Raw genomic sequence first — 49,622 nt, forward strand, 5'->3', positions numbered from 1 at the left:
CTCCATAAAAGTGTTTGTCTTGCTCGTTTTTAAAACTGACGGAATTAATTCTTAATTCCTTACCTATTTCTTTTGTTCAGTTTTCAAAGAACTTTATCGCGTCACTCTCTTAAAGCAGCGACAAAAACTATCTTACCACATATCTACTATGTGATGCAACATCTTTTTTTAAAAGTTTGTGTGAGTATTTGTCGATAAATATGTAAGAAAAGCAACAACGTTTACTACTATATCAGCGTTTTAGAGGTCCGTCAATTACTTTTTAAAGTTTTTGTAAAAAAACCTCGTTTCATCGATAGAAACGAGGCGAAAGTCAGCTATAACGAGTGCTTTTCTAATAGATTGTTTTTCGTTTCCCATACTTGTTCAGACAGGTCAACAAAGTATTCTTGCGGCTTTAGTCTTCTTAAATGCTGCGGCCAGAACAACTTCAGCTGAGCCCTATGATATTCGCGAATCTCATCAAGCTGAGGCAGATCATAAACTAGCTTTCCTTCTATATAAATAGGATGCAGAAGCTCTTCTGCTTTGAATGAGTGAACAACCTTATTTTTATAAGTATGAACCGGGTCAAAAAGTTTAAGGTCCTTTTCAGGAATTTTCTCGCCGACCATTGTAATGTAGTCAGCTTCTGCTTTCCCTTTATTGTTGATGATCCGGTATACCGTCTTGTAACCAGGTGTCGTTATTTTTTCAACATTAGAAGAAATTTTAATCGTTGGCACATATTCTCCATCCTCGTACTTGGCGACCACTTTATAAACTCCGCCTAGAGCAGGCTGGTCTGAGGCTGTAATTAGCTGGGTACCGATTCCCCAAGATGTAATTTGAGCACCTTGCGATTTTAAATCATTGATTACATCATCATCCAAGTCATTACTCGCCACAATCACTACATCTTCAAGTCCCGCTTCATCCAGCATTTTACGTGCTTCAATCGATAAGTACGCTAAGTCACCGCTGTCTAAACGGATACCTCTCAGAGATTTCCCCTCTTCTTTCATATGAAGTCCCACTTTAATCGCATTCGGGACCCCGCTTTTTAACGTATTGTATGTGTCGACTAAAAGAATACTTTGATCTGGCAGCGTTTTTGCAAAACTTTCAAATGCTTTTTCTTCTGTGTCAAAGTCCTGAACCCATGCATGTGCATGTGTCCCTTTTGTCGGTATGCCGAATAGTTTTCCTGCACGCATATTTGATGTGGCATTAAAGCCGGCAATATACGCGGCACGAGCGCCCCATATCGCAGCATCTGCCTCTTGGGCACGTCTTGTTCCAAACTCCATCAATTGATCGTCTGGAGCAACATGACGGATGCGCGCTGCTTTTGTCGCGATTAATGTCTGGTAGTTCATGAAATTGAGCAAAGCTGTTTCCAGCAAATGTGCTTCAAAGACACGTGTTTTTATACGAATAAGAGGTTCGTTCGGAAAAACGAGTGTTCCTTCTTTAACTGAATATAACTCGCCCGAAAATCGGAAGTTTCTTAGTTCAGCTAGGAACTCCTCATCATATTGTTCTTCTTGTGTTCTTAAATAATCAATATCTTCATCTTTAAATTGTAGATGATTAATATAATGAATAATTCGTTCTAGTCCTGCGAAAACCGCATAACCGCTTTTAAAAGGATTCTTTCGGAAGAACGCTTCAAAAACTCGAACACCATTATGAGTCCCGTTTTTCCAGTGGGCGTACATCATATTGATTTGGTATTTGTCTGTATGTAATGCTAGATCTTCATAACTCATTCAGCGGTCCCGCCTTTCTTTGTTACATTTTTCACTAATTCATTCGCAGTTAAACATGAAAAAATGCCCGGTCTCTCAAAAAAAGACCGGGAAATTACTATTATTATAATTCTATTGTTTACTTTTTGCTTATTTGACGAATTTTAGTATCTCAGACTTTACATACATAGTAACCTAAAACTCCACAGCTTCCTTCGTGTGTGTTTTCTTAAACTCTGCTGGGTTCGGATCAAAGTATTCCATTGTGAATTTTGGTACGAATTTGTTGTTCTGCAGGTAGCCTGAACCCCACGTCGGATCCATCGTCAGCCAGCGTCCATCTACTTTTGTTTCGACCCATCCATGATTTTGGCCCGCATAGCCTGTCACCATTTGAGCTTCCATCCCGCTTGCACGCAATAAGGCAATCGCCAAGTAAGCAAAGTCCTGACAGACACCTTTTTTCTCTGCTAATGTTTTTAAAGCACTATCATCAAATTCAAACGTTCGGTTATTCAGTTTATCTACGTCATAGCTCTCATTTTTTGCGACATATTCATAAATGGCTAACGCTTTATCTTTTTGCGTCTTCTTATTCCTAGTCAATTGTTCAGCTAAACGTTTAATCTGTGGTGCATCTGATTGAATACCTTTTGATGGCAGCGTATATTGCTGATCTTTTGTATTTGTGTTCTCCACCGTAAATCCTGCAACACCTGTAAAGTGCTGAACAAATCCATTCGTCATCGCAAAGTCTGGCACCATAACCGCAACATCATAGTTACCCGGTCCAAACCGCAGAAAAAACTCACCTTCAAATTTATAGTCATTTACCGGAATGGCATACATCGCTTCCAGATCATCTTTTTTCGTCGTTACGAACACAACATTTGTTTTATCAGCGTCAGGAGCATTCGGATCGATGCTTCCTTTTATCTTATATGTTACATCTGTTTTTTCTCCGCCGACTTCCGGAGTTTCAAGGTTGAATCCTTTTTCTTTATAAGCATCTGAATAATGAACAGGTTCGAATTTCTCATTCGATAAATTATCCACGTAAAGAGTTGCTGCTTCCGAATAGTAATTAGCCACTCCTTCTTTTGGTGTCATGATCTTCACTTCATGTACACCTTTTCCATAGTAAAGCGGAATTTTTTTCGAGAAACTTCCACCTTCAACAGGAATGATCATTTTAGTAGATTCATTATCCTTCTTTAACTCAACCATCAGCTTCTCTACGCTTGCATCCTTCACTTTACCGTTCAGTTCAAATGAGCCTTCCTTTTCTATAAATCCATCGAGGCCATTTTCCAACGTTAACCCATGTTCTAATGCAATGTTCGTAAACAGAATGTCCCGCTTCACTTCAGGATTTACGTTTTCTACATCAAACTTCGCTAGTTCATAGAAATAGTCTTTAGCCGTATCACTTGGTAGGCTTACTTTGACAGAGTAATTGCCTTTTCCGTTAAAAAGCTTAATCTTTTTCTCGAATTTCCCTTTTTTAATAGGAGCATAATAACTAAATTCACGCCCGCCAGGTCCATCTTCATCACTTATTACTTCGATCCATGCGTAATTGCTCTTGAAGCCGCTGTATTTTTTAGCTGTCCCTTTAATTAAAACGGTAGAATTAGCGGTAAACTCTTTATACTTGGGGCTGGATAGCGTGGCATCTACTTCATCTGCGTAAGGAAGCAATTTCAACTTTTCCAGCTGATCCCCTTTATTCGCTTCATCAGCTAGAGCCGTATACTTGTCCTTCTTTTCCTCATCCGCTGGTTTAGAGGCTTCTTGATCCACACTGCATGCAGACATAGCAACAATCATTAGAACTACCAGGGCATTCGATATTGTTTTTTTCATGAAGTACTCCTTATATTATGAATCTATTAATTGAATACTATCACTTTCCCTTTAATTACCATTTTATAACTGCACTTCATAAAAAAATGTAAAAATCGTTTAAGAAAATAAGAGAGCTAATAACTCCGCTTTATAGTAATACGTCACCATTGCTCCTATTACTAGGTAGGGTCCAAAGGGAATGGCTGTTTTTCTCGTGTATTTTTTTAGCATTAGTCCCACAATTGCAACCAGTACACCTGTAATTGATGCAATCATTAATGTAAAATAAGTTCCTTGAAAACCTAAAACTAATCCGATTACCCCCATTAGTTTAATATCTCCGCCTCCAATGCCGCCTTTGGAGACAACCGCAAGTATAAACAAAAAGCAGAATCCGAATAAACCTCCCCCAATAGCATCAATCCAGCCTCGATATTCTGTGATAAATAGCAGCACAAAAAACCAGACAAAGAACACGATCATTACTTTATCCGAAATGATGCAATACAAAAGATCTGAAACGAATATGATGGAGCTTAAAAAGATAAGCGAGCATGCAATTAATAGCTCCGCAGAAAATCCGTACTTTATGTAAGAGAACGCAAATAAGGCTCCCGTCAATAACTCAACTGCTGGATAGAGAAATGTGATCTTCTTTCTACATGTCCGGCATTTGCCTCCAAACGCAAGGTAAGAAAGAACAGGAATCAGCTCATAGCCTTTCAGCTGCCTTTCACATGTATCACATTGAGAACGCTCAGTTCCAATCTTCATCCCTTTCGGCAAGCGGTAGCCGACAACGGCTCCAAACGAAGCCAGAACTGTACCTAATACAAAAAACCAAATACTCCACATCGTATCCATCTCTTCTTCTCCCCTGAAAGTCCTTCTAACCATTAATTATAATGAAGACTTTTATATAAAGCATCTATCTATATGGATTATATCGGCTTTGCTTTCTTGTTTTTTTCCTTATACCAAATAAAAGGAATGCCCAATTTGGACATCCCTTTTGTAAGTAATTCTCTATTCGACTAAGAACACGAAGTAGCATATAAAGATGAAGAATAGTACGTACATGATCGGGTGAACATCTTTCCCGCGACCTTTTACTAGCATTGTTACAGGGTACATTACGAATCCTAATGCGATACCTGTTGCGATGCTGTACGTTAGCGGCATTGCGATCAATGTTAAAAATGCTGGGACGGCAATTTCTAATCGTTCCCATTGGATCTTATTCAGAACTCCTACCATCAATACTCCAACGATGATAAGTGCTGGTGCTGTTACTGCCGGTGTTACAACAACCAATAATGGAGAGAAGAAAAGAGCTAATAAGAACAATGCCCCTGTGACAACAGAAGTGAATCCGGTACGTCCGCCAGCTGCTACACCCGAAGCTGATTCGATGTAAGCTGTTGTAGAAGATGTTCCTAAGATTGCTCCAACAGCGATCGCTGAAGAATCAGCAAGCAATGCTTTTCCTGCACGAGGCAGTTTGTTGTCTTTCATGATGCCTGCCTGTGATGCAACAGCCATGAGTGTTCCTGCTGTATCAAAGAAATCAACGATGAAGAAGGTTAAAACCACTACAAGCATCTTAACAGTGAAAATTTGATCAAAGTGCTTGAAAGCTTCACCAAAAGTGGGTTCTAAACTTGGAACTGCTCCAATAATCTTATGAGGGCTGTCGATCAGTCCTGCAAATATACCAACCACCGCTGTAATGATCATGCCGAAGAAAATACCACCGCGGATGTTGCGGATCATCATAAGAATGGTTACAACAAATCCGAAGATCGCCAGCAATGTATTGCCTTGTGTTAAGTCACCAAGTGAAACAAGCGTTGCTTTATTTTGAGTGATGATGCCAGCATTTTTTAATCCGATAAAAGCGATAAAGAGACCGATACCTGATGCGGCAGCAAACTTTAAATCTTGCGGTATAGCGTTAATAATCGTTTCGCGAATCTTAAATAATGTAATAAAAATAAAGATGATTCCAGACATTAAAACACCTGATAAAGCGGTTTGCCAAGGAATGCCCATCACTAAAACGACGGAATACGCGAAAAACGCATTAAGTCCCATACCCGGAGCAAGCGCGATCGGATATTTAGCGATGATTCCCATGATCAATGTACCGAGTGCGGCAGATAGTGCAGTTGCCGTGAATACAGCGCCTTTATCCATACCTGCATCTCCGAGAACCATTGGATTTACGAATAAGATGTACGCCATGGAAAGAAACGTGGTTAGACCTGCTATTGCTTCTTTTCTGTATGTTGTGTTGAATTCTTTAAAGCCAAAATACCGTTCCATCTCTTACTCCCCCTATACATATCCACGTGATAATAAAAAAAGCTCATGGGACGTGCCCATGAGCCTGAATACGAAAAGGTTAAAGAAACGGACATATGCAAAAAACATACACCAGCATTTCATTAATCCTTCGTAGTCAGACCATTTACGGCAGTCTGGTAGAAACTTTCGGGCCATATCCCCGATATTATACGTAGGAAAATCATTTATTATTTATTTACATTTTGATTATAGGTCGAACTTTGTCGCTCGTCAACTATTTATCCGAATGTTTTTATATTATTTTACTATAATCGTTCGTGTTTTCTTAATACTGTTCTTGAAAGTGGTTGATTTCCGTTACAGGATGCTCGCTTTCCGCGGGGCGGGCGGTGAGCCACCTTGGCGCTTCGCACCCGAGGGGTCTCACCTGTCCCGCTAATCCCGCAGGAGTCTCGCACCTTTCACTCCAATCAACTTGTCAAAGAAGAGAATGAACAATAAGCCAAAATTAACAATAATCTAGAAATGAGCCTTTATTAATATTACTATTCCCACTCGATTGTTGCTGGCGGTTTAGATGTAATGTCGTACACGACGCGGTTGATGTGATCTACTTCGTTAACGATACGAGTAGAGATTTTTTCTAATACATCATAAGGAATGCGTGCCCAGTCAGATGTCATTCCGTCGATGGAAGTTACGGCACGAATACCGATTGTGTAATCATACGTACGTGCGTCACCCATAACACCAACACTGCGGATGTCAGGAAGAACCGTGAAATATTGCCATACATCGCGCTCTAATCCTGCTTTTGCGATTTCTTCACGCAAAATGAAATCAGATTCACGAACGATTTCTAATTTTTCATCTGTAATCGCGCCTAAAACACGGATACCGAGCCCTGGTCCTGGGAAAGGCTGACGCCAAACGATGTGCTCTGGAATCCCGAGCTCCGTACCTACAATACGAACTTCATCTTTGAACAATGTGTTAAGCGGCTCGATCAACGTGAACTGCATGTCTTCAGGAAGACCGCCAACATTGTGGTGAGACTTAATCGTTTGAGCTGTAGCCGTACCGCTTTCAACGATATCTGTGTAAAGTGTACCTTGTGCAAGATAATCGATGCCTTCAAGCTTTGATGCTTCTTCATCAAATACATAAATAAATTCGTTTCCGATAATTTTACGTTTTTGTTCAGGATCAGAAACACCAGCAAGCTTGCTTAAGAAACGGTCTTTCGCATCTACTTTAATGATGTTGATGTTGAAGCCTTCGCTGAACGTTGTCATAACTTGATCTGCTTCATCTTTACGCAGAAGACCATGATCAACAAAAATACATGTCAGCTGATCGCCAATTGCTTTATGAACCAAAACAGCAACAACAGAAGAGTCTACTCCGCCTGACATGGCACATAGAACTTTCTTATCGCCAACGATGTCACGGATCTTTTGTACTTCGTCTTCGATCCAGTTTTCCATTGTCCAGTTTCCTTCACATTCACAAACCGCATAAACAAAGTTCTTCAAGAACTCAGTTCCGTACTCTGAATGACGAACTTCTGGGTGGAACTGGCAACCATATAGCTTACGAGATACATCACTCATCGCAGCAACCGGGCAAGAAATGCTCGTCGCATCTGTTACAAATCCTTCAGGCGGCGCAACAACAAGGTCACTATGGCTCATCCATACGATCTGTTGCTTTGGAAGCTCATCATATAGTTTGTTTGGATTCGTAATTGTGATTTCTGCTTTACCGTACTCTCTATGGCTGGCGCGTTCTACTTTTCCGCCAAAGTGGTGGCTCATCAATTGCATACCGTAGCAGATTCCAAGCACAGGAATACCAAGGTCGAAAATCGCTTCATCACATGCTGGTGAACCCGCTGCATAAACAGAGTTCGGTCCTCCAGAGAAAATGATCCCTTTCGGATTTAATTTCTTAATTTCTTCCGCCGTTGTCGTGTGCGGATGCAACTCACTATATACTCCTAAATCACGGATACGGCGTGCAATCAATTGATTGTATTGTCCACCAAAATCTAACACCACGATCATTTCACTCGTTACGTGCAAATCATTCGTCACGTCCATGTACTCACCCCATCTATTATTGTCAGCTATAGTATCCGTCAGCTTGTCTTTCTTTACACTATCAAAAAGAATAACTTGTTAACTTATTGTTAAACGACGCAGCAAACAAGTTAAAGCAGATAGTATAAGTGCAGCTAAGGCTGACTTAAACTGCATGGCGTCAGCCAAGTTTTCTTTATAAAAGGCAGTTCCGCAATTTTTGTTGTTTTTGAAAGTTGTTGATCTTCGTTTCAGGATGCTCGCTTTCCGCGGGGCGTGCGGTGAGCCACATTGGCGCTACGCACCTTTAAGTGTCTCACCTGTCCCGCTGATCCCGCAGGAGTCTCGCACCTTACACTCCGATCAACCTGCATAAGCAACAATTATTTAGAAAAAAGCCTTATAAAAGAAAAAATCCCACCTCTGTTTTCACACGAAAAACAAAGGCAGAATTCTTTATTTACAACTATAAAAGAATCCTGCCTTCATAGTCAGGTTATTTTCGGCAACCCGGTAGAGACTCTCGAACCTTATTATCGAGGATATACGAAGGAGAATATGATCTGACGCTATAATCTTAAAGACATTCTAACAATGCCTGCTATAGCGGTCAAGGGCGGATCCTTTTAATTAAATTTTCCCACAATTCACGATGGAAATCGTTCCATAAATCACTTCGCTTATTTGGACCGAATTGCACGCCTTCATAAGCTCTCGCAAGGATTTTCATGTCTTTCGAATCGAGCGACCGATCCACATGCAGTGCGTACTCTCTTAATGTGCTGGCAGGCTGTCTTTTAATACCGTACACGTGAAGCAGCCAAAGGAGTTTCTCGAAAGCTTCTTCAAAGGTGTCTGATCCATTTTTCCGTTTGTAGCGCCAAATCGTGTATTGGCGCAGCCATTTTTTTCGGAATAAAAAGGCGAAAAGCGCTGTTAACGCTAAAAGAATCAAAAGACCAACAAGGAAATAACCCATCATTTTCATGAGCGATACAGACTTTGTACCGTTAGAACCTGATTTTGTACCTTCATCCAAATTCTTCTCTGGTTTTTTTGTTTCCTTCGGGACCGGTGCAGCTGCATTCGTGCTGCTTTTCTTAACATCTTGCGGCTGAACTGGATTTGTAAATCCGCGTGTCGGTTCAAAAGGCACCCAGCCGATTCCTGAAAAATAGACTTCGACCCATGAGTGTGCGTTTGCATTTGTTACGGTGTATTCTCTTTTGCCATCCTTCGTCATGCCTTCAAACGTTCCAGGCGTAAAGCCTTTTACCCAGCGTGCAGGAATGCCTATGGACCGCAGCATAACAATCATCGTAGAAGAAAAGTTATCACAATAACCTTTTTTATCTACAAATAAAAACTGGTCGACATAGTCTTCATTTTTTTTCGGAACAGCCACGTCGATCGTATTGTACCCATAACCGTTTTTAGCAAAATACTCTTCTACCGTTTTTACCTTTTCATAGATCGTTGGCTGATCGGCAGTAATCTTGCTGGATAAGTCTTTTACCCGCTGCGGAAGCGTTTTTGGCAGCTGTAAATAATTATCCGTAATGTAGGATGGATATTGATTGGTCGACGCTTTCATTTGTTCTTCTTTTAATACAGGAAGTTCATAGTCCATCGTATACTCAGAAAGCTTCACTGCCCGTTCCTCTTGAAAGGTAAGGGTTTTTCCTGAAACACCGTCAAATTGAAAAACGGTTGACGGATCTGCAACGATTTTTGTTAACTTGCCTGGGATCATCAGAAACGGGTATTCTTTTCCGTCCATAGGTTTAACAGTAGCTGTCTTTTTCTCCATCTCAATGCCATCTTCCCAGATTCTTGTGTAATTTGTCTGAGAGGCAGATGGCTGATTCGCATCTAATGAAATCACTTGAATCGGAATTTTGTTCTCCCACCCTTTTCCGGTGTAAAATTCCTTCGTCTCAATTCTCCAATAATGCCGGCCATTATCATTCGAAGTAAAAATAGGCGTATAGTCAAACTCAAATGGTCCGCCAAGCTGCGAATCATCTGTTCCATACCCGATCTTGGAAACGCTGCCTTTTCCACCCGGCCCGTCTTTTTCGTTTCCTTTGTCCGACATGTTTTTAATAAACGGAACAGGATCTGGCCAGATCGGCGATGCTTTTGGTGCCACATAGCCTAATGCTGATGACAAAGCGATAACACCAGAGAGCGGTGCTACCCACAAAATCGGAAACTTTCCTTTTAACAAAGAAAATCCTTCTGTTTCTATAATCTTCATCATTCTTAATATACCAGTCAGCAGCAATCCCACAAATACAGTCCGGATGATTGCGAACTTCCCATCATAAACCGTGAACGTATCCAAAAGGGAAATGTAAATGACCGTTATCAAAAAGAATAAAAAGATTCGTCTCGTCTGAATCAGCCAATAATGCATCAAATATCCGATCAGCCATAACAAAACGAAAAATAATAAAGACCTGCTGAGTGAAGTCATCTCGTTCCATTTTTGATCAGAAAGCAGGTTCAAGTTAAATTTAATATCATCGATTAAATACGGAACCCACTTAAAGGATAGAAATACATCAAAAAAGTATAGAGAATGCAATGCGTAAAAGAGTGCCCCTAATTTGACCGGAAAGGAAATCCAAAACGGAAGCTGAAAGTATGTGACGATAAATAAAAATAAGGTGTACATGACAAAGATTTGAATATCGTCCGTTGTCGTTAAGTCCTTCAGCGGTCTCAGCCATTCCCATAATAAAAGAAATCCTAAGCTGTATAGAACAAGCGTATGCAGTGTCGATTGCTTCTGCTCAGTATTATTAGATTGAGGCATACATTCCACCTGCCTTCAATGACTCACTAAAGTCAGAACCGATAATCGGTGTTGTCGGAATTCCAAACTGCCTGATTCGGTTAATAAATGTTAGTTCCTGTCCATTCAACCTCTGATCTAAGGTGAGATGAAAGAAAATAACGTTCGTTTGCTGTCTGGCACTCAGCAACTCGAGTGTTTTCACAGTATACTCGGTAAGTCTTGGCGAGATAATCAGCGCTGTTTTCCCTTCCATATATCCGACCATATACTCCTGCTTAAGACGCTCTTCAAAAATTTCTTCAACATCCGCTTTTACTTTTGCAAGTTCATGAAAAATGCGCCATTCCTGTTCAACACCGATATTCATCTGTATTCCTTTCCCTTTGAACGGATGATAGCCGATCGATCCGCCTTTAGAGATGGAATAGTGAACGAGAGAGGCAGCAAGTGAAACGGCACGTTCAAACAGCCAATCATTCGTTCCATAGCTTTTTTCGCAATGATCAAGCACAACAACAAAATCATCATTCCGCTGCTGTTCAAACACTTTCGTTAACAGTTTGTTTGAGCGCGCACTTGCTTTCCAGTGAAGCCAGCTCATTTTGTCGCCGGCTGCATAATCCCGCACACTTACAGTAGACGTATAGTCAGTAAACGACCGCTTCCCTACTTTCTTCATGCCGGTTTGAAGCATTTTCCCCGTTTCCCAGCGTTCGATCTCCTGATATTGCGGATATACAAAAATACGATCTTGAATGGAAACAGTCGTACTTTTTAAAACAAAACCAAAAATATCTCCCGTTCTCACCATGATTTCGTCAAACTTAAACAAGCCCCTTGGTGCCGGGTTGATCGTATACGAATATTTCAGGCGTTTTCGAAAAAGAGGGAAAAGCAAGATCCGTGATTGAACTTGATGGGCATTTCCGTCATATCGAGCTTCCCGCTTTAAACTCTCAGGAATTAAGTCCTCTACAACGAGGTAAAACAAAGGAAAGTTACTTCGGCGTGTGAGAGTAATCGTAACGGTGATTTCTTCTCCAGCCATTAGTTTATCTTTTGAGATGACTCTATCGATTTTCAGCCAATGTATCGGATAAAAAGCCATCAGAATGGAATACATAACGACAGGGAGCACACTGTAAAATAAGAACCAGCTTACGAATCCCCCCTGAAACATAGCAAATGAAAATGTAATCAGTAATAAAATAATGATCCCTGAAAACCCGATCGGTGTTTTAAAACGCTCCCAAAAATATTTGAGAATTGCCTTCACTTTCATCGCGCATGCTGTTCCTTATGAATAGGTGCTGGCACACGAGCCAAAAGTTCATCAATGACTTCTTGGGCAGTAACACCTTCAAAACGGGCTTCGGGTTTTAACAGCACACGATGTACCAGAACAAACGGTGCCAAATATTTCACATCATCAGGGATTACAAAATCACGATTCATTAATAGTGCATAAGCTTGTGCCGCTTTTAACAGAGAAAGCGATCCACGCGGACTTACTCCTAAAGCAATCGATTTATGATTACGTGTACGGTTAATTAAGTCTACGATATATCGCTTAATCGAATCCGATACATATATGTTTTTCACAGCCGTTTTCAGTTCCATAATTTCTTCTTGTGAAATGGCTGGTGTCAGCATATGGATCGGGTGTTCATTTCCTATTATGTTCAGCACATTAAACTCTTCTTCCGGTGTTGGATACCCCATTGTCAGTTTCATTAAGAAACGGTCGAGCTGTGCTTCTGGCAGCGGATATGTTCCTTCATATTCGATCGGGTTCTGAGTCGCCATAACTAAGAATGGATCAGGCAGCATGTGTGTCTGTCCATCTACTGTCATACTTTTTTCTTCCATCGACTCTAATAATGCCGACTGCGTTTTAGGCGATGTACGGTTGATTTCATCAGCCAGCACAACATTACCAACTAACGGACCTGGTCTGAATTCAAAGGACATGTCTTTTTGGTTATATATCGATACACCTGTCATATCGGATGGCAAAAGATCTGGTGTAAATTGTATACGGTTAAATGTTAGACCGAGGGATTTTGCGATTGCCCGGACCATCATTGTCTTCCCCACTCCAGGTACGTCTTCAAGCAGTACGTGTCCCCCTGCTAATAAGGAAACCAGCGTTAATTCTGTAACCTTTTTCTTACCTACCATTACTTTTTCTACATTTGCAATAACGCCTCTTAGCTGCGGGTGATATTCAAACGAATAATCTTTTTTTGTACTCATGATAGACTCCCCTCTAACATTTCTGTCTCTCTCTTTCATGTAATAACGTTCTTTCTACTTAAATTCGCATCAGAGTAATGATTTTCCTTGTTTTCTTACAAAAAAAGAGAAAATTCGGGAAATATACATCTGGTGCTTTATTAAAAATGACAATAGGCTCATGTTTGTCTAGATAAAAAGAAGTAAAATAAAGTGAATTTACAATAATTTACTTTAGGAGAGTGGTTAATCTGAAAGTAAAAATGTTAGCTATTACAATGGCTTCGTCTTTGTTTTTTTCCTTTGATCCTTCTGCCTTTACAGCAACACGTACACAAGCTGCAGAAACAGACACGATCATACCAGGCGCTCATTCTCTGAAACAAACCTATTTTAATGGGGAGAATGGCAATTGGCTGACAACTAAAAACCCTTCGCAATTTCAACAAGCTACTTTATTCGGAAATATCGGCTTAACTCCCTATAACTGGGGTAATGCTTCAGCAGGGACAGGCTGGCACAAAATGTACGCGCCTGCTCCTATTACAGGGAACCAGGTAACCGGGGCATTTGATGATGCTCAATTTGTTATACGAGTTCCTGACGATTGGAATGGAAAGCTGGTCGTTTCCGGTATTCCCGCAACACGCAACGAAACCTCGACTGATCTTCTCTTCAGTGATTTTGTGTTAGAAAAAGGCTTTGCATTTGCAGCGGTCGATAAAGGAACTCAAGGTGAAACAGACCCGAATGATCCGTTGGCAAAAGTGAAAAACGCGTTAATTTCCGAAGATGATAGTGTCGCGGAATGGAATATGCGGTTTCGTCAGATTACAAAAGCAGCTCAAAACTACTTAGAGCAAAATTACGACGATAAACTTATTAATCCTAAAGATCAATCCAACCCAGCAAGCTATTTAATTACCGATTCCCACCAAGTTCCAACTTATGCAATGGGAATATCAAACGGCGGATATGTTGTTCGTTTTGCACTCGAAAACGATGCTCCTGAAAAAACCGGAGAACCTCGTCTTTTTGATGGAGGTGTTGATTGGGAAGGCGTATTATGGACTGAAAAAACACCAAATTTAATCAGTTCGTTAACAACAGTCGTTAACAATGCCCAAAACGCTCTTTATGGTGAAGGCAAGGAACATGAAAAAGCAATGAAGGAAATGTATAAAGCGGGTCTGCCAAAGGGATCAGAAAAACTTTGGGCTTATCATGATCAAGTGTATTGGTTTGTATCTCTTAATATTTATCGAGACCATTTTGATCCGGAAGCTCCTGGCAGAATCGATTGGAGAAATTACTTAAACTTTATTAATGGCGTCAGGGACCGATCATATGATGATATATTCAAAGATTATCGTTATGTAACACGTCCAAAAGAAGTGAAGGAAAACATAAAAGAGATTTCAAATACTGGTGATATCGACGTTCCATTAATCTCGATTACGGGTTCACTCGATTCTCTTATTTTCCCTGAGATTCATGCGGAAGGCTATCAAAAGCTAGTTAAAAAAGCTGGAAAACAAGATTTGCACCGGCTTTATACAATAGAAAACGGGAATCATGTTGACAGTCTTGTATGGAATCAAGCAACCGACTCTGATAAAAAATTGCAGCCATTACTCCCTTATTCCCATCAAGCATTTGATATGCTAGTAGATTGGGTGGAAAATAAGAAACCAGCACCAAACAGCAAATTCTATAATGCTCCAACTAATCCAGTTAAGGTCATTGATTTAGTTACTGGTGAAGAAAGAGATCCGCGTTAATGAAAAGAGCCTTAGCAGAACAAATCTGCTAAGGCTCTTCTCTCTATCAAAGCGATAATGTAGACATGAAGTATATAATATAAGTTCAAATTATGGATTTGATTGTGATTTTGTCGATATGTACTCATAATTTGTAGATATTTCTCGGGAAATGTTGAAAGTCTAAAATAATGAGATCATTAATTTAAAGTTACGTATCGTGTATCGATACAGCAATTTAGATTGATTTTAAAATCTAGGGATTTACCTGTATCGCTTATCGCTATAACCTTTACTTTACAAAGTTATGTACATATCGCCCGGCGATATGGCATACGCCGATCATCTGCTGAACTATTCTTTCAGATGCTTCAGATGCTTATTTGCGTTCCTTATATAGATGTGATTAATTGAGAACTGTCACCTTATTTTCGAAAAAACGAGAAAAAACCACCCGATTTTCCCTTTGATTTTTGTATCGCCTCTTCTAACCGTTTATTAAAATCATTTTGTAAACGCCATTCTGTTTTTTGTTCGTCCCGCAAGTTTTGTATTTCTTTTTGCAAGACCTCACTTTTATGTTTTTCTTGCTCCAGCAAAGTTTCGTAATGATTTTTTTGCTGCTCGGTTAATTTTTCGATTTTCGCATTCGTTTTTTGCGCTGCATTTCCAACAGTAGCTCCAATAACATGATGATCTTGCTGCAGTCGGGAAACCGTTATTTTAAGCTGTGACATATCGTTTGTCAGCTGGGCATTCATTTCACGAGTAGCCGCGAGTTCATTAGCTAAAACCATTAAGACCTCTTTTAATTGATTAGGGTCTTGTGGTAAATTTTCATATGTATCGGGTAGCGCTATATCGGTTTGATTTGTATCTTCTAATCTTTCTTTCTGCTGAATGACAAGATCTTTAGCTGTATCATCCAAAGGCTTGTCCGTATCGCGGAGCGCTATAAGTGATTCGATGTCAGATTGAACAAAGATACGGCGATCACCGTCTTTTAAAAACTCATATCCATTCCGCTCTAAAATTTGTCCATACTTTCGAACAGTAGGAGTTGCAATCCCAACTTCTTCTGCCACTTCCTTGGAAGAGTAAGCTCGTTCATTCGGTTGTATATCGCGTCGCATATCGCACCTCCCTTTCCTTTAAATATGAGGGTTTTTTTATGTATTTGCAAGTCATATCGCCTGACGATATGAAGCTATAGAAGTCTATTTGCCGCTTTTATATGATTTCGAAGCTATTATTAGCGATACGTCTATTTCACATAAATTTATACCAAGTAATCGCCATCACATTTTTTATCTAGTAGTTTTGTACTCATTAAAAAAACCGCCAAATAAAAATGTGGCGGCGTTAAACAAGTTTGATTGTTTTGATAGTAAATGCTATGCAGATTTCGCTTTTTCCATCTGTCTGCTTGGTGAGTTCCATATTTCCGCCCATATTTTCACAGCCGCCACCAAAATAATGACACCGAGAACCAGCATGATCACTGATAGTACCGCATTCAGTATGTTGTAACACGGATTTTCTCTTTTCTATCATGCTCTTGATGAACAATTTGACGAAATGATTTCATTCTAGAAAGTAAAAAGCCACCATGACGAGAATGCCTGCCCGCTCAAACATTAAAGGCAAAAGCTCAAACAGTATAATCCCCTCCTTTTAAAAAAAACACCTTGTGTGCCTACCTTAAAAAACCTAATGATATATTTAGTATTTGTCCATTTTGTCACACTTACCTCTCTTACTCATAGCTTACTGAACATTTTCTAACCTTAATGGGTATCTACACAGTCCTTTAGGTATTAACCTACATATTGTACATAGAAATCACCTGCTGTTTTAGAGGTTTTAAGCATTGGAGGTATGTGTATGACAAATTTTTATTCTTTCCGTGGAACTATCACTATGATTAGTGATTTTTATACTGGCCAAGAAGGTGAAGGAGAAGGCTGTAATAAATTAATATCTATTGAAAACGAATCGGGAGCAATAGTAAATTTTGTAGTATCACCTTCAACTTACTTTGTAGATCATGTAATGGTGGCAATAGGAGATCGCGTAACTGGATATTATGATGGGAATGCACCTGCTATTCTTATTTACCCTCCACAATATCAAGCACTTGTCATGGTAAAAGATAGTCCATATCAGAATGTAAAAGTAGATTATTTTAATAATCAGTTGGAGAGTAGTGATGGACAATTAAAATTAAATATCTCTCCATATACTCGAATTGTATTAACTAATGGGCAAGCCTTTTCAAAAAGACCCGCGAACCGTGATCTAATTGTGATATATGGGGCAGTTACACAAAGTATCCCCGCCCAAACCACACCATATAGAATAATAGTTTTGTGTTAAATACACAAAAAAACCGTTCTTTTTGGCTGTATCGTCTAAGTGTTTGGCCATATCGTGTAACGATATAAGCGCTACGATGTCAGATTGAAATATCATATTCGCACTTAACATTACTTCTCAGGTCGATCCTCTTTTTTGCTCAAAACGAAGGTTTCAACCTCTTTTTGAAAGTTATATCGCCAGGCGATACGCAGTAAAAGGTTGCACCTTTCTGGGATTTATCGCCTTTTTTTGATTCCCTATTTTCTAAAGCATGAGAGACAGATATAATAGATGAGTAGGATTTACTGAATGATATTACGTAAAAAAGAAAGAGGTTATTTTGTGAATACAACTTACTCATCGATAGAAACAACTAAAACCAAGGCATTAGTTATCACTGCCCTTTTTATCGCTTTAACTCTTGTAGCTACTATGTTCATTAACATAAAGCTTCCGATCATGGGTAACGGTGGTCTGATCCATCTCGGAAACGTTCCTTTATTTGTCGCAGCATTTGTTTTCGGCAGAAAAACAGGTGCTATTGCGGGCGCTTTCGGTATGGGGATGTTTGATCTTTTCTCCGGCTGGACTGTGTGGGCGCCATTTACTTTTGTTATTGTAGGAACGATGGGCTTTGTAGCAGGTCTGATATCGGAAAAAGTACCTGGTAAAAGAGTGATTGTAAATTCAATGGCTGTTGCAGCAGCACTTCTTATTAAAATCGTAGGCTATTATTTTGCCGAAGTTATTCTTTATGGGAACTGGATCCAGCCATTCGGATCAATTCCGGGTAACATTTTGCAGGTTGTGATCGCTGGTATTATTGTAGTGCCGCTAGTAGCGCGCATTAAGAATAGAGCGATATAGTTATTAAATATTCACCCCTTAGAGCAGATCTTTTTAAAAGATGCTTTAGGGGGTTTTTTTTGCACTTTTTTGAAGGTATTTAGCAGCTTTTTTGGCATTAATCTACATGTGCAAGTTGATTGGAGAGCAAGGTGCGAGACTCCTGCGGGATCAGCGTGACAGTCCGAAAAGCGGATGCGGTTTGATCAGCCCCGACAAGCAAAAGGTAAATGGGCTAAGAAGGCGCTTTTTGCCTTCATGACCATTAAACTTTTGACCTCGAGGGGCTAACCGCTGCTGCTAGACAGGTGAGACACTTAAAGGTCGTAGCGCCAATGTGGCTCACCGCATGCCCCGCGGAAAGCGAGCATCCTGGAGCGGAGATCAACCACACCGTTTCAAAGAACACCCGTATGTAAAACGTTTTATGTTAAACTCAAGGATGGAAGCTATACAATTAAGCACTTAGGAGTGTATGTAAGCATGAACAAAAAAGATGTAGCACAGATTCGAAAACAATTTAAAAAAGATAACGATTTACTGAAGATCTCCAGTATTTTTAATGTATATATCATGAAGGAATCCAGCGATATCTACCACCACCAAAGCCAGCCTTTTGAATTGCTTGATGATGAGCAGCAAGAGCTCTTTCTAAATAATTTTAAGAAATTGCTTGGCGGAAACTTAGATGAAAAGCTTTTTGAATTAAAATTTAAAAGGGATGCGGAAAACAGCAGCCAGCTCATTTTGCATCAAGGCATGCTCAGCAGTGATGTAGAAGACTGGAATGAGCGCATGCTGCAAATGGTTGGTAAAATGCTTTTGACCCGGCAATACGAAAAGGATATAGTCATTACTTTTATCCGCGGTGAATATTACAAGCCAACGAAACGGCGTAATGATGAGGCGGAGGAAAGTGAACGAGACACCGTTTACTCTTTCCCCTTTATTCTTTGCAGTATAAACAATACAACAGAACCAAAAAAGGAATTGCTTTTTGATTATGTGGAAAAAGAGTTTAAGTACAATTTTGTGGTCGATCCTGTCATCAATCTGAATGCACCGATCGGAGGATTCCTCTTCCCTTGTTTCACAGATAATGCAGCAGATGTGAACCACATTCTGTATTCAGCCGGAAAAGTTCATGAGCCCGATTATGAATTCATCGAGCAAGTGCTAAATGGTGAAGATATCATGACAGCAAAAGATGATAAGATCGTGTTTGAAGAAATCATTAAAGACGTTACGGGAGATCAATTAAATACCTCCACGCTCTCCAATGTGTATGAAGAGATTCATAGAATGATAGAAGAAAACGAAGAGGAAGAACATCCTAGGCTAGACTCCACGGACGTGGAGCGCGTATTAAAAGCGAGCGGCGTGGAAAATATCGATACAGAAAAAGTAGAAACCGCCTTCCAAAAAATAATCGATGACAACAAATACGAGTTCAAAGCAAGCAGCGTCGTACCGAAATATAATTCCAAATCGATTAAAATCAATACGAAGGTAGCCAACATTTCGATCAGCCCGCAAGATTTAAGATACGTCAAACAAGTGCAGCTTAGCGGAAAACGTTACCTTATGATTGAAGTGGAAGAAGATACGGTGATCGAAGGCTTTACGATGATTCCAGAGGCTTTTGGTGAAAAAGTAGAGAAATAAAAATTAATAAATAGAAAAAGCTTCTCACAAGTTTGTTCAACTTATGAGAAGCTTCTTATTTAGTTTCATAGTAGCTGTAATGATTCCATTAAAGTTGGAGATTTTCCTTTTTGGTAAACGAAATAACCTGCTGGTATTGACCATTTCCTCTCTCCCTATCAAAACATTGATTTTGTATTTAATTAAACAATAATGTCCTTTTTAATTATTTTCTTTTTTAATTTCTTGGCATTCAGTTGGTGGAAATTAATTTATTCAGTTGGTTTTTCATTAAAAATTAGTATGTTTCTCCCAATTTAATCAACTAATTTAAATCGTATTCCCATAAACCCAGTTTTCCTTTTGCTGGTATAAAATTGATTAACAATTCCTTATTGGAAACTTCCCAAACATAGTTCCCTACTCTAAAATCCCCTAATAAATAATCATTACCCCTGACTATACGTCCATCCTCCAATACTGCATATCCCTGGGCGTCTTCTGTTACCTTTAAACAATTAATTAGGTTACATACACCAATAATCATACCTTTAGGTAGATTCTCTTTGTTGAGTCCGTGTTCACTAAGAAGGTGCTGAATATTCTTGTTATTACAAGCACTGTTATCTATCTTTTTACTTGTATGGATTGCTAAAGAACCACGATAGTTAGTTTTCCAAGTCCTTGTCTCATATTGTGCTTCATTTAAGATGAAAAGGGAGGCCCAAGGTTGAATCATTGAAAGCACCTTCATTTGAGAAATGCTCCTTTTAAAAATTTTCAATTCTGCATCTAACTTAATGCATGCTTAATATATAGCCGGCGTAATTAATCTTTTTGTTATTTTCATGAGCTAATTTTATCCCGCTGCATTAGATTTTATACAATATCAACATAAAATTTCATTTGCAGCTTTTTTTTAATCAGCAATTAATAATTTCCCATAGATATAAAGATGATAGAGTTCCATATGGTTCCCAAAGAATTGATTTTTGTTGTCATAGGATCTTCTTGTTCATTATTTAGCCATTTTGCAGGACGTTGAAGTCCAATATCGCCGAGAGATAAAACATCCATTCTCTTAAGGGAGAATATTCTGCGTGACTGTTACTCCCCGAAAAATCTTGTTCCACAATTTGCTTCATAAACACAAAAAAGACTACCTCCAATTTAGGAAGTAGTCTTCTTCAGAAATGGTACTTCGATGTAAAGTGCCTTGGGGGCAGATTACATCATGCCGCCCATATGGTTTTATGCAACAATATCTTTAACTTAGGTAGAAGAAAGTCCCGTCAGATCAGCATTATGTATGCATCAAGTATATTATCTTTAACCTTGATTTATTTCGTTTTATTGGACTTCGTTAGCAAAATGTTAGCATGTTGTTAGCAATCGATGTTTTGCAGTTAACTTGATGTCTCTTAAACAGAGCGGTGCAAATTCTGTTTGCATCGCTTTTTAAATTCCATATGTGTGGGGTTAATTGACAACACAAGCGATGTTGGTGGTTATTAACTTCTAAGTTATATTGAAATGCTTTGTTAACTACAGTTCAATAAATATAAAATTTAAGGAGATTTTGATATACAATGAAATTCTGGAAAGATATGAACGAAGAAAATCTTTATGAAATATGATGCAGGTTTCCTGCTACTCCTCCTTCAAAAAAAGAAGAGCCAAGAATCAATGTTCCTGCGCTAAGTAAATCCTGCAGAAAACATGGATAAGATTCTGAGGTATTAACTAAAGAAGGATTGGTGCAATTTTGTAAATAAGTCTATCCCAGGTTTTAATATTCCCTTAAAAACATTACGTAAATAACCTGACCATTAAAAATTGTAGATGTTTTTTTCACTGCCAATAAATTAAAAATAGTATTTTTTTCATAAAATTCATTTAAATGTAAAATGAATATTGTATGATGTTTACGTAAGTAAAATTCTTAAAAAAATGGAGTGAAATTTTAATGACCGAACTACAAACTTTTGCAAATGCATCTGGTGCTTGTGTTGAAACTAGTTCAGGTGTTTTAGTTACTATTGCTGTGGCTGGTCCAACTAATGAAACAAGTGAAGGCACTATTATTGGGGTTGCATATCAAGGGAAAAATGTTGTGTTTAGACTTTCTTCAAATAAAAAAATTAATGTTAATAAAATACAAGATTTGAGCGAATTACCTGATAACATAACAAAAGAAATCCAGAAAGTAGTGGACGAATGGAGTAATAATAGTCGTCTCGAGCTTCAATAATACTTCTGAAAAAATCATATAGCGTTTACAGTATTTAAACAAAAAGCAACCTTTATCTTCTTATCTAATATAAGATGAAAAGGTTGCTTTTTTTTATCAATTGAAATCATTGACGGTTACTACAATTTAATTATTTTTTATTGGAGCTTAGAACGAAATGGATTAAGCTAATTACTAACTCTTTTTCTATTCCTTTTTCTATAAAATTAGATGAAAACGCTTCGATTTCACTAGGATTGTTATCTTTTATATTCCAGTTCTCTAACCCATCAGAAATATCCAAAAGGACCTTAAACACTCTTCTAGCTGTCAAACGAGGAGGTACTATAGAATAAATCTTATCTAAATTATTTATAAAAGCTAAATTAGTCATATTAATATCTGTCTTCTCTTTTTTTAGAGCAACATTTTTTAAATCAACTTTTTTATTATTTTTAATGAATAAAGTTTGCCCCTCGGCAGTAGACAACTTATATGTAGTTGAAAGGGCATTTTTTGTAATGGGTTTATTTTTTATTATTTCAACTACCTTGAACTCTTTGAATGGTCCTAACCTACATGTCCCATCATTGTTTTCTAGGCTATTCAAAACTTTAGCTTTTTCACTATTTGGCCAGAGCTTTGGATTGTTATCTTCCTTGTCCTTATCAATATCGTTAACTAATTTTTTAATATATTCGATGTCCTGAACTTTATACCAGTTAGGATCAATCCATTCTGTTCCATGAATAGCTCCCAAAAGTCCACCTACCATTGAGGCATTAGTATCTGCATCACTATTTTGTGAAAAAGCGATTTTTAACAATCCCGAAACTGCTTCTGCAGCGTATTTGGACGAAATATAAATAGAAACTAAACACGCTACTGTTCCGGCACCTCGGATTTGTTTATCAAAACAATTTAACTTTGTTAATGTGGAGTTAGTTTTGTCTAACACACCAAGATTTAATGCATCTTTTATTATTAATAAACCGGAAACCAATTCTGTTATAGTTTCCTCCCAAATTTTAAGGTACCTATTATTTGTAACTAGATTAGCAGCTTCGATCCAATCCTCAAAATTATTTATTTTAGGGAAAATACTCCAATTCTCTTTTTCATTTAACAAATAATCTACTAATTCCCCATAACCAAGAGGCTCGTCTTTTCTAATTAAATATTCAATAGCCCAGGCGTAAAGAATTGCACTTAATAATGCCCTAGGGTGACCATGTGTAGCAATCCCATTTAAAAAAACCTGCTGGGTCATCTCCTTTCTATTATTATAATTATTATATACATGAGGGAGAATACGCATTGCTACCCCATTACCGCCGGCGTTAAAATACCTTTTAATATCCTCTCTTTTTTGTTTTTCCAATTTCCATGGAGGATTACCAAAACTCCATAATGTAGCAGCCTTTTTAGTTGCTCCGCCTCCTCCTCGCTCGTAGATTGGCCAAAATGGAAGCTCGACCTTTACAAAATGACTGAACCAGTTGTTTTGATTTAAACTTCTGGCAACAGAAAATAATAATTGGCCATCATCACTATAAGAACCTAAATCTATTTCTTCTTCAAAAGAGTAGTATTGTGAACCACATTTTCTTTTCCAATTTTGAAACTGCGTTGAAGGTTTAAATGCATTACCTATTTTTGAACTTCTGTCTTCTTGCGGCCAGCCTATGGCATCTCCTATGACGGCCCCTAGGAATGAGCCAAAATATTTATCTATAAATTCTACTTTTTGACTTGTTTTCATTTAATTATCACTCCCCTTGATACAAAATTTCTCCTGGAATATCTCCTCTTCTAACAATAGAGCTCCAAGACACATCGAATAAATTAGGTGCTATTATCCAATTGATATTTCTGGGTACTTCAGGTATAAAACTTAACCTAGCTTTTTCTTTTCTAGCTTGTTCTAGAGTAGGTACAGCAATTGCCATAATACTTGATCTTGAGATATTTTTGTAAATAAGTACTTCAGCTTGGTCGTCTGTTGGACAACAGGATAGCATACTATTAGTCCTGTACATTAATCTTTGACCTTGTACTGGATTCCTAAACATACCGCTAAATCCTTCTTCACCATTCTTTATGTAAATCCCTCTACCCGCTGCAGCATTTCGGTGACAAAATAAAGTAGAAGTTTGATTCATTAATACAGGGTTAGTAAATAAGATTACCCATTCTTTAAAAATAGGGTCTACATCTTTTATCTTTCTTAAATACCAAGAATTAGGGTATTGAACGGAACAACATACATAATCTTCTTTCCCATCATATCTGTTTTCATCATTTCTCTTCAATATTTCTTTTTGGTCATCCAAAAAAGTATTTGCTACAATACCAGACTCGTTACGTAGGATATGAGCCAGATTATTTGATTTAGTAAAATGGCATAACCTTGTTATCCCTCTTTGATGAATACCATCTATTATTTCACTCATAGTTCAAACTCCTGATATAGTTCACTATTTAGTGGTAACATTTCTGTTATTTCTCCCGAATAAGAAATAAACAATCCCCTTTTCGCCCTAGTAACACCGACATAGAGAAGCTTGATTTCATCTGAAAGTGCTTCCTCTCTACTTTCTAGAGACAGTATTTTATCTTTATCTGGTAATCTCTTATTATTACAAAAAGGTAGAATTACTGTATCAAACTCAAGGCCTTTGGCAGAATGATAGGTACCTACAAATACTCCTGGACTAGAATCCCAAAATCCCATATCTCCCTTTAACTCCCTTGGTCTTAAGCCTGCTGATCTGAGTTTTGCTCCTACTATGGAAACCGCGTCTCTATCTCTTACCAAAACTGCAACAGTTTCCGTTTCATAAAGATCAGCTACTTGATCAATAAAATAATTCAGTTCTTCTTCTTCATTTTGAAAATGTATTAGTGCTGGAAGGGGTCCGGAAGCTCTAGGAAAAAGTGGTTCTATCAGGTCCACATCTTCTTTAAAATATGGCATTCGCGAGATCGCTAGACCTAATTTAGCAATCTCCTTTGTATTTCTGTAGTTCTGCTCAAATCTCCAGATTTGAGGATTAATAAAGCCGGCTGAACGCCAAGAAATTCGGCTTCCATAAATCTGCTGGGCTACATCACCGAAATAGGTTAAACTTCCGTTGGATGAAATAGCTTTTGCCAATGATTGGAGCATTGTTGGCGAAAAATCTTGCCCTTCATCAATTATAATGTGTTTATACATTCTTGTGCTTTCGTCTCTTCCAAGTTCTTCCCTTACATAATATGCTAAATCTTCCAAATCATATTTTCTATTATTTTCCTCCCTTAATTTCAAATACTCTAGGTATACCATGAAAAAATATTTTCTATTACTTCGAGTTATTCTAGTTGAACCTCTTCCAGTACGTTCAATTTTTTCGTAATCGGATATATCGGTGATCCCCATTTTTTGTATCCAATTTATTTCCTCAAAAAAAACTTCTACAGGTCTTTCAAATACGGAAGAATCCTCCTCTTCCTTAACTAAAACATATGCTTGCTTGATTAATTCACTTTTTGTCCAATGAAGACGTGAATAAGCAGGAATGATATCATTCCGTCCCATTAACCCTCTGTTTGCAAGATATCCTCTTGCAAACTTGTGATAGTTTATTACATCTATGTTTCTTGCAGTAGCTGAAATGGATTTCAAATATGTAACTAAAGCTTTGTTAAAGGTGACAAGCATTACTTTTTCACCTGGATTGCAATCAGTCTTAGCAAGAAACGCTGCTCTTAAGATTGCTAAAGTTGTTTTACCGCTACCAGCAGTACCTAATACTACGTAATGTCCTCTTTCTGGTAAATATAGCACTTCACTTTGTAAACCAACTGGATTGGGTAATCCCACTTACAATCTCTCCTTTTATTTGATAAATTATAAAATTCCCCACATCAATAAAGTTATATTATATAAGAATTATAAAAATAGGTAACTATGTATTTGTTTACCTTTAATTTTAATTATAGACTTATTTTCCATTTTATCACTATAACTATTTAATTGAATAAAGTAGTTTTTCATAAAAGGATCCCTTAGAACATCTTAGTTCCAAGTCTTTTCTGTAAATTTAAAGGGCACCCCTTTCCATAACAAAAATTGATCGTAAGTAGAAAGTTACTTTTCTAGGTTCTTCAAAAGTTAGCAATAAGGTAAGAAGATAAAAATTAAAAGTTGCATAAAAAAATTTAAAAGGTTTTATTAAATTCACAAAGTTAAATCCCGATTGGGTCAGAGCAGCCCCCTCTGTTAAAAAAGCTGTCGTTTAGTAGAGTTCGACATGAAATAACTACAAAAAATATAACCGTGAAATCGCCCTTAAGTCACGATAAATATAAGGTAAGGTTAGCTGAGCCGATGCAGAAAATCAGCGTAACAATCATTAGGCAAGGTCTTTACTGCTGTTTTCAGACTGGATTGTTAGACTTAAGGGAGCGGGAACGGCTTCGTGCATAACGGTTCGGTGGAAGTTTCGTTTGGTTACGGCCAATGGTGCTTGTTATGAAGTGCGCGGGCGAAAATGCGTATGCTATTAATAGCTAATAACAAGTTGAAGAAATTCAGGTATGAAACAGCAGCATCAACGGTTCCCGTCTTTACACTAAAGTGTATCCCATTACAGACATACTGCTTCCTCTGTCCAAGAATAGTTGTTAGATTCTTGAGACAGGGGTAGGGTATTTTTCATAGACAATAGCCCACATAACCTAAAAGTATATCCCCACGCCCCAAAAAAAAATACAAAAAAGAAAAACTCTTAAAGAGCTTCCCTTGGTTTTCTTATCATCAATTAGTTTTCAAATTTTTTAATTCTTTGAATCGCTAGCCGTTTCTTGAATTATTTAGCCTTTACCTTTTGGTTATTTGGATGTAATTCATTGGTATGTCTACCATATGCTAAAAAGTCATATATTCTAAACAAACGTCTTAATTGAGTACCTATAGCGCTATTATCATCTACATAATCAATATGATCTATTAATATTTGCCTTAGTTCTTGAATATTTATCTTTTTTGGACCCAATAGTGCGATGTTATAAAACTTTTCCTCTAAAGTATTAAACCCGTTATATACTTCTCTAACAACAGAAAATTGCCAATCAAAAGAGAATGCTCCCATCTCTTTTTTTTGCCTATGACTTAAAAAATCCTTGTATTGAAGGTCCCTCTTTTTCATTACTTTATAATCAAGACCCTCATAGTCCCCTAAAGTTGAAAATTTCACGAATCTATTAACAGGTAACCAATGGTCAGTTTTTAGCTTTTCAGGAAGAGTATCTTTTAATAACTCGTCATAATCGTACCCGAACTTGTCATCATCAGCTAGAATTTCTAACAACAAGTCTTTTTTTGAATATGTCTTGTAACCAGTTGAAGAATGCCTAAGTTGACTAGGTTTTGTAAAATCATTCTTATCAATAAATCCTTGTACTTGTTCAGCGAAATGATCTATACCAAAACCTACTACGAACTCAACATCTTTGTATCTATCTTCATTACCGTCAAATTCAACAACTTGAATTTTTCCCTTTGGGTCATTATGTTTTATCAGCTCGTACATTTCTGATTTCATTTGTCTTAACTTTTTTGTACTAAACTTTCTTTTAATTTCACCCAAGGGTCTATAAACTTTTACAAATTGATCTGTTGTAATTCTTGTAATCGGTATTGTTATACCATTTACTGTAATTAACGATTCCTGAAAACTATCATTTTGTCCGTTTGCTCTCCCGACAAAAATTAAACGATCTTTAAGTTTGTTAATGTTTGAACTATCTAGACAAGCAGTTATACTTTCTAAGATCCTAATAATATTTGCATCTGAAAGAGAATATCCAATAAAAATCACTGGATGCTCAATAAATATCGTCAAAAGTTTTGCTGCTAAGTAAGCATTTCTAGCGTTAAATTCCTTGTAATCTTCTTCTGTAAGTACCAATGAATCCGGATCAGTACTGCATCCGTGAATTTTATATATTTCATTTACCTCTAGATTATTTGAAAACAATAATTCCTTTTGACCAATGTAAGTTTTCATTTTCTCAGCTTGAAATACATCTTCAATTAATGTATCCCAATTAGTTGTAATAACACCATCAATGACTACTTCTTTTAGTGCATTTAACTCTTCATCATTTTGTAAGTTATTACCATATTCATATTTTTTACACCTAAGATATCTTGAGATTTCGATTTTTAACGGACTATACCTGTTAGTTGCTATCTCTTCATATTCTTCTCGACTTTCAGCAAATCTTTCATCATTCCACCATATTTCATGAAAATCCTCTGCGAGCATTTGTGCTGCAACGTCCCACTTACTGTTTGCAGTTGACCTATAATAAGCAAATCCTCTTGGTACTAACTCACAAAACTTACGAATTAAACCTTCCCAATCCTCTGTATTTAAATATCGCTTTGAAAACCCCGATCCAATAAAGAGGAATGGAGCAGTAGTATATTTTTTTAAATGTTTTGATAAAGCATCTTCAATATTCATTAAATCTACCTCTCCTCCGATTTTGAAACCACCTACCTAAACTTTACTATCGTATTTAATCCATAGTCAAAACAAACGAAAACTTTTTACATTTTTAAAATATTTTACCATATCTATTTAATTAATTCTGAAAAGAAAAAAAATATTGACATTCTTTTCAAAATGGTTATGTTACATCTGCCGGTAGACGAACTACCGAAAAAAACGACTTGGAGGAACTTACACCATGAGGACACTTTTTCAAAAGCCAAACAAGAAGATTAGCAATAATACAGCTGAGGCAATCACTCATTTAAAAAAGAGAGGTATTGCTTCATGAAGAAAAACCGCTACATCAAAGCCTTATCCGCTTCCGGAATTTCTCCCTTTATTCTCAGCAGTTTTATAGAATACCAGCAACAAAGGAAAAAACACTATGCTAAACCTCAAAAATAAACCCCAATTCCCAGGCGAAGAAAGAGGGATTGTTCGCGTTTATATCTACCGCGATACCGAAAAAGAGTCTGCACAGCTCAACTTTCATTTCTTTGATGAAATCAGCGATAACCAAGAGAAGAGTATATAAACAGTCACCTCGCGTCAAAGATGATTAGCGGGAGGTGAAAATATGAGGAAACGCATTCGGATAAAGTCAAATGATGAGCCATGCGATGTAACAAAAGTTTGGTTGCAGCATTTAATCCAACGGCTCATTATAGAGCAAATGGACTTGCCTCTTCAGCTTCAAGGAAAGCTCATTCATGGAACTACCAAATTGAAAAACAAGGAGATTAGAAGAAAGTGATGATGGAGAAAAAACATGTTTTTTTCCGCCGCGTAAGTACAGCCGGCCAGGATCTGACGATGCAGCAAGAAGCAGATCTACGCTACCGCGATTTACTTAAAGAAAATCAAATACTGATTATTAACGAGGATGCTATCTCTGCTAACAAAAAGTCTATTAAAGAAAGACCTGAGATGAAGCAGCTTATTGAATGGATTGCGAACGATAGGATTGCTGTGTTGTATGCCTTTGACCGAACCCGACTATTCAGAGATTACTATGAAGGAATGAGCTTCCAGGAACTCTGCCTTAAGCACGAAGTCAAAATTGTATATACCTCTCATGGCGGAGGGCATATTCAAGCGACTAACGATATTTTTCTGGAAGGATTCTTAGGGATGTTCAGCGATATTGAAGGAAAGAACATTGCACGAAGAACAGCGGAAGCTAGGAGGCGACATCCTCCAAAGAAGTTCGGTTATATCAAATATAAAGAAACAAAGACTTATAGAAAAGATTCAAAGAACTCGTCTTGCCTTATGGATTACTTTAAAGACATCGCTAAGGTATCCAATATGGATGAGCTATGTATCCTGCTGGATGATTATAAAAAGAAACTTAATTGCGATTTATCGCGCTTAATCACCCTTGCCAGCGATCCTTTTTACGCCGGTTATGATTTGTCCAATGGAAATAACGCTCTTAAACACGTTGAGCCTTATATGACTCTAGAGGATTATCAAAAACTGCAAAATAAGAAAAGCGAACTATTCAAGGCTTTTGAAGAAAGAATAAAACGGCTTGAGGTGCAGGAAACATTTCAGCCTATATGTGGTTGCTGCAAAAGACCTCTCCTTTATCGCAGTAATGTTAAGAGTAACACCGCACAATACAGCTGCTCACGTAAACATCAACGTGTCACAATTGGATACTCCGATCTGGTATGCATTGTAGAGCAAGTAGTAAGAGAGGCATTTAAATGTCTGGATATAAAGAGGCTTGTCAAGGATGCAGTGTTATCTGTCAATTCTTATAAAAAGACTATTAAAAGTGAGGTGCAGACTCTCGAGACGCAAATTAACAAACATATGGAAGAACTGCTCCTAGCTAGCAGTGATTACAATCCAAATTGGGAAAGCGATATAAAATACAAAAAACTAGAAAAACTGAAGTTCGAGCAAGGCGCACTTCTTGAAGCCTTGGAAGAGGCAGAAAACCACCTTGCAGATGCTAAACGATTGTCTAAAGAATTTGAGTCCTATCTGTTGGATATTTCAGAACCGAAATTGGCTTGGCTATTCTCTCTGTTTGTTCATAAGATTCATGTCTATCCTGAACATGTTGATATAGAGATGGTCAAGTTCGATTATTTAACAGAGATAAAAAAAGAATTTATTTACCAAGGAGGTGAGAGTGCATGAATATTGCTTTTGCTTATATCAGGCGCTCTTCTTATAAACAAATTGAAAATCACAGTGTTGAGATACAAAAAGCTCATATTCAGCAATATGCAGCCCGCAACAACATGACCGTTCCTGATGAATTTATTTTCATTGAGGATGCTACAAGTGCTTATACAAACCGAGCATCTCAGCGAAAGAAATTGATGCACCTAAAAGAAAGAATGATTGAGTCCGGGATCCCACGTGTCATTTTTCACGAGGAATCACGTATGGACCGCACCGGATACACGTTTATATTAGACTTTTACAGACCACTCGCTGAACATTTCCCTGACAATCTGTCTGTATATTCAACTAACCTTGAGGGCCCCCTTAATCCCGATGATCCGAAAACTAAGCTTGCCTTCCTGCTATACAGACAGGAATCAGAAATAAAGTCTGAAAGAGCCATCAGTTCTCTCGTTTCTTATCTTGAGACAGATGAAACTGTAAGGCCAGGAGCCAAGACTCCTTATGGTTATACCTTAATTGAAAAGAAGCTGGTCCCAAACAAAGACGCTGATATCGTAACATTTATTTTCTACTTGCAGAGTTGGGGAATTTCCATGCAGAAAATCGCTAATACCCTAACCTCTGCAGGCATTCCTTCTCCTCAAGGAAAAGCTTGGAGATCCAGTACGATTGAAACCATCCTCAAAAATCGTCTCTATACCGGAACATTAATATGGAATGTTCATAAAGGCAAAGTAGCAAGAGAATATGAATTTCATAACTTCACTGAGCCGCTTGTTGATGAATTCCTTGTGCATCTAATCACCGTGAACACCACGCTTCAGAAAGTTCATGGCAGGCTAGATACCCCTTTTACTTTTCTAAATAAGCTAGTCTGCAGCCAATGCAACGAGAAGCTCCTCACACAGAACGCATCCACAACCCGGAATAGCAAAAAGTATCTCTATCAGTATTATGTTTGTAAAACATGCAGCTATAAATTAGACAAAACAGACGTTCATGATTCTTTAATGCCTAACTTGTTTCGACATATCGAGAATCATATGTCTAGTGAAGAACTAAAAAGCCATGCCCTTAATTACTTGGAACAAGCAAACCTAACAATCGAAAAAAATATTGAAATTCTCGAAGAACGTCTTGACAAATTAATATCAAGGGGTTGTATTGCAGAAGAACAGAACGACAAGCGGCTTCAAGGGCTCGCAGTAACTCTTCAGAATCGGACAGCTGACGATTTGAAAGAGGCAAGCTACAAACTGGATGTACTTCAATCAGTGTCTGAATCTGTACAATCTGACCTGTTCTTTAACCGTTTTAAAACAATGTTAGAACTTCAGCTTGGGGAAACAGAAAAACGCTTAATGGTTCTTTATTTTATAGATCATGTAGCGATATCTCCTGAAGAAGGATCTAAGATGACATTCAGCAACAACATCCTCAATATTTTCAATCTTGATTCTGCCGGACAAACTACCGAACTTTAATTCTCATACTAGGATGAATTACCGAATGCACTTTTGTCGAATTCACCTAATGAACCTAGCAGATTTAGAACCGCCCTGTTACCAGGGCTTTTCTTAAGAGTATATTCGGTAATTCATCCACATTGGTATACCAATATGGACAAAGTACAGAAAAACATTACAAGTATGGACAAAGTACAGAAATATATACAAAAACCAATTTGGAGGAGTTTACTATGAATAATACAAAACAATATACAACTTGGGAATCTTTACCTGACGCATTAACAGCGGCTCACATTGCCGAGTTCCTTTGCATCTCAAGAAAAACGGTCTACGAACTATTCAAACTGGATGTAGAGCACGGTGGTATCCCCAACTTTGAAATCGGCACTTCAAAACGTGTAGAAAAGTCGGATTTGGAAATGTGGGTTGCTGAGCAAAAGCAGAAGAAAAGTTCGAGCCGCGCAGTTTAAATGTAGAAAAGGCTAGCAAATAGACTAAACGTATTTGCTCCATAAGCAGTGGAAATAATAGATAACCTGCAAGACATTTCAACAAGAAAAGAGGTCTAATTAATATGAAAGGACATTTTTACCGAAGAGGCTGCACTTGCAACAAGAAGCGCTGCACTTGCGGATCTACCTGGAGCTTCGTAATCGACATCGGGAGAGACCCCTCTACCGGCAGAAGGAAGCAAAAGACGAAGGGAGGATTTCTGACTAAGCAAGAAGCTGAAAAAGCCGCTAACGAATTCATCTACGAACTTAATCAAGGAACCTATGTACATGAAGCGAGTGTTATATTTAAAGATTTCGCAAGTGAGTGGCTTAGTATGTACAGTGAGAAGAACAGCGTTAAGCCTGGGACTATTCGTATTAGGCAGCATGAAATCAACAAACTGCTGCCCTACTTCTCTCTTTTAAAGCTTAAAGACATAACAGCTAAAAGGTATCAAGATGCTTTGAATGATTTAAAAGAGAAAGGGTATGCTGACAACACGTTAGACGGTGTACACCGCACTGGAAGAATGATTTTCAAGAAGGCCATTGAGATGCGGATGATTAAAAGTGATCCAACGGAATTCGCTTACCTGAAGAAAGACAGAAAAACCATTGAGGAATTAGAAGAACAAGAAATCCCTAAATATATGGAAAAGGAGGACCTCGCTTTACTGTTGAAAACAGCTGCTCAAAAAGGTTTAGATTTAGATTATCTAATCTTCCTTACCCTTTCATACACAGGGATGCGTGCTGGTGAGCTGGTGGCTCTAAAATGGAAAGACATCGACTTCGAGGAACAAACTATCAGTATCACGAAAACGTATTACAATCCGACGAACAACACGCTGGAATATCAATTAGTACCGCCCAAGACCAGAAAATCTAAAAGGACCATTGTAGTAGATAAAGAAGTCATTGCTGCCCTCAAGAAGCACATGCTAGGACAGAAGAAAGTTCAGGAGCACTTTCGAGAATCATATTTGGACGAAGGATTCATTTTTGCCAAGAAAGAAAAACAACCTGGCTATCCTATTTTCGTCAAGACCGTTGAAAATAGAATGGCACGGCTGCTAAAGTTGGCTGGCTTAAATGCAGAACTCACTCCTCACTCTTTGCGCCATACACATACGTCATTGTTAGCAGAAGCAAAGGTAGGCTTGGAAGAGATTATGGATCGGTTAGGCCACTGTGACGATGCCACAACGAAAAACGTCTATCTCCACGTAACAAAAGAAATGAAAAAAGAGGCTTCTCACAAGTTTGCACAACTAATGAGAAACCTCTAATTTTAGGAGAGAAATGTTAGCAAGATGTTAGCATTCCACTCCACACTTTCATCAAACCCTCATATATCAAGGGGTTTGGGCTATGATTACATCATGCCGCCCATACCGCCCATGCCCATGCCGGACATGTCAGGCATTCCGCCACCAGAATTTTCTTCTGGCTTATCAGCGATTACTGCTTCTGTTGTTAGGAACATAGCAGAAACAGATGCTGCATTTTGAAGTGCAGAACGCGTAACTTTTGTTGGGTCAACGATTCCTGATTCGAACATGTTTACCCATTCGCCAGTTGCTGCGTTAAATCCGATTCCGATTTCTTCGTTCTTCAAGCGCTCAACCACTACAGATCCTTCAAGACCAGCGTTGTGTGCGATTTGACGAACTGGCTCTTCTAGTGCACGAAGTACTAGTTTGATACCAGTAAGCTCGTCGCCTGTCGCTTCAACTTTTTGAATTGCAGATAGTACGTTAACTAGAGCTGTACCACCACCAGATACGATACCTTCTTCAACTGCTGCACGTGTTGAGTTCAATGCGTCTTCGATACGAAGTTTGCGCTCTTTTAACTCAGTTTCAGTAGCTGCACCAACTTTAATTACTGCTACACCGCCAGCTAATTTAGCAAGACGCTCTTGTAATTTTTCTTTATCAAACTCAGAAGTTGTTTCTTCTAATTGTGCTTTGATTTGGTTTACGCGAGCTGCGATTTTAGCAGAGTCTCCAGCACCTTCAACGATTGTTGTGTTTTCTTTCGTTACAACAATTTTAGAAGCTGTACCAAGCTGCGTGATGTTCGCAGACTTAAGGTCAAGACCTAGCTCTTCAGTGATTACTTCACCGCCAGTTAGTACTGCGATGTCTTCAAGCATAGCTTTACGGCGGTCACCGAATCCAGGAGCTTTAACAGCCACTGCATTGAATGTTCCGCGAAGCTTGTTAACTACTAATGTAGCAAGAGCTTCACCTTCTACGTCTTCAGCAATCAACAATAGTGACTTACCTTGTTGAACCACTTGCTCAAGAACTGGAAGGATTTCTTGGATATTTGTAATCTTCTTATCTGTGATAAGAATGTATGGATTTTCAAGCTCTGCTTCCATCTTGTCAGAGTTTGTAACCATGTATGGTGAAGCATATCCACGGTCGAACTGCATACCTTCAACCACTTCAAGCTCAGTTGTGAATCCTTTTGATTCTTCGATCGTGATAACGCCGTCGTTACCAACGCGCTCCATCGCTTCAGCAATCAATTGCCCTACTTCTTCGTCAGCAGCAGAAATTGATGCAACTTGTGCGATAGACTCTTTGCCTTCGATTGGCTTAGAGATCGCTTTTAATTCTTGAACAGCAGCAGCTGTTGCTTTTTCGATCCCTTTACGAAGTACCATTGGGTTTGCACCGCTTGTTACGTTCTTAAGGCCTTCACGGATCATCGCTTGAGCAAGAACCGTTGCAGTTGTTGTTCCGTCCCCAGCTACATCGTTCGTTTTGCTCGCTACTTCAGCTACAAGCTTAGCACCCATGTTTTCGAATGCATCTTCAAGCTCGATTTCTTTTGCGATTGTTACACCGTCATTTGTGATTAACGGAGAACCGAATTTCTTTTCAAGCACAACGTTGCGCCCTTTTGGTCCAAGCGTTACTTTTACAGCGTTTGCTAATGCATCAACACCACGAAGCATTGAGCGGCGTGCGTCTTCACTAAATTTAATATCTTTAGCCATGAGTAAAACCCTCCCAATAATTTTTATATTTTTATTTAGTATTTATGTAGCTTCAATAATTGAAGCCTTTAGTTTTTCTGATGATTAGCCTACGATCGCTAATACGTCAGATTCACGAAGGATCAAGAATTCTTTACCTTGGTACTTAACTTCTGTACCTGCATATTTAGAGAAAATAATAGTGTTTCCTTCTGAAACTTCTAAAGCGATACGTTCGCCGTTATCTGTTACACGACCCGTACCTACAGCAACAACTTTACCTTCTTGAGGCTTTTCTTTAGCTGAATCTGGTAACACAATACCGCTTGCAGTTTTTTCTTCACCTTCTACAAGCTCAATAATTAGACGATCACCTAGTGGCTTTAACAAGTGAAACACCCTCCTTAAATAGTTAAAAAGTTTTATTAGCACTCTTTATTGGTGAGTGCTAACTCCATTTTTAATAATAAATAAATTTTAAAAACTTTGCAAGCAAGAAATGCAAAAATTTCATCAAAAGCGATATCCTCGCGAGTCATGCCTATTCTATGTTAAAATGGGTTAGCATATAAAGAGAAGAAGATTGTTATTCCTGCAGGATTAAAGGAGATATTTCATTTGAAGATTAAATACTGGTGGATCATCTTAGTTTATATAGCGATGCAATTTTCAGGGTTTATTGGTATACCTGCTTTGAAAGAACTTGGAGTCCCGCGTTCACAAATCATCGGTATGTGGGGAACGATCAGTTTTGTTGCAGCGCTTATCATTATTCTTTTCATGCTAGCACCTGAGATGAGAAATCGCCATCGAAATTCTGAAAGGGTTTCTAGAGGAGCTGCTGTTGGCTGGGCCATTGGCGGTATTTTTATGGCGTACGCCTCCCAAATCATCGCAAGTCTGATCGAATTAAATGTATTAGGCATTCAGCCGGGATCAGAAAACACGAAACAGTTAGTCGATATCGCAAAACATGTTCCTTATTTCATGGTTGTTACGGCGATTGTCGGACCTATATTAGAAGAGATCATCTTTCGTAAAATTATTTTTGGTTCCTTAAATAAAAGATTTAACTTCATTATCTCTGCCTTGATCAGTTCATTGATCTTTGCGGCTGTCCATAATGATTTCAAACATTTGCTTATCTACACAGCTATGGGCTTTACCTTTGCTTTTTTATACGTTCGGACTAAAAGGCTGCTCGTCCCTATTATGGCGCACGTAGCTATGAATACACTCGTTTTAATTGTACAGATCTTTCTTGCTGATAAGATTCAAGAAATGGAAAAACACATTGAAACAGCGCAGTCGATCATTGGAGGACTATTATGAAATCACCTTTGTTTATGGCATTTTTGTATTTAGCGATTGGGGTTGTCTTTACCTACCTGGCTGTCCATTATGCTGCTGAATATGGAATGACAAGTATTTGGACAATCATCACGATGGTCGTTGCGACATTCGATTATGCAAACGCCATTCGCTATTTTGCTCTAAACAGCCATTTAAAAAGAAAACGAAAGAAATAATGAAAAGAGCCTCTTGCCCAATTGGGAAAGAGGCTTTTTTTGTGTTATAAGCTTTTACGACACATGTTATTCATTGTTGTTTTTGAAAGCTGTTGATCTCCGTTCCAGGATGCTCGCTTTCCGCGGGGTGTGCGGTGAGCCTCCTTGGCGCTTTGCACCTTTAGGGTCTCACCTGTCACACTGATCCCGCTGGAGTCTCGCACCCTACACTTCAATCAACCTGTCATAGGAGCAAAATTACAAAAATTTCCCTGAAGCAATAACAAACAAAAAAGCCAACCCGCAGTGGCAAATGCCACTTTTCGAGTCAGCTTTATCTTTATTCGTTATAGGCAGATTCCATTTCAGCTTCTTTTTCTTTAACGAGAGCTTCCATTTCTGCTTTTATTCTTTTTTTATAGGCCGCTTTAGAGATCAGAATACTAATTTCATACAAGATGATCAATGGTAATGTAACCATCATGTGAGACATTAGTTCTGGCGGTGCGATCATACCCGCTACAATAAGAATGCCAAAATAGGCGATTTTCCTGATTTTCTTTAAGAAATCAGGTGTTACAATTCCAAGCCTCGTTAAGAACATGATGAGAACCGGAAATTGAAACAGAAAGCCAAACGGAATCGTAATGTTAAACAAGAATGAGAAATATTCCTGAATTCCGTATTCCCCTTCAACACTTAATGAATCGGCGACATTCCCCATAAAGCTTACGACGAGCGGAAAGAGAATGAAGTAGGAAAATGTTAATCCCAGCAAAAAGAGAAAAAACGAAATCGGAATGTACATAAGTGTGACTCTTCGCTCGTTTTCATACAAACCCGGACTAATGAATGCCCAAAGCTGGTACAATGCGACAGGAGCTGCTAATACGAGCCCGATAAAGAAGGCAAAAGATACGTATACGTTTAACGGATCTGTTAGATGAAAAGCGTTCATCTGAATATCTTTTGCGATTGGATCACTTTGCAGATATACGATCACGGGTTTCGCTAAGAAAAAGCCAGCGATTAGGAACACTAAGAAAGCTAAAAACGACCAAATGATACGGGTTCTTAGTTCTCCAAGGTGGTCATATATCGTCATATTTTTTTCAGTAATCATACAAAAACATCCTTACTTATCGTGTTGGTCGCTTTTCTTCTTATCGTCGTCATCATCCATGATTCCTTGTGTTGCGTTTTTGAACTCACGCAATGCCTTACCTGTTGCTTTACCTAACTCAGGTAATTTTTTAGGTCCAAACACGACAATAGCTACACCTGCAATTAACGCGATGCTTCCTGGTCCTAACATGGGATTACCTCCTCCATTTTTTTATTTCTTACGAGTAATTTTTCATAAAATAAACAAGGGACTGCAATTCAACGGCTAAATCAATATGATGGACACGAATATCCGAAGCTACCGTTAACCTCGCCGGGGTAAAGTTCAAGATACCCTTTACGCCTGCTCGTTCCAGCTGTTCGGCGATGGTTTGTGCAGATCCTACCGGAACAGTAAGGATTGCGACGGTAATTCCCCGCTTCTGCAGCTCTTTTTCAATATCTTCTATATGGAAAATAGGGACACTTTCAATCTCTGTGCCGATTTTAGACGGATCTACATCAAATGCAACTTCTATTTTTGTATTGTTGTTCTTTGTAAAATTGTAATGTAAAAACGCGGTTCCTAAGTTACCTACACCGATCAGAGCAACAGTCGTTGTTTCATCCTGGTTGAGTGTTTTGCGGAAAAAAGAGAGCAAGTAGTTTACATTGTAGCCATAACCTTTTTTTCCAAGTGCACCGAAGTATGAAAAATCCCTTCGGATCGTAGCAGAATCTACTTTTACTGCTTCACTTAACTCAGCAGAGGACACCCTTTGCTTTCCTGAAGAGGATAAGTTTTTCAAAAACCGGTAATACAATGGCAATCGTTTAGCTGTAGCGTGCGGTATTTTTAATTGATCTTGATTCATGTATTGAGCCCTCCATGTGTAGAAAGCTTTGCCAACTCTATTGTATCATATTTTGCCAGGTCTAGAAGAACGTTCAAAATCACCATTCTTACCTCCTGTTTTTGTGAGGAGATATGTAGGACCAATAACCATCCCTTTATCTGCGGCTTTGCACATATCGTACACTGTTAATGCTGCTGCAGATGCCGCGGTTAATGCTTCCATCTCCACGCCGGTATTTCCCTTTGTTTTGACTTCTGCTTTTATATTTAATTTATAGCTGTCTTCTGATTCCTCATCCCAATGAAACGATAAATCAACACCCGTTAAGGAAAGCGGATGGCACATCGGAATCCAGTCAGAGGTTTTTTTGGCAGCCATGATGCCTGCAATTTGGGCAACTGCAAGAACATCCCCTTTTTTAAATCCGTTATCTTTGATCTTAAGGAAGACTTCTTTTGAGACAGTTATCCCGCTTACGGCTGCGGCTGTTCTGTGGGACGTTTCTTTATCCGAAATATCTACCATTCTGGCACGGCCTTCTTCGTTAAAATGGGTTAACTCTTTCATATAAACCCTCCTCAAGTTGAATATACACGAAACCGCTTTTATTGTCGTTAATATTTTACTTGTAATTATTGCAAAATGTTGAACATTGCCGCAGTTGGCGATATTCCCCAAACTGCGCTAAACTACTAATAAGACTAGGGATTTGATTTAAGAAAAAGAAAATCACCCTTTTTTTCATAGAGGTGAATACACATGATCATTTTACAAGTTCAAGACGTCACAAAATCATTTGGCGCTGAAGCTATTCTATCAAATATAAAATTAGAAGTTCAAACTGGTGAACGCATTGCACTAGTTGGCAGAAACGGTGCGGGAAAATCGACCCTATTGCGCGTTATTACCGGTGAGTATTCCTATGATTCCGGCCATGTCATGATTCCGAAAGATGTGAAGACAGGCTATCTTGCACAAGACGCAGGACTCGATTCAGACCAATCGATCTGGAATGAGATGCTGTCTGTTTTCGAAGACCTTCGAAAGAAAGAAAAACGTCTCCGTGAGATGGAAGCACGCATGGGAGATCCGAGTGTCATTGAAAATGCCGCAGAATATGAGCGCCTTTTAAAAGACTACGATGCGCTTCAAGTGCAATTCAAAGACGAGGGCGGCTATCAATACGAAGCTGAAATCCGTACTGTTCTTCATGGATTCCAATTCGCCGATTTTGATAGAGACACAAGAATCAATACATTGAGCGGCGGGCAAAAAACGAGGCTGGCGCTTGCTAAGCTTCTATTGACAAAGCCTGATTTATTAATTCTCGATGAGCCGACAAACCATCTGGACATTAAGACATTAACGTGGCTCGAACAATATTTGCAGAGTTATCCGGGCGGCATCTTAATCGTTTCGCATGACCGTTATTTTCTCGATAAAATCGTAACGACGGTTTATGAGATTTCCAGAAAACGTTCTGTCCGCTATGTGGGTAACTATTCCCGCTATCTTGAACTGAAGGCAGAACGCTTTGCTCAAGAAATGAAAGAATATGAGAAACAGCAGGATCAGGTCGCTAAATTAGAAGACTTTATTCAAAAAAATATCGTAAGAGCTTCTACAACAAAACGCGCACAGAGCCGCCGGAAGCAGCTTGATAAAATGGAGCTGCTCGATCGCCCTGCTGGAGCTGAGAAATCCGCAGCTTTCTCTTTTGATATTGAAAAACAGACCGGGAACGATGTGCTGCAGCTCGAAAACGTGAGCACAGGATATGAAGACGGAGTGCCTTTATTTAAAAACGTGAAGCTCGCTGTTAACCGTCAAGACAGTGTCGCGATCGTTGGACCTAACGGAATCGGGAAATCTACCCTTTTAAAGGTGATTCGTAAAAAACTCCCTTTATTAACAGGTGAAATACGCTACGGCAGCCAGCTGATGATCTCTCACTATGACCAGGAACAAGCCGATCTTCATTCGAAAAAAACGCTGCTTAATGAGCTTTGGGATGACTATCCGGAAAAGACGGAAAAAGAAATCCGCTCCATTCTCGGACAGTTTCTCTTTAGTGGTGATGATGTATTAAAACTCGTCACTGAACTGAGCGGCGGTCAAAAAGCGAGGCTAGCCCTTGCAAAGTTAATGATGGAAAAAGGAAACCTCTTATTGTTGGATGAGCCGACGAACCATCTGGACCTCGACAGCAAAGAAGTGCTCGAGCAAGCCTTGATTCATTATCCAGGAACGATTCTTTTCGTATCGCATGACCGGTATTTCATTAACCGGATCGCAACAAAAGTCGTCGAACTCGCTCCTGATGGTTTAACCGAATACCTCGGAGATTATGATTATTACACAGAGAAAAAGAATGAGATGAAAGCACGAGAAGAAGCTGCAGAACGACAAAAAGCGGAAGCTCAAGCGAATATCACATCTGATGCTCAATCAGGAAATAAAAAGTCGATCGATAAAGAAGCCAAAAAACAAGATCGAAAACGCCAGCGCCGAATTGAAGAAATCGAAGAGCTATTAGAAAGTCTCGAAAGCAAGATCAGTTTTGCTGAAGGCGAGCTTTGTAAACCAGAAGTATTCCAGGATTACGAGAAGACTCAGGACTTCCAATCCCAGCTGGATCAATTGAACGCTGATATGGAATCCCTCATGGAAGAATGGGAAGAACTGCAAAACGCATAAAATGCAGAAGATGGGTTTCCCGTCTTCTTTTTTTATTGAGCTGTTTTCATAATCTTCGTTGTTATTGAAAGCAATTGATCTCCGTTTCAGGATGCTCGCTTTCCGCGGGGCGCGCGGTGAGCCCACTCGTCGCCTTGCGACATTGAATGGTCTCACCTGTCACACTGATCCCGCAGGAGTCTCACACCTTGCACTCCAATCAATCAGGCAAAGAGGCGTTTCAAAAACACCACTGAAACTCCATCTTATAGAAAAAGAGCAAGAGGTATTAAATGCATGGGGAAAGAAATAACTTATCCACAGGTCAAATCAGATAAAACATGCGTTTTGTGAGTTTATCCACGTTATCCACAGAATATTGTGTATGACTTCTGTTAATTGTGCATAACCTCAAACCTTTATTTCATAAGCTTAAATTTAATTATCCACATTATCCACAAAACTGTGTATAACTTTTCCACATATCAACCGTGGATAAGCTATAAAAAAGAAAAACTCCTTTCCATTCTGGAAAAGAGCTCCATAAGAATATCTTATTGTGCTTCTAAATCTAATCCTGGAACGCCATTTAAGGCCATGTCCCCTCTTGTACCCTTTTGATATGCTACACTTCCTGCTGCTGCAATCATCGCAGCGTTGTCTGTGCATAAGTGCAGCGGCGGAATCACAAGGTCAAATTTCGTATCTTTAAAGCGATTTTCTAACTGCTGGCGCAATCCTTTGTTCGCCGCTACTCCACCGGCAAGGAGCACTTGTTTCACATCATACTGCTGTGCTGCACGGAATGTTTTTTCCACCAGCACATCCACAACACTTGCCTGAAAGCTTGCTGCTAAATCTTCTGGTTTAATCACTTGTCCGCGCTGTTCTGCATTGTGTACAGTATTGATCACTGCTGACTTCAATCCGCTGAAACTAAAATCGAATGATTCAGGCTCAAGCCACGCTCTAGGCAGATCGATATTTGGCTCGCCAACTTGTGCAAGCTTGTCGATATGCGGTCCGCCCGGGTATGGCATTTTCAAAGTTCTTGCCACTTTATCATACGCTTCTCCTGCTGCATCGTCTCTTGTTTCCCCGATCACTTGAAACGTTCCATGCTCTTTCATGATTACAAGCTCTGTATGGCCGCCTGAAACGATGAGAGACAGCAAAGGAAACGTCATCTCTTTTACGAGCCGGTTTGCATATATATGACCGGCAATGTGATGTACAGGAACGAGTGGTAGACCGTGCGCAAAGGCAAAGGCTTTTGCTGCGTTTACACCGATTAAGAGCGCTCCGACTAAACCAGGACCTTCTGTTACGGCTACTGCCGTCAGGTCAGCCGGTTCAAGCTTTGCCTCATTTAAAGCCTCTTCGATTACAATCGTAATTTGTTCAACATGATGACGGGACGCCACTTCCGGCACAACCCCGCCAAAGCGTTTATGACTCTCAATTTGTGATGCTACAATATTGGCCAGCAGCTCTGTACCGTTTTTTACAATGGCCACTGCTGTTTCGTCACAACTTGTTTCTATCGCTAAAATGATTTCATCTTTTATCATAATTCCACCCACATGACTAACGCGTCTTCACCGTTATCACTGTAATAGTTTTTTCTGATGCCGCCAGCTTCAAATCCTAGCTTTTTATATAAATTTTGAGCAACATGATTACTTACCCTGGCTTCAAGTGTCATTGTTTGCGCACCATGCCTTTTTGCGAGCTTGATCGCTTCCTTCATAAGCTGTTCTCCCAGCTTTCTTCCTCTGTACGATGGAAGAATGGCAATGTTCGTCACATGTGCTTCATCCATCACAAGCCAGATGCCGCAATAGCCGATCGGCTGAAAGTGGTCTTCTATAACCAGGTAATAAGCAAACTGGTTCTCAACAATTTCTCTGTAGAATGCTTCTTTTGACCAAGGAACTGTGAATGATGACTGCTCGATTCCTACAATATCCTCAATATCCGTTACTTTTGCCAGTCTGAAAGTATATGCCTCTCCCACTATCAGCACCTACTTCCCTTGTGACTTCAGCCAGTTTACTTCAGCTTCCGCCAGCTGAAGGTAGCTTGGAGTGAACGTATGGATGTCTTCTGGCTCTCTCTCCATCCCGATACGTCCTAGTTCACTCGGTCTCGGGTTATGGTCAGCAACCTGTCCCAACACTGCCTGACTACCGAGAAATTCTATGATCGTTTCCTGATGAAGCGGAAGATCGTTTCCTATAAAAAGAATCTTTTCTTCGAGTTTCTGCAGTTCTTCCAGCCAATCTTTTAACAAAATAATCCGATCCTCCAAAACCGTTTGAAGTTTTCCATTGTCACCGTTCCCGTAAAGGCCTGTAAATACTTGCGTTCGTCTCGCATCAAATAAAGGTACCGTATAACCGCCAAAGTACTTCCCGCTCTGTGCAAGCACTTCGAGGCTCGAAATACCAACCAGCTCTTTTTTAAGCGTCCAGGCGAGCGTTTTTGCTATCGTAACCCCAATACGAACGCCCGTGTAAGAACCAGGTCCCTTTGCAACAACTATGCGGTCTAGCTCTGCAGGTTTTACTCCCGTTTCTTCCATTAGCTGTTCAATCGCTGGCATAACACGGATTGAATGATTTTTCTTTAAGTTTGTAATGTATTCACCTAGCACTTTTCCGTTATCTAATACGGCAATCCCCATTACAAGGTTGGATGTGTCTATTGCCAGTACTTTCATCACATAATCTCCTTAATCAGTTCTATATATCTTTCTCCAATGGGAGTTAACTGGATTTCACGCTGCTGATCACCTTTATGTGATACTACAATCTCGAGTCTCTCATCGGGCAAATACTCTTCAATAAATGTAGCCCATTCTACAACACTTACCCCTTCACCCGAAAAATACTCTTCAAATCCTAAATCCTCATCAGAGTCTTCTAAGCGGTAAACATCCATATGATAAAGCGGCACACGGCCGGAATATTCCTTTATGATTGTAAAAGTAGGGGAATTAACGGTTCGGGTTATCCCTAAGCCTTTTGCCAGCCCTTTTGTAAAAGTCGTCTTCCCTGCCCCTAAGTCTCCAGCTAAGGTCAGAACATCACCTTTTTGAAGCGCATTACCCAGCTTCTCGGCAAAAGCCATTGTATGGTCTGCTGAATCTGTTTTTATCGTATAAACACTCATGACTTTCCCTTACCTTTCCCTAAAATGATTGAATCCTTTTTTCGTAAGCGGTTCTTGATTTATAAGGACAGCCGTTTCCCCGCGCTCCGTGACTCTCCCAATTTTATATAGAGGAAGAAAACTCTTATCAAACTCAGAAACAACCTGGTTAAAGTCCTTTTCTGCCATTGTCCCGACCAGCACATAATCTTCTCCGCCATATAACTGATAGGTTAACCGTTCATTCTTTGATAAACTTTTTAAAATAGAGCTTATAGGAAGTTTTTCTTCATCTATATGTATCGTAACATCGCTCGCTTCAGCAATCTCGTTTAACTCGCTGGCAATTCCGTCACTGACATCATTTAAAGCAGTCCGAAAACCGCTTTTCGCAAGTAATCTCCCCTGTTTGATATGAGGCTGCGGCATTTGATGCTGTGAAGTTAAAGAAGTTTCAGCTTCATTAAAGGAATATTGACGTGTTTTACTTAACAAAAGCTGTAAGCCTGCGGCTGATTCTCCTGTTATACCCGTTAAAAAGACAACATCATCCGGCTCAGCATTTTTTCGATATAAGGATTTCCCTTTCTCTACTTTGCCTATAACAGTGACAGTTAATACTAACGGACCTTTTGTTGATACCGTATCGCCGCCAATGAGGTCAGTTTTATACAGATCCGCGAGTTTTCTCATTCCTTCGTATAGGTCATGGAGTTCCTCTTCTGTACATTCAGGGGAAATGGCGATTGATACTAAATAAAATTGCGGAATCGCTCCCATTGCTGCGATATCACTTAAATTAACCGCAAGTGCTTTATGGCCGATCTGGGCAGGAGACAGCGTATCCCTTGTAAAATGAACACCCTCTACCATCGTATCGACACAAACGACTTGGTCCATGTCTTCATCGACAGACCAAATTGCAGCATCATCCCCTATTCCCATCAGCAAATTTTTTTGGTGGGAATGAGACGGTATTATGCTTTTTATCCATTCGAATTCATCACGAAGCACGGGATTCACCTCACAAGGTCTATAATGATCATTTATTGTTATTTTCGTTTTAGATATATTACCCACTTTAACTTATCTCTGCATGAATGAACACCTTATCATAAATTCTGTCTGATTGTACAAAAAAGCCTTAGGACATGTCGAACTCCTAAGGTTTCAGTAGTATATTTAAGTTTAACTTACTTTTAGACATAAAAAAACACGAAACCTTGTTTCGTTTTAAAAAGTGGCGGACCCGACCGGGGTCGAACCGGCGATCTCCTGCGTGACAGGCAGGCATGTTAACCACTACACCACGGGTCCAGCAATTATGTAATTGATGTAGTTATAAATTGGATATTTCATGGCCGAGAAGATTATCGACGTAGTTCATGAAAATAATTGGTTGCGGGGACAGGATTTGAACCTGCGACCTTCGGGTTATGAGCCCGACGAGCTACCAGACTGCTCCACCCCGCGACGTTATAATTGCTGACGAATGATGTTACTCTTTCGTTGCTTTTTTAAATTGTATCTTTCGGACATTTATTAATATATCACGTTAATTAGTATGATGCAAGTGTTAAATAAAAATAAGGCACTGAAAAAATTAAATTTTTCCAGTGCCCTACTTTTATGCTGCTTTATCCACGTTGTCAGGTCTCTTGTGGAAGCCTTTTCCGTAATAGATCGCTGTTAATAATGCTAACCATAAAGGTCCTACAATTAATGCGATTCTTGTGTCTGGGAAATACGCCATGATCCCTACAACAAAAATAAGAATGGCAAGAGCTATATAAGATCCATAAGGGAAGAATGGCATTTTAAATTTCAGCGCTTTCTTTTCCTCAGTACTTAAAGTTTTACGGAATTTCATTTGAGACACTAAGATTACGCCCCATGTCCAAATCGCTCCGAATGTAGATATACTTGTAACCCAAACGAATACTTTTTCCGGAACTAAGTAGTTCAAAGCAACACCGATTAAAAGTGCCGCAGCAGATACTATAATAGCCGTTGAAGGTACTCCTGTTTTTCCGATTTTACCAAGTTTTTGCGGTGCTTGTTTTTGCTGTGCAAGGTTGAATAGCATACGTCCTGTACTGAAAATCCCGCTGTTACAGCTGGATAATGCAGCAGTTAATACAACAAAGTTAATGATCCCTGCAGCTTGTCCGATCCCCATTTTTTCAAATGTAAGTACAAACGGGCTTCCTTGTGTCCCAATTTGGTCCCAAGGATAAATAGACATGATTACAAACAATGCTCCTACGTAAAACAAGAGGATACGCCAAAATACAGTGTTCACTGCCTTGGCAATCGTTTTTTCAGGGTTCTTTACTTCCCCAGCCGTTACACCGATCAATTCGATTCCTAAGAAAGCGAACATAACCATCTGCATCGACATTAGAATTCCTTTAAGTCCGTGGGGAGCAAATCCTCCATTTGACCACAGATTGCTGATTCCAGTGGCAATTCCGCCATTTCCGAAACCAAAAATAATCATTCCTAAACCTGCAATAATCATAAGTACAATAGCAATAATTTTAATTAACGCAAACCAAAATTCAAACTCTCCATAAGCTTTAATGGCGATTAAATTTACACCTGCCATGATAACAAGCGCTGCTAATGCCCAGATCCATGTTGGAACATCCGGGTACCACATCTTCATATAAATACCGACAGCTGTGATTTCTGCCATACACGTAACAATCCATAAGAACCAATAATTCCATCCCGTTAAATAACCAGCTAACGGCCCGATGTAATTTTTAGCATATCGACTAAAAGATCCGGCAACAGGCTGTTCTATCGCCATCTCGCCTAGTGCTCTCATAATCATAAACATAACTGCTCCACCTAGAGCATACGCAAATAAAATTGCTGGCCCTGCCATCTCAATTGCAGATGCTGAACCTAAAAATAGGCCTACTCCAATTGCAGCCCCGAGAGACATCAATGTAATGTGTCTTTCCTCAAGCCCGCGGTGTAATTCCTCTTTCGGCTTCATTTTTCTGCCTCCCTTGTTGTAGTTGATGAAGCGCTTTCATGAGCCTATTCTATCATAGTTCGACAATTTGCAACAATTCGTTTTTGTTACAAATTCTGATTGGACACCAGAGCCTGTTCAGCAGCATATTTAAATACCTTGCAAATGTCACTTTTATCTTCAATTCCGACAGAAATCCGGATAACATTTTTGTTAATACCCAGTTTTTCACAGACTTCTGCTGGCAATGACCGGTGGGATGTCCCTAGCGGATAAGATACTGTTGTTTCGACCCCTGCAAGCGTCGGAACAATTTTTACCCAATCCAGAGATTTGAAAAACGTATGGACATCGCTGTTCTCGTCTAATTCAATCGTGACGATCGCACCGTTTCCTTTTTCACTGACATGTTCAGGATAATAAACCTTCTTGATCCCTTTTGTATCTTGAAGCTGATCCGCTAATTCCTGTGCATTGGATACATGACGCTCCATTCGAACACTCAATGTTTTCAAGCCCCTTGAAGCTAACCACGCATCAAACGGTCCTAAATTACAGCCTAGATGACCCATTTTCGCCTGGGCTTTCGCAATTAAATCTTCTCTGCCCACTACTGCTCCAGCTGTAACATCACCATGTCCGTTCAAATATTTTGTGGCACTGTGCACAACAATATCAATTCCGAGAGTATATGGCTGCAAAACAAATGGTGTAGCAAACGTGTTATCAATCATAGATGTAATTCCATGTTTCTTGGCTAATGAAACGATTCCTTCAAGATTCTCTACTCGTAAAAGAGGGTTCGTTACAGATTCTGAATAGATTAGTTTTGTATTTGGTTGGATTTGCTTTTCAACTTCATCCATGTCTTCAAAAGATACAAATGTTGTTTCAATTCCAAAGGTCTTCAATTCCTCTGATAGAAGCGTATACGTCCCGCCATACAGGTCCTCACAAGCAAGAATGTGGTCACCAGCTTGTACAACAGCTAAAATACCAACCATAATTGCTGAGATTCCGGAAGAAGTAACGACTCCCGCAGGCGCCTGCTCCAATTCCGCAACTCCTTTAGCAAAATCATCTTGGTTCGGGTTATTCATTCTCGTATATAGGTAGTCGTTCTTCCCGCGAAAATAATCCTCTAAATCATCTAAGCTTGAAAAAGTAAAAGCTGATGTCTGGTAAATCGGCTTTACTTTACTTACAGACTTAACACCTGAATGACCAGCTGCATGTACGGTTGAAGTATCGAAATGAACATCTTTCATATGAAATGACCTCCCCATTATTTTTATCTCCTAGTGTAGCACAAAAACAGAAGAAGTCTTATTGATATGTTTTAAATTTTGCTTCACAACTTTTAGAAATGTTGAATGGAGTGCTGTGGAGAAATTTCGATAACTTCTACCTTTTTGGTCTTATTTCAATTTGTCTGGATTTTTTTAGCTTTTTTTAGCTGAATCTTACTTATCTATTCGAAAAAGAAGATGGATGACAATCCATCTTCCTCCTTTTGATTATCTTTTTAGCTATGAACTGGATAATCCCACACTTTGCTTTGACAATCCCACAGTTCTTGAAGGCCATCCCACAGTTTTCAGCTCGAATCCCACACTTTTTTACGAGATACCCGCGAACCAACATCATTCGACAGAAAAAAGAAGATGATACAATCGATCATCTTCTCCCTTTTTCGGTTCATTTCTTTCTTTTCAAAACAAAAAAGAAGATGGATGTTCATCCATCTTCCTCATTTGCTCAGCGACGTCCTACTCTAACAGGGGGAGACCCCCAACTACCATCGGCGCTGAAGAGCTTAACTTCCGTGTTCGGTATGGGAACGGGTGT

The 49,622-nt window shown here is 39.1% G+C and carries 40 protein-coding genes, 2 tRNA genes, 1 rRNA gene, 1 pseudogene and 2 riboswitches; of the genes and pseudogenes, 14 read left to right on the forward strand and 30 right to left on the reverse strand.

The window, feature by feature from the left end; genetic code table 11:
* Window positions 1–317: 317 nt before the first annotated feature.
* The 8 genes from J2X07_RS19505 to J2X07_RS19540 form a co-directional block, all read right to left on the reverse strand.
* On the reverse strand, window positions 318–1,751 hold the full coding sequence (locus J2X07_RS19505) for a nicotinate phosphoribosyltransferase (protein ID WP_310262780.1): 1,434 nt from the start codon (window positions 1,749–1,751) through the stop codon (window positions 318–320).
* 174 nt (window positions 1,752–1,925) lie between these two features.
* The gene (locus tag J2X07_RS19510) at window positions 1,926–3,596 is read right to left on the reverse strand and encodes a transglutaminase domain-containing protein (protein WP_310262784.1); all 1,671 of its coding nucleotides are present in this window, start codon (window positions 3,594–3,596) and stop codon (window positions 1,926–1,928) included.
* A gap of 99 nt (window positions 3,597–3,695) precedes the next feature.
* The gene (locus J2X07_RS19515) at window positions 3,696–4,442 is read right to left on the reverse strand and encodes a prepilin peptidase (RefSeq protein WP_310262788.1); all 747 of its coding nucleotides are present in this window, start codon (window positions 4,440–4,442) and stop codon (window positions 3,696–3,698) included.
* 162 nt (window positions 4,443–4,604) lie between these two features.
* Window positions 4,605–5,903: an NCS2 family permease gene (locus tag J2X07_RS19520; RefSeq protein WP_310262791.1), complete on the reverse strand. Its 1,299-nt coding sequence runs from the start codon at window positions 5,901–5,903 to the stop codon at window positions 4,605–4,607.
* A gap of 113 nt (window positions 5,904–6,016) precedes the next feature.
* Window positions 6,017–6,118, reverse strand: a riboswitch (purine riboswitch).
* 312 nt (window positions 6,119–6,430) lie between these two features.
* The gene (guaA, locus tag J2X07_RS19525) at window positions 6,431–7,987 is read right to left on the reverse strand and encodes a glutamine-hydrolyzing GMP synthase (RefSeq protein ID WP_310262793.1); all 1,557 of its coding nucleotides are present in this window, start codon (window positions 7,985–7,987) and stop codon (window positions 6,431–6,433) included.
* A gap of 447 nt (window positions 7,988–8,434) precedes the next feature.
* Window positions 8,435–8,536, reverse strand: a riboswitch (purine riboswitch).
* A 40-nt stretch (window positions 8,537–8,576) separates the two neighbouring features.
* Window positions 8,577–10,787, reverse strand: a complete 2,211-nt coding sequence (locus J2X07_RS19530; RefSeq protein ID WP_310262796.1) for a transglutaminase domain-containing protein — start codon at window positions 10,785–10,787, stop codon at window positions 8,577–8,579.
* Complete coding sequence (locus J2X07_RS19535) at window positions 10,774–12,051, reverse strand: DUF58 domain-containing protein (RefSeq protein WP_310262799.1); 1,278 nt, start codon at window positions 12,049–12,051, stop codon at window positions 10,774–10,776. The genes J2X07_RS19530 and J2X07_RS19535 overlap by 14 nt, the downstream gene beginning before the upstream one ends.
* Window positions 12,048–13,025 carry an AAA family ATPase gene (locus J2X07_RS19540; RefSeq protein ID WP_310262801.1) on the reverse strand — a complete coding sequence of 326 codons (978 nt, stop codon included), beginning with the start codon at window positions 13,023–13,025 and terminating at the stop codon, window positions 12,048–12,050. Before J2X07_RS19540 ends, J2X07_RS19535 begins: the two co-directional genes overlap by 4 nt.
* Window positions 13,026–13,255: 230 nt before the next feature.
* On the opposite strand from J2X07_RS19540, the gene J2X07_RS19545 reads away from it, so the two are divergent.
* Complete coding sequence (locus tag J2X07_RS19545; RefSeq protein WP_310262881.1) at window positions 13,256–14,785, forward strand: alpha/beta hydrolase; 1,530 nt, start codon at window positions 13,256–13,258, stop codon at window positions 14,783–14,785.
* 404 nt (window positions 14,786–15,189) lie between these two features.
* On the opposite strand, the gene J2X07_RS19550 is transcribed toward J2X07_RS19545, so the two are convergent.
* Window positions 15,190–15,897: a hypothetical protein gene (locus J2X07_RS19550; RefSeq protein ID WP_310262804.1), complete on the reverse strand. Its 708-nt coding sequence runs from the start codon at window positions 15,895–15,897 to the stop codon at window positions 15,190–15,192.
* Window positions 15,898–16,648: 751 nt separating this feature from the next.
* Here J2X07_RS19550 and J2X07_RS19560 point away from each other — a divergent pair.
* From J2X07_RS19560 to J2X07_RS19570, 3 genes are all read left to right on the forward strand, one after another.
* A complete protein-coding gene (locus J2X07_RS19560) occupies window positions 16,649–17,140 on the forward strand; it encodes a hypothetical protein (protein WP_310262809.1) in 492 nt (163 codons plus the stop codon).
* A gap of 324 nt (window positions 17,141–17,464) precedes the next feature.
* Window positions 17,465–17,989 (forward strand): ECF transporter S component, encoded by a 525-nt coding sequence (locus J2X07_RS19565; protein ID WP_310262884.1) that lies wholly within the window; start codon window positions 17,465–17,467, stop codon window positions 17,987–17,989.
* A 462-nt stretch (window positions 17,990–18,451) separates the two neighbouring features.
* The gene (locus tag J2X07_RS19570; protein WP_310262812.1) at window positions 18,452–19,633 is read left to right on the forward strand and encodes a DUF4317 domain-containing protein; all 1,182 of its coding nucleotides are present in this window, start codon (window positions 18,452–18,454) and stop codon (window positions 19,631–19,633) included.
* A 304-nt stretch (window positions 19,634–19,937) separates the two neighbouring features.
* Here J2X07_RS19570 and J2X07_RS19575 read toward each other — a convergent pair whose 3' ends face one another.
* Entirely contained in the window at window positions 19,938–20,366 is a 429-nt protein-coding gene (locus tag J2X07_RS19575; protein WP_310262814.1) for an ASCH domain-containing protein, read from the reverse strand.
* A 1,212-nt stretch (window positions 20,367–21,578) separates the two neighbouring features.
* Between J2X07_RS19575 and J2X07_RS19580 the strand changes: the two genes are divergently transcribed.
* Window positions 21,579–21,863, forward strand: a complete 285-nt coding sequence (locus J2X07_RS19580) for a hypothetical protein (protein ID WP_310262817.1) — start codon at window positions 21,579–21,581, stop codon at window positions 21,861–21,863.
* 130 nt (window positions 21,864–21,993) lie between these two features.
* On the opposite strand, the gene J2X07_RS19585 is transcribed toward J2X07_RS19580, so the two are convergent.
* From J2X07_RS19585 to J2X07_RS19600, 4 genes are all read right to left on the reverse strand, one after another.
* Window positions 21,994–23,604, reverse strand: coding sequence for an ADP-ribosylglycohydrolase family protein (locus J2X07_RS19585; RefSeq protein WP_310262821.1), 1,611 nt, complete (start codon window positions 23,602–23,604; stop codon window positions 21,994–21,996).
* Between the two features lie 7 nt (window positions 23,605–23,611).
* On the reverse strand, window positions 23,612–24,295 hold the full coding sequence (locus tag J2X07_RS19590) for a DarT ssDNA thymidine ADP-ribosyltransferase family protein (protein WP_310262823.1): 684 nt from the start codon (window positions 24,293–24,295) through the stop codon (window positions 23,612–23,614).
* The gene (locus tag J2X07_RS19595; RefSeq protein WP_310262828.1) at window positions 24,292–25,707 is read right to left on the reverse strand and encodes a 3'-5' exonuclease; all 1,416 of its coding nucleotides are present in this window, start codon (window positions 25,705–25,707) and stop codon (window positions 24,292–24,294) included. The genes J2X07_RS19590 and J2X07_RS19595 overlap by 4 nt, the downstream gene beginning before the upstream one ends.
* Window positions 25,708–26,695: 988 nt before the next feature.
* Entirely contained in the window at window positions 26,696–28,357 is a 1,662-nt protein-coding gene (locus J2X07_RS19600) for an SIR2 family protein (protein WP_310262831.1), read from the reverse strand.
* 415 nt (window positions 28,358–28,772) lie between these two features.
* On the opposite strand from J2X07_RS19600, the gene J2X07_RS19605 reads away from it, so the two are divergent.
* The 6 genes from J2X07_RS19605 to J2X07_RS19630 all read left to right on the forward strand — a co-directional run bounded on the left by J2X07_RS19605 (window position 28,773) and on the right by J2X07_RS19630 (window position 33,787).
* Window positions 28,773–28,922: a hypothetical protein gene (locus tag J2X07_RS19605; protein WP_310262834.1), complete on the forward strand. Its 150-nt coding sequence runs from the start codon at window positions 28,773–28,775 to the stop codon at window positions 28,920–28,922.
* A 42-nt stretch (window positions 28,923–28,964) separates the two neighbouring features.
* The gene (locus tag J2X07_RS19610) at window positions 28,965–29,141 is read left to right on the forward strand and encodes a hypothetical protein (protein ID WP_310262837.1); all 177 of its coding nucleotides are present in this window, start codon (window positions 28,965–28,967) and stop codon (window positions 29,139–29,141) included.
* Window positions 29,141–30,541: a recombinase family protein gene (locus J2X07_RS19615; protein ID WP_310262887.1), complete on the forward strand. Its 1,401-nt coding sequence runs from the start codon at window positions 29,141–29,143 to the stop codon at window positions 30,539–30,541. Before J2X07_RS19610 ends, J2X07_RS19615 begins: the two co-directional genes overlap by 1 nt.
* Complete coding sequence (locus J2X07_RS19620; RefSeq protein WP_310262840.1) at window positions 30,538–32,019, forward strand: recombinase family protein; 1,482 nt, start codon at window positions 30,538–30,540, stop codon at window positions 32,017–32,019. The genes J2X07_RS19615 and J2X07_RS19620 overlap by 4 nt, the downstream gene beginning before the upstream one ends.
* Window positions 32,020–32,234: 215 nt before the next feature.
* Entirely contained in the window at window positions 32,235–32,474 is a 240-nt protein-coding gene (locus tag J2X07_RS19625; RefSeq protein WP_310262842.1) for a helix-turn-helix domain-containing protein, read from the forward strand.
* A 104-nt stretch (window positions 32,475–32,578) separates the two neighbouring features.
* Complete coding sequence (locus tag J2X07_RS19630; RefSeq protein ID WP_310262844.1) at window positions 32,579–33,787, forward strand: tyrosine-type recombinase/integrase; 1,209 nt, start codon at window positions 32,579–32,581, stop codon at window positions 33,785–33,787.
* Between the two features lie 86 nt (window positions 33,788–33,873).
* Here the strand turns inward: J2X07_RS19630 and groL are convergent, their stop codons facing one another.
* A complete protein-coding gene (gene groL, locus J2X07_RS19635) occupies window positions 33,874–35,511 on the reverse strand; it encodes a chaperonin GroEL (protein ID WP_310262846.1) in 1,638 nt (545 codons plus the stop codon).
* Between the two features lie 84 nt (window positions 35,512–35,595).
* A complete protein-coding gene (gene groES / locus J2X07_RS19640) occupies window positions 35,596–35,880 on the reverse strand; it encodes a co-chaperone GroES (RefSeq protein ID WP_310262848.1) in 285 nt (94 codons plus the stop codon).
* Window positions 35,881–36,108: 228 nt separating this feature from the next.
* On the opposite strand from groES, the gene J2X07_RS19645 reads away from it, so the two are divergent.
* Window positions 36,109–36,822 (forward strand): CPBP family intramembrane glutamic endopeptidase, encoded by a 714-nt coding sequence (locus J2X07_RS19645; RefSeq protein ID WP_310262850.1) that lies wholly within the window; start codon window positions 36,109–36,111, stop codon window positions 36,820–36,822.
* The gene (locus J2X07_RS19650) at window positions 36,819–37,019 is read left to right on the forward strand and encodes a DUF4305 domain-containing protein (RefSeq protein ID WP_310262851.1); all 201 of its coding nucleotides are present in this window, start codon (window positions 36,819–36,821) and stop codon (window positions 37,017–37,019) included. Before J2X07_RS19645 ends, J2X07_RS19650 begins: the two co-directional genes overlap by 4 nt.
* 319 nt (window positions 37,020–37,338) lie before the next feature.
* Here J2X07_RS19650 and tatC read toward each other — a convergent pair whose 3' ends face one another.
* The 4 genes from tatC to moaC are packed head-to-tail and all read right to left on the reverse strand — an operon-like array spanning window position 37,339 to window position 39,526.
* Complete coding sequence (gene tatC / locus J2X07_RS19655) at window positions 37,339–38,118, reverse strand: twin-arginine translocase subunit TatC (protein WP_310262888.1); 780 nt, start codon at window positions 38,116–38,118, stop codon at window positions 37,339–37,341.
* Window positions 38,119–38,133: 15 nt separating this feature from the next.
* Window positions 38,134–38,313 (reverse strand): twin-arginine translocase TatA/TatE family subunit, encoded by a 180-nt coding sequence (locus J2X07_RS19660; RefSeq protein WP_310262854.1) that lies wholly within the window; start codon window positions 38,311–38,313, stop codon window positions 38,134–38,136.
* A 28-nt stretch (window positions 38,314–38,341) separates the two neighbouring features.
* Window positions 38,342–38,977, reverse strand: a complete 636-nt coding sequence (locus tag J2X07_RS19665; protein ID WP_310262857.1) for a redox-sensing transcriptional repressor Rex — start codon at window positions 38,975–38,977, stop codon at window positions 38,342–38,344.
* A gap of 45 nt (window positions 38,978–39,022) precedes the next feature.
* Entirely contained in the window at window positions 39,023–39,526 is a 504-nt protein-coding gene (gene moaC / locus J2X07_RS19670; RefSeq protein ID WP_310262860.1) for a cyclic pyranopterin monophosphate synthase MoaC, read from the reverse strand.
* Between the two features lie 192 nt (window positions 39,527–39,718).
* Between moaC and J2X07_RS19675 the strand changes: the two genes are divergently transcribed.
* A complete protein-coding gene (locus J2X07_RS19675) occupies window positions 39,719–41,656 on the forward strand; it encodes an ABC-F family ATP-binding cassette domain-containing protein (protein ID WP_310262863.1) in 1,938 nt (645 codons plus the stop codon).
* A gap of 533 nt (window positions 41,657–42,189) precedes the next feature.
* On the opposite strand, the gene tsaD is transcribed toward J2X07_RS19675, so the two are convergent.
* From tsaD to rrf, 10 genes and pseudogenes are all read right to left on the reverse strand, one after another.
* Complete coding sequence (tsaD, locus tag J2X07_RS19680; protein WP_310262865.1) at window positions 42,190–43,206, reverse strand: tRNA (adenosine(37)-N6)-threonylcarbamoyltransferase complex transferase subunit TsaD; 1,017 nt, start codon at window positions 43,204–43,206, stop codon at window positions 42,190–42,192.
* Window positions 43,203–43,652 (reverse strand): ribosomal protein S18-alanine N-acetyltransferase, encoded by a 450-nt coding sequence (rimI, locus tag J2X07_RS19685; protein WP_310262867.1) that lies wholly within the window; start codon window positions 43,650–43,652, stop codon window positions 43,203–43,205. The genes tsaD and rimI overlap by 4 nt, the downstream gene beginning before the upstream one ends.
* A gap of 9 nt (window positions 43,653–43,661) precedes the next feature.
* Window positions 43,662–44,357, reverse strand: coding sequence for a tRNA (adenosine(37)-N6)-threonylcarbamoyltransferase complex dimerization subunit type 1 TsaB (gene tsaB / locus J2X07_RS19690; RefSeq protein WP_310262870.1), 696 nt, complete (start codon window positions 44,355–44,357; stop codon window positions 43,662–43,664).
* A pseudogene (tsaE, locus tag J2X07_RS19695) lies at window positions 44,299–44,809 on the reverse strand (tRNA (adenosine(37)-N6)-threonylcarbamoyltransferase complex ATPase subunit type 1 TsaE). Before tsaE ends, tsaB begins: the two are co-directional and overlap by 59 nt.
* Window positions 44,810–44,818: 9 nt before the next feature.
* Entirely contained in the window at window positions 44,819–45,802 is a 984-nt protein-coding gene (thiL, locus tag J2X07_RS19700) for a thiamine-phosphate kinase (RefSeq protein WP_310262873.1), read from the reverse strand.
* A 227-nt stretch (window positions 45,803–46,029) separates the two neighbouring features.
* Window positions 46,030–46,105: transfer RNA gene (locus tag J2X07_RS19705), tRNA-Asp, on the reverse strand.
* 79 nt (window positions 46,106–46,184) lie between these two features.
* Window positions 46,185–46,261: transfer RNA gene (locus J2X07_RS19710), tRNA-Met, on the reverse strand.
* Between the two features lie 154 nt (window positions 46,262–46,415).
* The gene (locus J2X07_RS19715; RefSeq protein WP_310262875.1) at window positions 46,416–47,795 is read right to left on the reverse strand and encodes an amino acid permease; all 1,380 of its coding nucleotides are present in this window, start codon (window positions 47,793–47,795) and stop codon (window positions 46,416–46,418) included.
* Between the two features lie 86 nt (window positions 47,796–47,881).
* The gene (locus J2X07_RS19720; RefSeq protein ID WP_310262878.1) at window positions 47,882–49,042 is read right to left on the reverse strand and encodes a trans-sulfuration enzyme family protein; all 1,161 of its coding nucleotides are present in this window, start codon (window positions 49,040–49,042) and stop codon (window positions 47,882–47,884) included.
* A 488-nt stretch (window positions 49,043–49,530) separates the two neighbouring features.
* Window positions 49,531–49,622 (reverse strand): 5S ribosomal RNA (rrf, locus tag J2X07_RS19725); the annotation flags it as partial.

This window comes from Fictibacillus barbaricus (assembly GCF_031457135.1).
GTDB lineage: Bacteria > Bacillota > Bacilli > Bacillales > Fictibacillaceae > Fictibacillus > Fictibacillus barbaricus_A.

Bases quoted from the DNA above. Each gene is read 5' to 3' on its own strand.
- J2X07_RS19505 (WP_310262780.1), bottom strand. From the start codon at position 1,751: ATGAGTTATGAAGATCTAGCATTACATACAGACAAATACCAAATCAAT.
- J2X07_RS19510 (WP_310262784.1), bottom strand. From the start codon at position 3,596: ATGAAAAAAACAATATCGAATGCCCTGGTAGTTCTAATGATTGTTGCT.
- J2X07_RS19515 (WP_310262788.1), bottom strand. From the start codon at position 4,442: ATGGATACGATGTGGAGTATTTGGTTTTTTGTATTAGGTACAGTTCTG.
- J2X07_RS19520 (WP_310262791.1), bottom strand. From the start codon at position 5,903: ATGGAACGGTATTTTGGCTTTAAAGAATTCAACACAACATACAGAAAA.
- guaA (WP_310262793.1), bottom strand. From the start codon at position 7,987: ATGGACGTGACGAATGATTTGCACGTAACGAGTGAAATGATCGTGGTG.
- J2X07_RS19530 (WP_310262796.1), bottom strand. From the start codon at position 10,787: ATGCCTCAATCTAATAATACTGAGCAGAAGCAATCGACACTGCATACG.
- J2X07_RS19535 (WP_310262799.1), bottom strand. From the start codon at position 12,051: ATGAAAGTGAAGGCAATTCTCAAATATTTTTGGGAGCGTTTTAAAACA.
- J2X07_RS19540 (WP_310262801.1), bottom strand. From the start codon at position 13,025: ATGAGTACAAAAAAAGATTATTCGTTTGAATATCACCCGCAGCTAAGA.
- J2X07_RS19550 (WP_310262804.1), bottom strand. From the start codon at position 15,897: ATGCGACGCGATATACAACCGAATGAACGAGCTTACTCTTCCAAGGAA.
- J2X07_RS19560 (WP_310262809.1), top strand. From the start codon at position 16,649: ATGACAAATTTTTATTCTTTCCGTGGAACTATCACTATGATTAGTGAT.
- J2X07_RS19570 (WP_310262812.1), top strand. From the start codon at position 18,452: ATGAACAAAAAAGATGTAGCACAGATTCGAAAACAATTTAAAAAAGAT.
- J2X07_RS19575 (WP_310262814.1), bottom strand. From the start codon at position 20,366: ATGAAGGTGCTTTCAATGATTCAACCTTGGGCCTCCCTTTTCATCTTA.
- J2X07_RS19580 (WP_310262817.1), top strand. From the start codon at position 21,579: ATGACCGAACTACAAACTTTTGCAAATGCATCTGGTGCTTGTGTTGAA.
- J2X07_RS19585 (WP_310262821.1), bottom strand. From the start codon at position 23,604: ATGAAAACAAGTCAAAAAGTAGAATTTATAGATAAATATTTTGGCTCA.
- J2X07_RS19590 (WP_310262823.1), bottom strand. From the start codon at position 24,295: ATGAGTGAAATAATAGATGGTATTCATCAAAGAGGGATAACAAGGTTA.
- J2X07_RS19600 (WP_310262831.1), bottom strand. From the start codon at position 28,357: ATGAATATTGAAGATGCTTTATCAAAACATTTAAAAAAATATACTACT.
- J2X07_RS19605 (WP_310262834.1), top strand. From the start codon at position 28,773: ATGCTAAACCTCAAAAATAAACCCCAATTCCCAGGCGAAGAAAGAGGG.
- J2X07_RS19610 (WP_310262837.1), top strand. From the start codon at position 28,965: ATGAGGAAACGCATTCGGATAAAGTCAAATGATGAGCCATGCGATGTA.
- J2X07_RS19615 (WP_310262887.1), top strand. From the start codon at position 29,141: ATGATGGAGAAAAAACATGTTTTTTTCCGCCGCGTAAGTACAGCCGGC.
- J2X07_RS19620 (WP_310262840.1), top strand. From the start codon at position 30,538: ATGAATATTGCTTTTGCTTATATCAGGCGCTCTTCTTATAAACAAATT.
- J2X07_RS19625 (WP_310262842.1), top strand. From the start codon at position 32,235: ATGAATAATACAAAACAATATACAACTTGGGAATCTTTACCTGACGCA.
- J2X07_RS19630 (WP_310262844.1), top strand. From the start codon at position 32,579: ATGAAAGGACATTTTTACCGAAGAGGCTGCACTTGCAACAAGAAGCGC.
- groL (WP_310262846.1), bottom strand. From the start codon at position 35,511: ATGGCTAAAGATATTAAATTTAGTGAAGACGCACGCCGCTCAATGCTT.
- J2X07_RS19650 (WP_310262851.1), top strand. From the start codon at position 36,819: ATGAAATCACCTTTGTTTATGGCATTTTTGTATTTAGCGATTGGGGTT.
- J2X07_RS19660 (WP_310262854.1), bottom strand. From the start codon at position 38,313: ATGTTAGGACCAGGAAGCATCGCGTTAATTGCAGGTGTAGCTATTGTC.
- J2X07_RS19665 (WP_310262857.1), bottom strand. From the start codon at position 38,977: ATGAATCAAGATCAATTAAAAATACCGCACGCTACAGCTAAACGATTG.
- moaC (WP_310262860.1), bottom strand. From the start codon at position 39,526: ATGAAAGAGTTAACCCATTTTAACGAAGAAGGCCGTGCCAGAATGGTA.
- J2X07_RS19675 (WP_310262863.1), top strand. From the start codon at position 39,719: ATGATCATTTTACAAGTTCAAGACGTCACAAAATCATTTGGCGCTGAA.
- tsaD (WP_310262865.1), bottom strand. From the start codon at position 43,206: ATGATAAAAGATGAAATCATTTTAGCGATAGAAACAAGTTGTGACGAA.
- tsaB (WP_310262870.1), bottom strand. From the start codon at position 44,357: ATGAAAGTACTGGCAATAGACACATCCAACCTTGTAATGGGGATTGCC.
- J2X07_RS19715 (WP_310262875.1), bottom strand. From the start codon at position 47,795: ATGAAGCCGAAAGAGGAATTACACCGCGGGCTTGAGGAAAGACACATT.
- J2X07_RS19720 (WP_310262878.1), bottom strand. From the start codon at position 49,042: ATGAAAGATGTTCATTTCGATACTTCAACCGTACATGCAGCTGGTCAT.